Origin of the sequence: Collinsella tanakaei (assembly GCF_016902615.1) — a bacterium.
Classification (GTDB): Bacteria; Actinomycetota; Coriobacteriia; order Coriobacteriales; family Coriobacteriaceae; genus Collinsella; species Collinsella tanakaei_A.
On record NZ_JACJMB010000015.1, the window covers coordinates 1 to 57,671 of the forward strand.

General features: G+C 64.2%; 49 protein-coding genes (1 of these 49 running past the window's edge). 17 read left to right on the forward strand and 32 right to left on the reverse strand.

The window, feature by feature from the left end; translation table 11 throughout:
• Positions 1-170: 170 nt before the first annotated feature.
• The 3 genes from H6A21_RS06330 to H6A21_RS06340 form a co-directional block, all read right to left on the reverse strand.
• On the reverse strand, positions 171-1,067 hold the full coding sequence (locus H6A21_RS06330; protein ID WP_204561468.1) for a biotin--[acetyl-CoA-carboxylase] ligase: 897 nt from the start codon (positions 1,065-1,067) through the stop codon (positions 171-173).
• 1 nt (position 1,068) lies between these two features.
• A complete protein-coding gene (folK, locus tag H6A21_RS06335; RefSeq protein WP_204561470.1) occupies positions 1,069-2,802 on the reverse strand; it encodes a 2-amino-4-hydroxy-6-hydroxymethyldihydropteridine diphosphokinase in 1,734 nt (577 codons plus the stop codon).
• A 224-nt stretch (positions 2,803-3,026) separates the two neighbouring features.
• Complete coding sequence (locus H6A21_RS06340; protein WP_204561472.1) at positions 3,027-3,848, reverse strand: N-acetylmuramoyl-L-alanine amidase family protein; 822 nt, start codon at positions 3,846-3,848, stop codon at positions 3,027-3,029.
• 268 nt (positions 3,849-4,116) lie between these two features.
• Between H6A21_RS06340 and H6A21_RS06345 the strand changes: the two genes are divergently transcribed.
• On the forward strand, positions 4,117-6,174 hold the full coding sequence (locus H6A21_RS06345) for a S8 family peptidase (protein ID WP_204561474.1): 2,058 nt from the start codon (positions 4,117-4,119) through the stop codon (positions 6,172-6,174).
• A gap of 142 nt (positions 6,175-6,316) precedes the next feature.
• Here the strand turns inward: H6A21_RS06345 and H6A21_RS06350 are convergent, their stop codons facing one another.
• Positions 6,317-8,038 (reverse strand): glycosyltransferase family 39 protein, encoded by a 1,722-nt coding sequence (locus H6A21_RS06350; RefSeq protein ID WP_204561476.1) that lies wholly within the window; start codon positions 8,036-8,038, stop codon positions 6,317-6,319.
• 439 nt (positions 8,039-8,477) lie between these two features.
• On the opposite strand from H6A21_RS06350, the gene H6A21_RS06355 reads away from it, so the two are divergent.
• Positions 8,478-8,969, forward strand: a complete 492-nt coding sequence (locus H6A21_RS06355; RefSeq protein WP_204561477.1) for a hypothetical protein — start codon at positions 8,478-8,480, stop codon at positions 8,967-8,969.
• A gap of 204 nt (positions 8,970-9,173) precedes the next feature.
• Here the strand turns inward: H6A21_RS06355 and H6A21_RS06360 are convergent, their stop codons facing one another.
• The 5 genes from H6A21_RS06360 to H6A21_RS06380 form a co-directional block, all read right to left on the reverse strand.
• Positions 9,174-11,681, reverse strand: coding sequence for an S-layer homology domain-containing protein (locus tag H6A21_RS06360; protein WP_204561479.1), 2,508 nt, complete (start codon positions 11,679-11,681; stop codon positions 9,174-9,176).
• A gap of 368 nt (positions 11,682-12,049) precedes the next feature.
• The gene (locus H6A21_RS06365; protein WP_342636075.1) at positions 12,050-12,577 is read right to left on the reverse strand and encodes a tyrosine-type recombinase/integrase; all 528 of its coding nucleotides are present in this window, start codon (positions 12,575-12,577) and stop codon (positions 12,050-12,052) included.
• Between the two features lie 9 nt (positions 12,578-12,586).
• The gene (locus H6A21_RS06370; protein WP_204561482.1) at positions 12,587-13,093 is read right to left on the reverse strand and encodes a site-specific integrase; all 507 of its coding nucleotides are present in this window, start codon (positions 13,091-13,093) and stop codon (positions 12,587-12,589) included.
• A 259-nt stretch (positions 13,094-13,352) separates the two neighbouring features.
• Positions 13,353-14,108 carry an NAD-dependent protein deacylase gene (locus tag H6A21_RS06375; RefSeq protein ID WP_204561484.1) on the reverse strand — a complete coding sequence of 252 codons (756 nt, stop codon included), beginning with the start codon at positions 14,106-14,108 and terminating at the stop codon, positions 13,353-13,355.
• A 50-nt stretch (positions 14,109-14,158) separates the two neighbouring features.
• Positions 14,159-15,256, reverse strand: a complete 1,098-nt coding sequence (locus H6A21_RS06380; RefSeq protein WP_204561486.1) for a hypothetical protein — start codon at positions 15,254-15,256, stop codon at positions 14,159-14,161.
• Positions 15,257-15,552: 296 nt separating this feature from the next.
• Between H6A21_RS06380 and H6A21_RS06385 the strand changes: the two genes are divergently transcribed.
• Entirely contained in the window at positions 15,553-16,374 is an 822-nt protein-coding gene (locus tag H6A21_RS06385) for an exodeoxyribonuclease III (RefSeq protein WP_204561488.1), read from the forward strand.
• 209 nt (positions 16,375-16,583) lie between these two features.
• Here H6A21_RS06385 and H6A21_RS06390 read toward each other — a convergent pair whose 3' ends face one another.
• Positions 16,584-18,593, reverse strand: coding sequence for a cation:proton antiporter (locus H6A21_RS06390; RefSeq protein ID WP_204561490.1), 2,010 nt, complete (start codon positions 18,591-18,593; stop codon positions 16,584-16,586).
• A gap of 292 nt (positions 18,594-18,885) precedes the next feature.
• On the opposite strand from H6A21_RS06390, the gene glmU reads away from it, so the two are divergent.
• The 5 genes from glmU (at position 18,886) to gltA (ending at position 24,562) form a co-directional block, all read left to right on the forward strand.
• Entirely contained in the window at positions 18,886-20,283 is a 1,398-nt protein-coding gene (gene glmU / locus H6A21_RS06395; RefSeq protein ID WP_204561492.1) for a bifunctional UDP-N-acetylglucosamine diphosphorylase/glucosamine-1-phosphate N-acetyltransferase GlmU, read from the forward strand.
• Positions 20,284-20,327: 44 nt separating this feature from the next.
• Positions 20,328-21,314, forward strand: a complete 987-nt coding sequence (locus tag H6A21_RS06400; protein ID WP_204561494.1) for a ribose-phosphate diphosphokinase — start codon at positions 20,328-20,330, stop codon at positions 21,312-21,314.
• A gap of 192 nt (positions 21,315-21,506) precedes the next feature.
• Complete coding sequence (gene pth / locus H6A21_RS06405; protein WP_204561496.1) at positions 21,507-22,118, forward strand: aminoacyl-tRNA hydrolase; 612 nt, start codon at positions 21,507-21,509, stop codon at positions 22,116-22,118.
• Between the two features lie 216 nt (positions 22,119-22,334).
• Positions 22,335-23,171 carry a sulfide/dihydroorotate dehydrogenase-like FAD/NAD-binding protein gene (locus H6A21_RS06410; RefSeq protein ID WP_204561498.1) on the forward strand — a complete coding sequence of 279 codons (837 nt, stop codon included), beginning with the start codon at positions 22,335-22,337 and terminating at the stop codon, positions 23,169-23,171.
• Positions 23,159-24,562: an NADPH-dependent glutamate synthase gene (gene gltA / locus H6A21_RS06415; RefSeq protein WP_204561500.1), complete on the forward strand. Its 1,404-nt coding sequence runs from the start codon at positions 23,159-23,161 to the stop codon at positions 24,560-24,562. The genes H6A21_RS06410 and gltA overlap by 13 nt, the downstream gene beginning before the upstream one ends.
• 239 nt (positions 24,563-24,801) lie before the next feature.
• Here the strand turns inward: gltA and H6A21_RS06420 are convergent, their stop codons facing one another.
• The 6 genes from H6A21_RS06420 to H6A21_RS06440 form a co-directional block, all read right to left on the reverse strand.
• A complete protein-coding gene (locus H6A21_RS06420; RefSeq protein ID WP_204561502.1) occupies positions 24,802-26,193 on the reverse strand; it encodes an oxaloacetate decarboxylase subunit alpha in 1,392 nt (463 codons plus the stop codon).
• A gap of 3 nt (positions 26,194-26,196) precedes the next feature.
• Positions 26,197-26,781 (reverse strand): citrate lyase holo-[acyl-carrier protein] synthase, encoded by a 585-nt coding sequence (gene citX / locus H6A21_RS06425; RefSeq protein WP_204561503.1) that lies wholly within the window; start codon positions 26,779-26,781, stop codon positions 26,197-26,199.
• A gap of 95 nt (positions 26,782-26,876) precedes the next feature.
• Positions 26,877-27,011: an OadG-related small transporter subunit gene (locus H6A21_RS11130; RefSeq protein ID WP_275051973.1), complete on the reverse strand. Its 135-nt coding sequence runs from the start codon at positions 27,009-27,011 to the stop codon at positions 26,877-26,879.
• A 15-nt stretch (positions 27,012-27,026) separates the two neighbouring features.
• Positions 27,027-28,172: a sodium ion-translocating decarboxylase subunit beta gene (locus H6A21_RS06430; RefSeq protein ID WP_239462707.1), complete on the reverse strand. Its 1,146-nt coding sequence runs from the start codon at positions 28,170-28,172 to the stop codon at positions 27,027-27,029.
• A 54-nt stretch (positions 28,173-28,226) separates the two neighbouring features.
• Positions 28,227-28,652 (reverse strand): biotin/lipoyl-containing protein, encoded by a 426-nt coding sequence (locus H6A21_RS06435; RefSeq protein ID WP_204561505.1) that lies wholly within the window; start codon positions 28,650-28,652, stop codon positions 28,227-28,229.
• Positions 28,642-29,007 carry a hypothetical protein gene (locus tag H6A21_RS06440; protein WP_204561506.1) on the reverse strand — a complete coding sequence of 122 codons (366 nt, stop codon included), beginning with the start codon at positions 29,005-29,007 and terminating at the stop codon, positions 28,642-28,644. The genes H6A21_RS06435 and H6A21_RS06440 overlap by 11 nt, the downstream gene beginning before the upstream one ends.
• Before the next feature lie 544 nt (positions 29,008-29,551).
• Here H6A21_RS06440 and H6A21_RS06445 point away from each other — a divergent pair.
• The 3 genes from H6A21_RS06445 (at position 29,552) to H6A21_RS06455 (ending at position 33,028) form a co-directional block, all read left to right on the forward strand.
• Positions 29,552-30,922 carry a CitMHS family transporter gene (locus H6A21_RS06445; protein WP_204561508.1) on the forward strand — a complete coding sequence of 457 codons (1,371 nt, stop codon included), beginning with the start codon at positions 29,552-29,554 and terminating at the stop codon, positions 30,920-30,922.
• Between the two features lie 467 nt (positions 30,923-31,389).
• Positions 31,390-32,091: a GntR family transcriptional regulator gene (locus tag H6A21_RS06450; protein ID WP_204561510.1), complete on the forward strand. Its 702-nt coding sequence runs from the start codon at positions 31,390-31,392 to the stop codon at positions 32,089-32,091.
• Positions 32,078-33,028 (forward strand): triphosphoribosyl-dephospho-CoA synthase, encoded by a 951-nt coding sequence (locus H6A21_RS06455; protein ID WP_204561512.1) that lies wholly within the window; start codon positions 32,078-32,080, stop codon positions 33,026-33,028. The genes H6A21_RS06450 and H6A21_RS06455 overlap by 14 nt, the downstream gene beginning before the upstream one ends.
• Positions 33,029-33,096: 68 nt before the next feature.
• On the opposite strand, the gene citF is transcribed toward H6A21_RS06455, so the two are convergent.
• From citF to citD, 3 genes are read right to left on the reverse strand one after another with little or no spacing between them, the layout of a single operon-like run.
• Complete coding sequence (citF, locus tag H6A21_RS06460) at positions 33,097-34,656, reverse strand: citrate lyase subunit alpha (protein ID WP_204561514.1); 1,560 nt, start codon at positions 34,654-34,656, stop codon at positions 33,097-33,099.
• 15 nt (positions 34,657-34,671) lie between these two features.
• Positions 34,672-35,592 carry an aldolase/citrate lyase family protein gene (locus H6A21_RS06465; protein ID WP_204561516.1) on the reverse strand — a complete coding sequence of 307 codons (921 nt, stop codon included), beginning with the start codon at positions 35,590-35,592 and terminating at the stop codon, positions 34,672-34,674.
• Positions 35,592-35,891, reverse strand: coding sequence for a citrate lyase acyl carrier protein (gene citD, locus H6A21_RS06470; protein WP_204561518.1), 300 nt, complete (start codon positions 35,889-35,891; stop codon positions 35,592-35,594). The genes H6A21_RS06465 and citD overlap by 1 nt, the downstream gene beginning before the upstream one ends.
• 606 nt (positions 35,892-36,497) lie before the next feature.
• On the opposite strand from citD, the gene H6A21_RS06475 reads away from it, so the two are divergent.
• The 3 genes from H6A21_RS06475 (at position 36,498) to H6A21_RS06485 (ending at position 39,774) form a co-directional block, all read left to right on the forward strand.
• Complete coding sequence (locus H6A21_RS06475) at positions 36,498-37,421, forward strand: LysR family transcriptional regulator (protein ID WP_204561520.1); 924 nt, start codon at positions 36,498-36,500, stop codon at positions 37,419-37,421.
• A 71-nt stretch (positions 37,422-37,492) separates the two neighbouring features.
• Complete coding sequence (gene citC / locus H6A21_RS06480) at positions 37,493-38,536, forward strand: [citrate (pro-3S)-lyase] ligase (RefSeq protein WP_204561521.1); 1,044 nt, start codon at positions 37,493-37,495, stop codon at positions 38,534-38,536.
• A gap of 161 nt (positions 38,537-38,697) precedes the next feature.
• Positions 38,698-39,774 (forward strand): AbrB family transcriptional regulator, encoded by a 1,077-nt coding sequence (locus H6A21_RS06485; protein WP_204561524.1) that lies wholly within the window; start codon positions 38,698-38,700, stop codon positions 39,772-39,774.
• Positions 39,775-40,163: 389 nt separating this feature from the next.
• Here H6A21_RS06485 and H6A21_RS06490 read toward each other — a convergent pair whose 3' ends face one another.
• The 12 genes from H6A21_RS06490 to H6A21_RS06545 form a co-directional block, all read right to left on the reverse strand.
• On the reverse strand, positions 40,164-40,880 hold the full coding sequence (locus H6A21_RS06490; protein ID WP_204561526.1) for an AAA family ATPase: 717 nt from the start codon (positions 40,878-40,880) through the stop codon (positions 40,164-40,166).
• 49 nt (positions 40,881-40,929) lie between these two features.
• The gene (locus H6A21_RS06495; RefSeq protein WP_204561529.1) at positions 40,930-41,577 is read right to left on the reverse strand and encodes an amino acid ABC transporter permease; all 648 of its coding nucleotides are present in this window, start codon (positions 41,575-41,577) and stop codon (positions 40,930-40,932) included.
• Between the two features lie 3 nt (positions 41,578-41,580).
• Complete coding sequence (locus H6A21_RS06500; RefSeq protein WP_204561532.1) at positions 41,581-42,333, reverse strand: amino acid ABC transporter permease; 753 nt, start codon at positions 42,331-42,333, stop codon at positions 41,581-41,583.
• Positions 42,334-42,482: 149 nt separating this feature from the next.
• Entirely contained in the window at positions 42,483-43,352 is an 870-nt protein-coding gene (locus H6A21_RS06505; protein WP_204561534.1) for a transporter substrate-binding domain-containing protein, read from the reverse strand.
• A 113-nt stretch (positions 43,353-43,465) separates the two neighbouring features.
• Positions 43,466-44,197, reverse strand: coding sequence for an amino acid ABC transporter ATP-binding protein (locus H6A21_RS06510; protein WP_275051974.1), 732 nt, complete (start codon positions 44,195-44,197; stop codon positions 43,466-43,468).
• Between the two features lie 528 nt (positions 44,198-44,725).
• A complete protein-coding gene (locus tag H6A21_RS06515) occupies positions 44,726-45,169 on the reverse strand; it encodes a GatB/YqeY domain-containing protein (RefSeq protein ID WP_204561537.1) in 444 nt (147 codons plus the stop codon).
• A 172-nt stretch (positions 45,170-45,341) separates the two neighbouring features.
• Positions 45,342-46,562 (reverse strand): peptidylprolyl isomerase, encoded by a 1,221-nt coding sequence (locus H6A21_RS06520; protein WP_239462708.1) that lies wholly within the window; start codon positions 46,560-46,562, stop codon positions 45,342-45,344.
• A 473-nt stretch (positions 46,563-47,035) separates the two neighbouring features.
• Complete coding sequence (gene prfA, locus H6A21_RS06525; RefSeq protein WP_204561540.1) at positions 47,036-48,106, reverse strand: peptide chain release factor 1; 1,071 nt, start codon at positions 48,104-48,106, stop codon at positions 47,036-47,038.
• Positions 48,107-48,594: 488 nt separating this feature from the next.
• Positions 48,595-49,353: an amino acid ABC transporter ATP-binding protein gene (locus tag H6A21_RS06530; protein ID WP_275052476.1), complete on the reverse strand. Its 759-nt coding sequence runs from the start codon at positions 49,351-49,353 to the stop codon at positions 48,595-48,597.
• A 3-nt stretch (positions 49,354-49,356) separates the two neighbouring features.
• Complete coding sequence (locus H6A21_RS06535) at positions 49,357-50,562, reverse strand: amino acid ABC transporter permease (protein ID WP_204561543.1); 1,206 nt, start codon at positions 50,560-50,562, stop codon at positions 49,357-49,359.
• Between the two features lie 108 nt (positions 50,563-50,670).
• Complete coding sequence (locus tag H6A21_RS06540; RefSeq protein WP_204561546.1) at positions 50,671-51,600, reverse strand: transporter substrate-binding domain-containing protein; 930 nt, start codon at positions 51,598-51,600, stop codon at positions 50,671-50,673.
• Between the two features lie 489 nt (positions 51,601-52,089).
• The gene (locus tag H6A21_RS06545) at positions 52,090-52,986 is read right to left on the reverse strand and encodes an aldose 1-epimerase family protein (protein ID WP_204561549.1); all 897 of its coding nucleotides are present in this window, start codon (positions 52,984-52,986) and stop codon (positions 52,090-52,092) included.
• A gap of 264 nt (positions 52,987-53,250) precedes the next feature.
• Between H6A21_RS06545 and H6A21_RS06550 the strand changes: the two genes are divergently transcribed.
• The gene (locus tag H6A21_RS06550) at positions 53,251-54,297 is read left to right on the forward strand and encodes a DUF1385 domain-containing protein (RefSeq protein ID WP_204561552.1); all 1,047 of its coding nucleotides are present in this window, start codon (positions 53,251-53,253) and stop codon (positions 54,295-54,297) included.
• A 43-nt stretch (positions 54,298-54,340) separates the two neighbouring features.
• On the opposite strand, the gene H6A21_RS06555 is transcribed toward H6A21_RS06550, so the two are convergent.
• Complete coding sequence (locus H6A21_RS06555) at positions 54,341-55,828, reverse strand: zinc ribbon domain-containing protein (RefSeq protein WP_204561555.1); 1,488 nt, start codon at positions 55,826-55,828, stop codon at positions 54,341-54,343.
• 203 nt (positions 55,829-56,031) lie between these two features.
• Here H6A21_RS06555 and menA point away from each other — a divergent pair, with 203 nt between their 5' ends.
• Together menA and H6A21_RS06565 are read left to right on the forward strand one after the other, a co-directional pair.
• Entirely contained in the window at positions 56,032-57,210 is a 1,179-nt protein-coding gene (gene menA / locus H6A21_RS06560; protein WP_204561557.1) for a 1,4-dihydroxy-2-naphthoate octaprenyltransferase, read from the forward strand.
• A gap of 81 nt (positions 57,211-57,291) precedes the next feature.
• Positions 57,292-57,671, forward strand: partial view of a low molecular weight protein-tyrosine-phosphatase gene (locus H6A21_RS06565; protein ID WP_204561559.1) — the 5' portion only. 70 nt of this gene lie beyond the right edge of the window; only the first 380 of its 450 coding nucleotides appear in the window; it begins with the start codon at positions 57,292-57,294; its stop codon lies beyond the right edge, outside the window.

Here is a 57,671-nt window from a genome sequence, read left to right on the forward strand (position 1 = left end):
GCAGGTCAAGCTGAAGGGCCTGACCCCGGCGGAGTTCCGGGAGCAGGCCCTTCGGAAGGCCGCGTAGCGGTTATGATTTATCGCGTCCAAGATTTGGGGCGCAGTTCAAACACGAGACAACCGGGGCCCTCTGCCATCGATTTTGGCGCGGCGGCACTGCCGCGGACGCGCTACAGCGCGCGCAGGCTCACCGCCTCGGCGGGAAGCGCTTTCTCGCCCGACGGCGTCATCACGCAGGCACGGCCCCATACGTCGAGACCGGCGAACACGCCGGTATCCATCAGGTGGCCCGTCGGCGAGAGCACAGCGACCTGATGGCCGAGCATAGGCACCATGTCGAAATACTCGGAAAGAATCGGCGCCAAAGGGCCGGCCGACGCGCCGCCCGCGCGCACGGCCGCCGCCCATGCGTCCACGCGCGCCACCACGGCGTCGCGCAGCATGCGGGCAAGATCGGTGAGCTCGGGCACCTCCGCCCCCTCCCCCAGAAGCTCTGCAAGCGAGATGGGAGCGAGCGGCTTCGGGCCGGCGGCAACCTCCTCGGACTCAGACGCCAGCGCCCCATCAATCTTTACCGGCTGCACGTTTATGCCCATGCCTGCCACGGCGAAGGGGCCATCCGAGCCGGCGCGGGCCTCCACGAGCACACCCACGAGCTTGCGGTCGAACGCCGCGGCGGACGCCTGGCCCGTCTCGCCGGCAGCGGGCGCGTCGACGCGCGCGACGATGTCGTTTGGCCACTTGATACCCACGCGCCCGGCAAGTCCCAGCTCGTGCAGCATATCGATCACGCCCATGGAGCACACGGCCGACAAGGCGATGAAGTTCTGCATGGGGACCTGCGGGCGCAACACCACCGACAGATACAGGCTGCCTGCGGGCGAGGCCCACACGTGCCCGCGGCGCCCGCGGCCCGCCGTCTGGCGCCCGGCGCTCACGGCCCAACCGTGCGGTGCCTCGTCGAGAGCTGCCTGGATGGCCACGTCATTCGTGGACGTGACCGCGTCGCGATACTCAAGCGGCGCCGACGCACCCGCGGCGCTCCCATTCACCTGCTCGTCAGCCATGCTACAGAACCCCCAGCTCTCCGGTCACGTGTCCCACGCGGTCCTCCGGTTCCTTCACATCCACGCCCTCGTAGCGGAAGAAGCGCGCCGGGTCGTGCATGAGGTCCTCGAGCGGGATGAGCACGAAGTCGCGCTCGCCCAGCTTCGGATGGGGCAGGCGCAGCTTGTCGCCGCCGTGGACCTCGCCGTCCATCCAAAGCAGGTCGCAGTCGAGCGTGCGCGGGCCGTTGGGGCGGGCGCTCTTGGTGCGGTTGCGCCCGAGCGCGTCCTCGATCTTCATGAGCTCGTCGAGCAGCACGAGCGGCGCGAGCTCGGTGCGGATCTCGATCACCGCGTTGGCGAAGGGCTCCTGGCGCTCCTCGTAGGCCGGCTCGCTCTCGTAGATGCGCGAGCAGTTGGACACGCAGGTGAGCGGGATCTCGGCGATGAGGTCCTTGGCCGCGCGGATGTTGTCCATGCGACGGCCCAGGTTGCTGCCGAGCGCCACGAAGGCGCGGCGGGGCTGCGGGCGCGCCACAGCCCAGTAGCCGTTCAAGAACTGCGCGAAACCGGCCACGTCGTGCACGCGCACGACGTTGGCACCATTCTGGATAGCGCCCAGGCACACGCCGAACGTGGCGGCATCGCGGTCGGCCGCCTCGGTCACACCGGAAACGGCGCCCACGAAGCGCTTGCGCGACACGGCGCACATGAGCGGATAGCCAAGCGACGCCATCTTGGCGGTCTCGCGCTGGATGATGATGTCCTCGTTCGTGCCCTTGCCGAAGCCCGCGCCCGGATCGATGCAGATGCGTTCGCGCGCCACGCCGGCATGCACGAGGGCGCGCGCCTGGTCGGACAGAAAGCCCATGACGCGGCGCATGATGGGGGCGGAGTCGGGCAGGGTGAAGCGGCGCAGCTGCGAGGTGCTCACGTAGGCCTCCTCGTGGCGCGCTGCACGGGCCATAAGGGCGGCGAGCTGGTCGTTTTGGGCGGCCTCGGGCGCGGGGGCAGGCGCGGCCTCGGGCGCGGCGGACGCCTCGGTGGAGGCGGCGTCCTGCTCCTTTGCGGCCTCCTTCTCCGCCGCGGCGGCAGAGCCGTTCGGGATGTCGGCGAACGGCAGCTGGGGCTGCACCAAGCCGCCCACCAGGCGCATGGCACCCGCAGCGCGGCTGCGCTTCTTGGGCGCTGCCGCCGCTGCGGCCTCGGCTGCCGCGGCGGCAGCGGCCGCGCGGGCCTTCTCGGCCACGAAAGCCGCCGCCGAGGTGTCGAGCTGGACCTCCTTGTGCGCACGGGCGGCGGGCTCGGCAAGCTCGCCGGCATGCGCGATCACCACGCCGCACTTGCCGCTCTTCACGAACTCGACCATCTTGGGGTCGGTGAAGCCCGTGACGTCATTGATGATAGAGGCGCCCACGCGCACCGCCGCCTTGGCGACCTCCACATGGCGCGTGTCCACCGACACGATGGCGCCGCGCTGCGCGAGCGCACGGATAACCGGCAGCACGCGCTTGGCCTCCTCGTCCGGCGTGACCGGCGTGAAGCCGGGGCGCGTGGACTCGCCGCCGACGTCGATGATGTCCGCACCGGCATCGAGCATCGCCACGCCGCGCGCCACGGCGGCATCGACGTCGAGATTGCCCTCGTCCCCATCGCTGAAGGAGTCGGGGGTGACGTTCAGCACGCCCATGATGCGCGGACGGTCGAACTTGAGCTCGTACTTGCCGCAGCGCCATGTTTTGGTCTCGTGAGCCATGAAGATCCTTTCGCCTCCGACGCCTGCGCAGCGTCGGCAATTGAAGCGATTGATTGCATAGGTACGCTTTATTGTATCCAGACGAGTGCGGGCGGCGACACGGCTGCACCGGGTAGCAAGAAAACCGCGCAGGCGGAAGGGGCGCGGAGCGCCCCCCCCCCACAGCAAAGGACCCCTCGCGCTGGAACGGCGCGAGGGGTCCTCGATCCTTTTGGAACTGAACCTTACGGCTTGCAGACCTTGCAGGCGGTATAGCCCTGCGCGATCGCATCGGCAAGCGACATCGCGATGGGATTGCTGCGGCTCAGCGTCGGGCAGCTGCTGCGGTGATACTTCGAGCCGCCGCTCGTCACATACACCGTCGAGATATGGCTCTCATCGGAAGAGGAACCGCCCGTTGACAGGGCCCCGGTGTACTCGTCGAAATAGTAGGACTGGCCATCGATGTTCTGCCAACCGTATACCATGCGGCCGGTCATGCGGTCGTAGAACACCCGCTTGCCCGGCAGGTCCCTCCAACCGTACACGACGGCGCCTGTGATGTCGTCGAAATACATCCAGCCCGCCTGGTCGCCATGGGAGCCGTCGATGTAGCGCTCGCCATGGACCATCTGGCCGTTAACGTAGTCGTAGAACACCCACTTGGAGCCATCGCCGGCGGGAATGCACCTGAAGCCCTTGGCCATGGCACCCGTGATGGGATCGAACCAGTACCAGCCGCCATAGCGGAAATCCTCGCCCTTGATCATGTGGCCCTGCGAGTCGTAGCGGACCCACTTGTCGCCCGCCGGCAAGTACGCATCCTTGTCGTGCGCCATGGAACCGTCCTCATCGAACCAGTACCAGGCGTCGCTCGCGGGGTCGTACACCTCTTTGGAGCGGGCCATGACGCCGTTGTCGTACCAGCAGGCTTCGCCATCGGGCAGCGTTCCCCACCCGTTGGTGGGCACGGCGAAGGCCGTGGCGGGTACGAGCGAGACGAGCGCCAGGGCAAGTACAAGACAGCGTGCCGCATGCTTCTTCAGGTGAGGAACCATCGGACTCATCGTTCCTTCCTCCCAACGTTTCCACGACGCGCCGTTTCCCCATTCCACCTGCGCCTCAAGACCATTATAAGGCGGGGCCGGAACCGCTCGACGACCGATTCGCCCGACGGCGACGTCGCCCCTCCTCCTGTGGCGCAGCCGCGTGCGCAGGCGTCGCAGTACAATACCGTCAAAAGCAACATGCTGCTCCGCGGACGGCCGGGCCGTACGGCAGATCGTCTGCGGAGCACATGCCGGCACGTTCGTCCACCTGCAGAGAGGTGCCTGTATGAACCTCATGAAACACATGCTCGCCCGAGCTGCCGCGCCCCTGGCCATCGCGGCGGGCCTGGCGCTCGCGCCCTCGCTCGCCACAGCCAGCGCCCAGACCCCGGCCGCCCCTGAACAGGAGACGGCGGGCATCATTGTCACACTCGACTCCCAGGCGTCCCGCCAGCTGAACGGCCACAGCGGCGAAGACGCCCTCAGCCTGTTGGCCGACACGGACGTGATGCGCAGCCTCGAAGATGCGGGCCTCTCGGTCGAGGGAGCCCGGACCGATGCGGAGGGCGCCGCCCTCATCACCGCGAAGCCAAGCGAGGACATGAGCGATGCCGAAGCGCTCGCCCGCGCACGCAGCATCTCCGGCGTCGCCGCCGTCCAGTACAACTACGTCTACCACCTCATCGACTCCGAAGAGGTCACGGCGCCTGCAGCACAGACGGACAACGCCGCGAGCACACTTGCCGCCGCCCCGGTGAACGACCCCTTCACGCAGCGCGAGGACTACGACGAGAACTACAACCAGTACTGGGCGTACGACACCGGTCTGGTAAACGTATGGCAGGGCGCGCCCGACAGCAGCTCGGTGACCGTGGCGGTCGTCGACTCCGGCGTGCTGCTCGACCATGAGGACCTGAAGGACAACGTACTGACCGACCTCGCCTACGACGCCGTGACCGGCACGTCCCTCGCCGAGGCAAACGAACAGGACCGCGACGGCCATGGTACAAACGTGGCGGGCGTCGTCGCCGCGCGCGCCAACAACGCCACCGGCCTTGCCGGCGCATCGCTCAACGCCAAGATCCTGCCGGTGAAGATCATGCGCGACGAGGACAAGTATATTGACTCCAACTACCTGATCGCCGCCTATACGTACTTGAACAAACTCGTCGAGTCGAACCAGGTTGATGACCTGCGCGTCATCAACATGAGCGTGGGCGGCTACGGCGACAGCGCGAACGACGAGGCGTTCCATAAGCTCATCCAGCACATGCTCGACGAGCACAACGTCATCACCGTGTGCGCCGGCGGTAACAAGGGTGTCGACAAGGACAAGACCACGCCGGGCACGGACCCCATCTTCCCGAGCGACTTCGAGGAATGCGTGTCAGTGACCGCACTTGAGCCCACAGGCGAGAACATCGCCGGCTTTGATTACAACGCCGCGAAGGACATCAGCGCTCCGGGCAACTACATCTGGAGCACCTACCACACGCCAGGTAACGCCGCTACCGACGAGTATACGATGCAGTGCGGAAGCTCCGAGGCGTCTCCCATCGTGGCGGGCACCATCGCGCTCATGTGCGCCCTCGAGCCCGACGCCACGCCCGAGCAGATCCTCGGCGCCCTGTACAGCACGGCCACACCGGTGGACAACACGGATCTCGAGGCTAACGGCAGCCATGGCGCGCTTGACGCGGACGCAGCCCTCGCCTATCTGCAGGATTGCATCGACGAGGAGCCCGAACCGGACCCCGAGCCCGTGCCCCTTCCCTTCGCCGACGTGGCAGAGGGCGATTGGTACTTTGACGCGGTCTCCTTCGTCTACGAGCACCAGATCATGGGCGGCTACGGCGACGGCGTCTTCGGCCCGAACAACCCGCTGCTGCGCGAGCAGCTAGCCAAGCTCCTCTATGAGTATCTTGGCAACGGCACCCAGGCGAGCCCCGCGCAGCTTGCCGACGTGGACCAAAGCCAGTACTACGCCGCCGCCGTCAACTGGGCCGTGGAAAACCAGGTCCTCAGCGGCTACGGCGAGCCGGGAGATGCCACCGCACGCTTCGGTGTGGGCGACGTGCTCACCCGTGAGCAGCTTGCCATCGTGATCGCGCGCCTCGCGGGAGCGGACACCTTGCAGGCTGACCCCGCGAAGTTCAACGCCTTGCCCGATAGCGCACGCACCAACAGCTGGGCGCGCTCCAGCATGATCTGGGCAGTCGACCAGGGCATCATCAGCGGTCGCGAGACGGAAGGCGGAAGCCGCCTGCTGGACCCGCAGGGCGTCTGCACAAGGGCCGAGATGGCGCAGATCATCACCTCCTGCATCCAGACGGGCATCCTGTAGCGCACGCGCGCGAACCAACCCGGGCAGCAAAAGGCCGCCGGACGACGTCCATCGTCCGGCGGCCTTCTTGTGGTCAGGTCGAGCTACGTGCAAGATAACGCAGTGAAGGAACGCTCGGAAGCCTCACCTTCCCAGCGCCCCTTCATCGTGCGGACAGCTCGCAGCTAATATGAACATCATAGATGAAATAACTGCTATCTATATTATGGCCCACATACGTGACCGATGCATCGGGATACGTCATGAGATGAGCAATAAACACATCTGCGTCGACTACGTTCTGTACATAGAGCGTGAAGTCGGGACCGAGCGTCGTGAAATCGAACGCGTCGAAGCCCTCAATCGAGTTGAAGTACACCGATTTGTCGTAGGAGAGCGCGTCGTAGAAAATCGCCTCCTGCAGCACCTGGTCCTGCCACACCGCGACCATGGCGTCGTTTTCGTCCGCCAGCGCCGCCACGGCATCGTCCTGCTGGTCGAAATACTTGATGCCCTGGGCGTACCCGCTCGCCGTCGCCACGGCGCCCACGACGCACACGCTCGCCAGGGCAACCGCCGCCCCGCGCTGGCGCACCGCGCGGCGGATGACGGCGAACAGCGCCGCATATGGCCATAGCATGAGCACGGCGTCCACGGGCATGAGGTAGCGGATGGAGGCAAACGGCGCCACGCGGGCGATGGCCACGTAGTAGAACGCCGAGGAGATGGCAAGGATGCCGATGCCGAACCACCAGACGTCCTTCTGCGCCGGAGCACCCTCACCTGCACGGACATGTTGGCCGGCCGGGGCGACGCCCGCGCGGCGCAAGCGGATGTGGGCGACGAGCGCGATGATAAGGATAGCCGCCACGATGACCGGCAGCAGATAGCCGAAGACACCTGAGTTCAGCAGGCGGAAGTCCTCGACGAGGAAGCTCGCGAACGAATCGCCCGTGGCTGCGCGCTCGAGGGCCTCCTGCCCGCGGAAGCTCGAGAACAGGTGGTCGACGCTCGGCGGGAACAGCAGGATGCCCGCGACCACGCCGCCGATCGTCGCGGCCGCAAACAGCGCCGCATGCGCCACGCGACGGCGCGCAAGCAGCGCAATGCCGCAGCACAGGTACAAGACGAAACCGAAGAACAAGAAGAAGTACTGGGTGAGAAGGCCGCCGACCGTGGCCAAGAACACGGCCGCCACAGAGCCGGGGCCGATCCGGTCCGCCCGCAGGTACCTGAACGCCGCGATGGCCGCCGCCAGGAAGAAGACCATCAGCAGCTGATACATGCGCAGGTAGAGCATGCTGTTGATCATGCCGGGATTGACGGCCCATAGCGCGCAGAGCATAAGCGAGGCACGACGCGGTATATCCAGCAGCCGGCAGAGGAAATACAGCTCGACTGTAGTGATGAGCGCGAAGACGATATTGACAGCGACGCCGATGATGGGGTTCACCGAACCCGGGAACAGCGAGTAGGCCAGCGAGAAGAAGATGTAGTACAGGGGCGGGTGGTTGTCCGACTCCTGGTTCTTGTAGAGCATCTCCGGGTCGATCCCCAAAAACGAATCGACCGACGCCCATTCCCGCCAGGGCTCGCCGTCGCTGTAGACGACACCCTCCTCCGGCACAGAGTTCAGCCAGTTGCCATTCGCGAGAAAGTACGTGTACGACTCGTCTTGGAACAGGCCATCCTTGTTGACGGCAAACCACGAGCACAACGCGAGCTGCACGAGCAGGATGACGATGAGCGGCAACACGACAGCCCGGCGCGAGCGCGCGGGCTGGATGGGAGCGTCAGTCGCCAAGGGCATAGCATCCACCACATTCCTCATGCAGCCGAAGATGGAGCCCATGTGCGGGACGCCCGGGCGATGTTCGGCCGGCATGAACAGAGAAGTTCCGACAGATCATTCGTCAGGCACCCTATCGCTCAGCTAATCACAGGGACATACGGAATGGGAGCCTGCGCCCAATCAGTGTAGTAAAGGGAGTGCATCGGGGCGCCCCGACGAGCGCGCGGGACACAAGATTTGCAGCCGAATCCACAATCAGGGCGACGGAGCATAGTGATCGAAAACGAGGCCACAGAATGCCCTCTGCGGCCCGATACGACATGGACAGAGCATAGATGCCCTGAGGGAATTAACGAGGCTTCTAGAAACAGAGAGGGATTCGCCCTGGAATTCGTCCGCTCTGTCTGGTTTACGAGGTAACGAAAGCGTGAACTCGGCTTATTCCAGCTTGAAAAACAGCAATTTACCTGCGGTTTTATTGACGATACGGATAACTGGAGATTATCTGTTCCTCACGGAAGGAGAAAGACGTATGACAGCTTGCGTCAACAGGAAGCACACTAAGAATGTGGCAGCCGTCGTCACCGCGTCCCTCGTGGGCGCCCTGAGCCTCGGCGTGGCACCCCGTGGCCGCCATGGGCACCGACGAGGGCATCAGCACCCAGAGCGTGTCCGAGCAGGAGGCCTGGGCCAACGGCACCATCACCTACGCTCACGAAACCAGGGCTACATCATCGACGACCCGAGCAACATCGAGTTCGAGGTTGGCTCCGGCAGCAAGTACCCCATGGTCCTCGAGGTCACGCCTGAGTACGCCACCAAGGAGGTTCGTGTTAGCCAGAAAGACGTCGAGTACTATCGCGGTGCCACCAAGATCAACCCCGAGACCATCCACGAGGCCGGCACCTACACGATGGTCATCAAGGCCCCCAGCACGTCAGGAGGCCTCATGCTTCGGATTGCTTCGATGGGCTTGCCTCGTCATGCGAGCAGTCTTGCATGGCGGCGCCGGGATCTCGATTAGAAACAACCGAAGGCGCCCTCCCCGCAACCGGGGAGGGCGCCTTCGTTCCGGAGCCTTATGCGCGACAGCTTGCTTGTGGTCAAAGGCCAGGGGCCCCACGCGTCCGGGCACCCGTGGCCAGCTGACGGGAAAACCCCTGGGCAGGATAACCTGCCCAGGGGAATAAGCTATCCCGATTCAGAGAAACGGAATTCAAGCGTCAGCCTACGGACGAGGAATGAGGTCCTCGGAACCCTCGAGGGGCTTGGGCTGCAGGCGGACGGCCATCGTGGCGACCTCAGCGCGGTTGATCGGGTCGGAGGCGCGCAGCGGGCTGTCCTGGCCCATGATGCCGGCCTCAGCGGCCCAAGCGACGTACTCCTCGGCCCAGGGGGCGACGGTGTCGGCGTCATCGTACTTCGCGAGCACCTCGTCGGCGTCGACCTCGACGTCCTTGCCGGTCTTCTCGGCGTAAACGCAGAGCATCTTGGCGAGCTCCTGGCGGGAGATGTTGTCCTCCGGGCGGAAGTTGTTCGTGCCGGCGTCACCGCTGGTGATGCCGACGGCCTTGGCCCAGGCGATGGCCTTGGCGTAGTACATCGAGGAGTCGACGTCGTCGAAGCCGGTGACGTAGCCGTCGGTCTCGCTCTTGTAGTCCTCGAGCCAGGACGGGGAGGGCTGGCCGGCCATCTTGTACAGCGTCACGACGACGTCGCCGCGCTTGATGTTGTCGAGCGGGCCGAAGAACGTGGTGCCGTTGTAGCCGTTCATGTAGCCGAGCGCGTCAGCCTTGTAGATGTTCTCGGCGGCCCAATAGGTGGTCGGGACGTCGGAGAAGACCTTGGCGTCGTCGACCTTGAGGGTGTTCTCGGCCTCCTCGCCCAGGAAGACGTAGTTCTTCACGCCAGCGGCGATCTTGATGGAGGCCTTGTAGACGCCCTGCTCGACGATCTCGTCGGTGTCGACGGCCTTGCTCTCGCCCTCAGCGGTGAAGTAGAAGTGATCGAGCTCGATGGTGCCCTCAGGCAGACGAACCTCGTTGCCGTCCTTGTCGAGGACGTAGAAGTAGTAGCTCGCGGCCTCGCCGGTGTAGGGGATGAACGCCTCGTTGCCGAAGGCCTTCTCGGCGTCGGAGCCGATGTAGACCTTGGTGAGCGCGATCGGCTTCACGACGACGGTGAGCTCGCAGTCGCCGGTCAGGTTGTACAGATCGCTGGAGATGATGACGTGGTAGACGCCGGCATCGACGATGCTGTCAACAGTCTGGCCAAGGGAGTTCTTAACCGTGACGGTGTAGTCCTCACCAGCGGTCAGATTCTCGCCCTCGTGCTCGACGACAGTGCCGATGCGATCGAGCACGTTCTCGCCGTCGTAGGTGACGGGTTCGACGTGGTCGACAACGGTGCCGTCAAGGGTAAAGTAGGCGTTGGCGTCAGCATTGATGTCGCCGTTGCGGGTCTTCACAGTCATGGAGACGGTGTCGCTGCCGTACTTGAACTGATTGGCCTTGGCGTCGACGCGCACGGTGACGGTGTAGTCGCCGGGGACGTCGTTGACCGTGTTGGCGTCGACAACCTCGCCGGCGGCATTGGTGATCACGATGCTGAGATCGCCAAAGAGAGCGGTGATCTTGTCAACATCAAAGTAGGTGCCGACCTTCTTGAGGTTCACATTCACGGTCTGGCCATCAAGGGCGACGCCGTCATACTTAATGTCGGCATCCTTGATCAGGATGTCAACGATGCTGAAGGTGGCCTCCTTGGAGCCCGTGAGGTTCGGGTTCTTGAGGGAGTTGGCGGCAACCTTAACCGTGTAGACGGTCTTGTTCTTGATGACGTGGTCACCGTTCTCGGCGCTCACGAACGTGATGTCGACATCGTCGGTCGTGTTCACGTCCATGCCGTCGATGGTGGCGTCGGTCGGCAGCCAATCGTTAACGGGGACAGTCGTGACGTCAGTCACGGAGACCTCGGCGTTGGTGATGTCGAGCTTGTTCACCGTGAAGGGCAGCTGCACCTCAGAGCCGGCATAGTCACCGGTGCCGGTCAGAACGGCAACATAGTCGCCTGCATCGATAGGAATGTTGCTCCCATCCGCGCTGACGAGGGGGCTATCGGAGCCGGCCTTGTAGAACACGACGTTTACATCGGTCGGCTGCAGAATCTTACCGTCGATGTAGAAGTTAACAAGCTGGGGCTCGCCGTTGTAGGTGAAGGTGGAGTTGCTCACGTCACCAGTCGCCGAGTTAAAGAGCTGAACGCCCTCGAGCGACTTGGCAACAATCTTGAACTCAACCTCGAGCACACCGCCGCGATACTCGCTGGTAGCGGGAGCGCTAATCTCCATCTTGTAGGTGCCGATGCCCCAATTGTAGCGGTTGGGGTTAGTGATCTGACGGCCAGCGGAGGTGAAGTACTTCACGTTGCGCTGGCTGACGCGAACCGCCTTGCCGTTCTTCGGGGTGACCTCGAGAACCATAGGATACTCGCTACCGGAGCCAGCCTCGAACTCGATGTTGCTCGGATCGCTGATGATATAGCCCTGGTTGTCGTGAGCGTAGGTGATGGTGCCGTTGGCCCAGGCCTCCTGCTCGGACACGCTCTGGGTGCTGATGCCCTCGTCGGTGGCCATGGCGGCCACGGGCGCCACGCCGAGGCTCAGGGCGCCCACGAGGGACGCGGTGACGACGGCTGCCACCTTCTTAGTGTGCTTCCTGTTGACGCAAGCTGTCATACGTCTTTCTCCTTCCGTGAGGAACAGATAATCTCCAGATATAGAGTCTAGTCTACTTGCGCGCCTTTTCCAAGTCTATGACTTCGAATCGACACGAAAGTAGCCTAAGCTCTACCGGTGGAACTCAGTCTAGCACCGATTTATTCTTTGTCCACCTTTTTTCAGGCGAGTTTTCCTGTTTTCCGCCTCACATTGACACTGATTTCCTGCCGTTTTATTCAAATACGTCCTCTGACCCCGCATTTAGTGCCCTTTTCTCTTTCCTATACCCAATATATGCAGGTTATTCGATTGGCAATACTACGCATCAGAACGTCTTTGCATTTCCCTTTTGTTTCGGGGTTCTCCGCAATTTGAACACCTCTACCTCACGATTTGCTGATAACGTCGCGCGGATTATGTTCCTCCATGACCTGTTTCAGGCTCGCGAACGAAACGTACGTATACCGCTCCGTCGTCTTCACTGAGCTGTGTCCGACCAGCTGTTGGATATACCTAATACTAACCCCCTGCTCTAACAGGGTCGTAGCAAAGGTATGACGAAACATATGCGGAGTAATGTGGTTCTCCACCCCCACCTCGCTTGTACGCTTACGGATAATCTTTCGAACCGCCTGATCGGTCAGGCGGTGTTTGCTCCTACTTAAGAAGAGCGCATCGGTGCTCGGCTGAGACCAGAGGGTTTCGGGCCCTTTGCGCGCAATCATGTACTCCTCCATCACCGCGATGGTCTGCTTGGACCCCAGGATGACGACGCGCTCCTTCGATCCCTTGCCGAACACGCGCACCGTCTTCGACTCCAAATCGATGCTCTCTATATTGAGTGAGCACAACTCGCTTACGCGAATGCCGGTAGCCGTGAGCATCTCCAGCACTGCCTGGTCGCGCAGGGCGATGGCGTCATGCTACCAGGCCCTCTTGCGCTTCTTCTTTTCCGTAAACGGAGAGCCCGCCGGCTCGAGAATCCGTCTCAGCTCCGGCAGTGCGATGACCCTCGGCAGCAGCGGCGGCATGCGCACGTTGATCTCCAGGTTCTCAAACGGACTGGCCGAGATAAGCCGCTCGCGTTTGAGCCAATTCGCCCATGCCCTCATCGAGGCGAGCTTGCGCCGCACGATGCTTGCCGCCCATTTGTGGTTGAGGTGCGCCACGTAGCTGCGCATGGACTCGCGGTCGAACTGGAGTCTGCCCTCGTTGAGCCACGCCATAAACTGGATGATGTCGCAGCTATACGCCTTGATGGTCTTTTCGTCGAGTCTCCTCTGGTCGTGACAGCGGTCCATATAGAGCCTCAGGTAGCCTTCAAGCATAAGATTCTGGGAGGCAGCGTCCTGAACGCTCAGAACATGCACGGCCTCAAGGTCCCCGATCGCCCTCATCTCATGAGCGTTCTGTACGGTCGATTCTGCCATCATGCCTCCATTCTCTCACGAGGAACACGTGACGCCCGACAGGACGCTTCGCTCCATCATGCTCCGTGGGGCACTTATATATATAGGGGGGGGGATCGCCGACCTGCCGCCGAAACACACCAGTTAAATAGGTGAACGGCATGGCAAGGCAATCGCCCTGATGACAGTACGGTCACCGGGACGCGCCGCTTGCTTGTTATGGGTTAGTTATCCGGAATCTCCGCATGGCCCGCCGGGACATCCGGGGGGCACTTCCAAACTAGAAGTCGAAGGCCTGGGCGATGTCGCAGGAAATGAGGACATCGGCATTTCGGTCCTGCGGAGTGGGATCGCGGTTGATGATGACAAGCTTGTCGCCTTGGAAGTACTGCGTGAGACCCGCCGCCGGATACACCACGAGCGAGGTACCGCCGATCACGAGCATGTCCGCCTGCGCAATGGCGTTCACCGCACCCATGAGCACGCCCTCGTCGAGCGATTCCTCGTAGAGCACCACGTCCGGCTTGATGCGACCCCCGCAGACCGGGCAGATGGGGATGCCGCGCTCATTCTCGTGTCTGCGCGCGCAGATCCACTCGGCGTCGTAGACAGACCCACACTTCTGGCAGATGTTCCGGTGTACTGAGCCGTGAAGCTCCCAGACGCGCTCGGATCCGGCCATCTGGTGCAGACCGTCGATATTCTGCGTCACGACGGCATCAAGCTTGCCCGCCTCCTCGAGCTTAGCAAGCTTGACGTGTGCACGGTTTGGTTTGGCGTCCAGCGCGATCATCTTCTTGCGGTAGAAGTCGAAGAACTCCGCGGGGTGGGTCACGTAGAAGGAATGCGAGAGCATGGTCTCGGGCGGATAGGCGAACTGCTGATGGTAGAGACCATCCACGCTGCGAAAGTCGGGAATGCCACTTGCCGTGGACACGCCGGCGCCGCCGAAGAAGACCGCATGGCTGTGCTCGGCGAACAACTGCTTGAGCTCAGACGCCGCCTGCGCGGAATCGGTTATGACCAAAGATGCCATGGTACCCTCTTTCATATATCGCACGCGATTACGCGCCCTCGGGCGCGTCCCTACCGCGCAGGCCTGAAGTGCCTGCCCGTGAAGGGCGCGTCGTCCTCGTCATCATCCTCGTCGTCCGCAAGATCGGGCTCGTCAAGATCCTGCAAGGGATCGAGCACCACATCCTCCTCGGCGAATGCACGGCCGGCGCGGGCCTCGCCCACGAGACGGGAATCGATGCGGAGCATTGCGGTGGCGTCGACATCTGGAACAGGCACGGCAGCCGGCTCGGGCTCCGGACTGTCTTCGAGGGGCTGGACGGAATCGGACTCGAGAGGCTCCGGTGTATGGGTGGCGTAATTACCCCCGAACAGGGCGTCGCCTTCGTCCCCCTCGTCTTCCAGAGTGCCTTCGTCCACGGGAGCATCATCCTGGACGAAGACGGCGGGGTCGTCCTCAGCCAAAATCTCGTCCGTCAGCGGAGCAGCTTCGGCGGCGACCTCGTCTGCCTCGAACGCATCAAAGGTCTCTTCCTCTGCCGGCTCGCTCTCGACGGCCTCCTCCGCAACGGAGAGCTCCGCCTCGGGCGCGGGCTGCATGGCATCTGCCGCCGGAGCCTCCGGCTGCAGAACGTCCGCCGGTACGGGCACACTGTCCAAGGCGGCAACCAGCTCGTCGGCCGAAGGCCAGTTCAGCTCCACATCACTCAGTGCGAGACGGCGGTTCGAGACGATGGAGGAGATAGCAAGGCCGCAGCACACGGCCGCGAGCACACCGGTAAACAGGCTGAAGCCGTTGATATAGGCAATGCCGAAGGCCGCGTCCCGCGCGCCGAAGCAGCCGGTCACCACCTCAACGACCATGAGGACCGCCGTGGCAGCGGCAAGGCCGGTGTAGATCATGGCATGCAGCTCGGCGCGGGTGGAGGTGGCCCACATGCCCACGAGCGAGAGCGCGAGCACAAGTGCGAACGCGACGCCGCCAAACGCCGCAGCGCGTGCGGTGCCCGCCCACTCGGCATCGATGAAGACGGCGCCAAGCACCGCGAAGTTCGCCCCAGCGACCGCCAGGTAGATGAGGCTCAGTATCAGAAACACCACGGACATCGCCTTGATGACCGACATGCAGCTATTCGACCAGTGGGTCGTGGGGTGAAGCTCCTCCGCCATGGGTTCCTCCATAGAGTCGTGACGGCGGCGCGCCGCCACGGAAAATGCATTCTCACGAATCTTCATTATACGGCGCTGCGCAGACAAGACTGTGAACGAATGGGCACGTCAACCCATCTTTGGGCCGGCGTGTGCCCCCGCATGCGCGAAGTGGCGCACCGGGGCGCGAAATGTGAGCGAACGGGCGCGGCGCTGAATCCCTGCGCATCGGGTACGATGGAGCCGAACAGCACCCCCTGCGGGCACGCCCACCCGGCTTACGCCCGCATACGGATTCGACCGCACAAGGAGCACCCATGGCCGATATCATCACCCGCCCGTACCGTTTCGCCTCGTGGAACGTAAACGGCCTGCGCGCCGTCCTCAGGAAGGAACCGAGCTTCACCGAGATCGCCGAGGAGCTGGACGCCGACATCCTCGCGCTGCAGGAGACCAAGCTGCAGGAGGGCCAGGTGGAGATCGACCTGCCCGGCTACACGCAGACCTGGAGCTACGCCGAGCGCAAGGGCTACTCCGGCACCGCCGTGTTCAGCCGCGAGGAGCCGCTGTCCGTGCGCCATGCGGATAGCCTGCTGCCCTTTGCCGAGAGCAACGAGCTCGTAGCCGAGGCTGCGCGCGAGGGGCGCGTCTGCGCACTCGAGTTCGACCGCTTCTGGTTCGTGGACGTCTACACCCCGAACGCGCAAAACGAGCTCGCCCGCCTGGACGTGCGCATGGCGTGGGACGACGCCTACCGCGCGTTCCTGAAGGGACTGGAGGACGAGGGCGGCAAGCCGGTTGTCACCTGCGGCGACTTCAACGTGGCGCATGAGGAGATCGACCTTAAGAACCCCAAGAGCAACCGCGGCAACGCGGGCTTCTCCGACGAGGAGCGCGGCAAGTTCACCGAGCTGCTCGACGCCGGCTTCACCGACACGTTCCGCCGCCTGCATCCGGACGAGACGGGCGCCTACAGCTGGTGGAGCTACCGCTTCAACGCCCGCAAGAACAACGCGGGCTGGCGCATCGACTACTTCCTGGTGAGCGACACCGTGGCCGACCGCGTGCGCGACGCGGGGATCCGCAGCGACATCTTCGGCTCGGACCACTGCCCGGTCACGCTCGAGATCGAGCTGTAGGACCGCGCGAGGAGGACGCCCCTGGGCGCCTTCCGATCATCTCTCAGATACGTTCGCCTGAATAAAACGTGCCGGCACATCGGAGAAATCCCAGATGTGCCGGCACGCTTTCTATCTGCACAAGCTATCACTCAGCTATCTCTCAGACATCTCTCAGATCTGACTCAGATTTGAGAGATGTCTGAGAGATAGCTGAGAGACGGAAGGCGTTACTGCGAGAGCAGCCGCTCGGCCTCCTCGATCTGGTCGGCCATGCCCATGAGGCCCACGGAGTCGCCGGGCAGCAGCACCGTCGTGGCGTCGAGGAAGAGCACGAGCTCGCCGGCGCGCTTGAGCGCCACGGCGTTCGCGCCGGTGCGGGCGCGCAGGTCGAGTTTCGCCAAGGTGCAGCCCGCCATGGGGCAGCGCTCCCCCACCTCGACCCAATGGAGCTCCAGCTCGGAAAGAGACGCCATGAGGTGGCCGAAGGCGCGACGGCGCTCGGACCGGGCGTCGTCAGCCAGAGCCGCGTAACCGCTGTCGCGCAAATCGTCCGCGTAGGCCTGGATCTGGCGCGGGCGATAGCCCAGGTCGACCAGCGTGTGGCGCATGAGCTCGATGCCGCCCTCCAGCTCGGGGCGCACGAGGTCGTCCACACCGGCGGCCACGAGCGCCTCCACCCCATCCTGCGAGTCGGCGCGCGCCACGATGCGCAGGGCGGGCGCAATCTCGCGCGCCTCGTGCGCGATCATCTCCGACACGCCCTCGGCGCTAAGCGCCACTACGAGCACGCGGGCGCGCTCCAGATGCGCATGGGCCAAGATCTCGGAGTTCGCCGCATCGCCCACGAGCACGGGCAGCCCCGCCGCCTCCGCCTCCTCGGCGGCCGGCAGATCGCGCTCCACCACCAGGCAGGACACCTCGAGGTCGTGCAGGACCTCAGCCACGTAGGCACCCGCGTGCCCGTAGCCGACGATGACGACGTGGTCGACGAGCCCCTCTTCGCGCGGGGGCTCGATGGTGCGCGCACGCCGCTCGTAGATGCGCCGCAGGATACCCACGCGCTCCATGCGGGCGCACAGCGGGTCCACGAGCTTCAGCACGAACGAGTTCAGGGCGATGGACACGACCGCACCGCCGAGGATCAGGCTGTACTGGTCGGCGGACAGCACGCCGAGTGCCATGCCAGTCTGGCCGATGATGAACGAGAACTCACCGATCTGCGACAGGCCGGCCGCGATGGTGAGCGAGGTGCGTGCACCCGCCGCGAACAGCGCGCCGAGCGCCATGTTGATGACCCACTTGCCGACCATGATGAGGGCGACGAGCGCCACGAGCTCGCCCAGGTGCGCCACGAGCGTGGCGGGGTTCACCATCATACCCACGCTCGCGAAGAAGATGATGGAAAACAGGTCCTGGAAGGGGATGGCCTCGGCCGCCACGCGATGGGACAGCTTGGAGGTGCCCACGACCACGCCGGCCAGAAACGCACCGAGCGCGAACGACAGGTCGAACAGCATCGCCGCCGCGAGCGCCGTGCCGAGCGCGATGACCACGACCGCGAGCTGGAAGAGCTCGCGCGGGCAGAAGCGGGCGATGCGGGCGAGCAGCCACGGCAGGACGCGCGAGCCCACCACGAGCATGAGGACGACGAAGGCGACGGTCTTGGCGAGCGCGAGCGCCAACTCGCCCGCCAGCCCGGTCGGACTCACCTCGCCCGGTCCGAACACGACGGGCAGCACCACGAGGATCACGACGGTGGCGAGGTCCTCGACGATAAGCCAGCCGGTGGCGATGCGGCCGCCGCGGCTCTGGTAGAGGCCGGCATCGGTCAGGTTCTTGATGAGGACGACGGTGGAGGCGATGCTCACCGACAGGCCGAGCATGATGCCCGCCTCAGGCGACCAGCCGAAGGCGCCGCCGAGCGCATAGCCCGCCAGCGTGCCGAGCATGATCTGCAGCACGGCGCCGGGCACCGCGATGTTCTTCACCTCGAGCAGGTCCTTGAACGAGAAATGCAGGCCGGTGCCGAACATCATGAACATGACGCCGATCTCGGCCAGCTGGTTCATGGCATGGCTGTCGCCGGCGAACCCCGGCGTAAACGGGCCGACGACGAGACCGCCGAGCAGGTAGCCCACGATGGGCGGCAGCCGGCAGGCGCGCGCGACCATGCCGCCGGCGAAGGCGGCGACGAGCGCCAAGACGAACGTCATGAGCAAAATGGTATCTCCGTGCATGGGGGACCTCCGAATGCAGCAGGCAGGACACGTGCGGATATGTTCGCTGGTATCTACCTTACCCGGCGATGCGGCGAGACTTTGCAACCTCCACGAGAAAGCCGGAGGTAACTTGCGCGCCGCGCCCCCGTGCCGCTCGCGCTGCCGCGTGTGCGCGCTCTGTTGCCCCGCGTGCTTGCCGCCCGCAGCGCGCCCGGCACCTATGCGCTGCGGTATCATCGATGCAGGTGCGCGCCGCCCGAACGCGGACGCTGCACCGCACATATCTGCACCTCAACCCAAAGGGGGTCTTGTGGACGTCACCGCCATCATCATGGCCGCAGGCGAGGGCACGCGCATGAAGTCGAAGCATGCCAAAGTCTCGCACGCACTGTTAGGAAAGCCGATGATCTGCTGGGTGGTGGACGCCGCACTCGATGCGGGCTGCGACCGCGTCATCACCGTCATCGGAAGCCACGCGGACGAAGTCAGGAGCATCCTCGACGCCGCCTACGGCGAGCGCGCTGACGCGCACGTGGAGTGCGTCGAGCAGACCGAGCGCCTGGGCACCGCGCACGCCGTGCGCGTCGCGCTCGAGGCGACCGGCGTTGCCGCCGGCCCCGTCGTGGTCCTGAACGGCGACCTGCCGCTCATCGAGCCCGCGACCATCCGCACCTTCGCCCAGACCGTGGACGGGGGTGCGCACGCCGCCGCGATCCTCACCATGACGCCGCCCGACCCGTTCGGCTACGGCCGCATCGAGCTCGACGAGGCGGGCTCGGTCGCGCGCATCGTCGAGCAGAAGGACTGCACGCCCGAGCAGGCCGCCGGGCTCCTCGAGTGCAACGCCGGGTGCTACGCTTTCGACGGCGCGCAGCTCGCCGCGCACATCGGCGAGGTCGGCTGCGACAACGCCCAGGGCGAGTACTATCTGCCCGACATGGTCGAGATCCTGAAAGCCGCCGGCCAGAGCGTTACCATCTTCCACTGCGACGACTACCGCGAGGGCCTCGGCGTGAACAGCCGCGCCCAGCTCGCCCAGCTCACCGCCATCGCGCGCGACCGCATCAACGAGCGCCTCATGGCAGAGGGCATCACCTTCATCGATCCCGCCCAGGCCTGGATCGGCCCGGACGCCACCGTCGGCCGCGATACCGTCGTGTGGCCGCAGACCCACCTGATCGGCCACTGCACCGTGGGCGAGGACTGCCAGCTCGGCCCGAACACGCGTCTCACCGACACCCGCGTGGGCGACCGTTGCATCGTCGACGAGACCGTGGCCGTTGAGGCCGTGCTCGAAAACGACGTCGACTGCGGTCCGCGCGCCTACCTGCGCCCCGGCACGCACATGCTCGACGGCTCCAAGGCCGGCACGCACGTGGAGATCAAGAAGTCAACCATCGGCCGCGGATCCAAGGTGCCGCACCTCTCCTATATCGGCGACACGACCATGGGCGAGGGCGTCAACATCGGCGCCGGCTCCATTACGTGCAATTACGATGGTAAAAACAAGAATGCGACCGTTATCGGGGACCGCACCTTCATCGGCTCCGATACTATGATGGTCGCACCCGTGCATATCGGCTCCGATGCCATCACCGGAGCCGGCGGCACGATCACGAAGGATGTCCCTGACGGGGCGCTTGCCATCGAGCGCACCGAGCAGCGCATCGTGGAGGGCTACACCGAGCGCCGGCGCGCTCGTCTGTAACGCATAAGGGCATGGCAGTCCAAAGAGCTAAGGAGAAACGGCAGATGCCAGCACAGGACCACAAACTGACCCAGCAGATGTACAAGACGCTGCGCCTGTATTCGGGCTCATGCAATCGACCCCTCGCACAGAAGGTCGCCGACATCTTGGGTGTCGAGCTCTCGGGCCTTGCCCTGGAGAAATTCGCGAACGGCGAGATCTACGCCCGCTTCGACGAGTCCGTTCGCGGCGCCGACGTCTTCTTGGTTCAGTCCATCGCCGGACCCAACGTCAACGACATGCTGATGGAGCTACTCGTTGCCACCGACGCCGCCAAGCGCGCCTCCGCCCGCACCATCACCGCCGTCATCACGCACTACGCCTACGCCCGTCAGGACCGCAAGGCCGCGCCGCGCGAGCCGATCACCGCGCGCCTCGTGGCGAACCTCATCGAGCGCTCCGGCGTCGATCGCATCATCACGCTCGATCTGCATCAGGGTCAGATTCAGGGCTTCTTCGATATCCCGGTGAACCACCTGTCCGCCCTGCCCCTGTTCGGCGACTACTACAACGCCAAGGGCTTCGACACCGACAACCTCGTCGTCGTGTCCCCCGACGTGGGTCGCGCCAAGGCGGCCAAGAAGCTGTCCGACATGCTCGGCTGCGATTTGGCCATCGCCCACAAGGGCCGTCCGCGCCACAACGCCGCTGAGGTCATGGGCATCATCGGCAATATCGAGGGCAAGACCTGCATCATCAACGACGACATGATCGACACGGCGGGCACGCTGTGCGCGAGCGTCCGCGAGCTCAAGAAGATGGGTGCCGGCGACATCTACGTGTGCGCCACCCACGGTATCTTCTCCGGCCCGGCTGTCGAGCGCCTGAACGACGCGCCCATCGTCGAGTGCGTGGTCACCGACTCCATCCCCGTCGAGGTCGGCGGCAAGATCAAGACCATCACCGTGGCCAACGAGTTCGCCGACGCCATCAACGCCGTGTACGCCGAGCAGTCCGTCTCCCTGCTCGTCGGCGGCGACTTCGCGCTGTAAGGACGCAGCCGGTCGCGCACGCGCATCGCAATCGCATCCTGTGGAGGGGCATGGCAGCTGCCGTGCCCCTCTTTTGCACCGCACCGGCAATACCGCGGGCACCGTGCGCACCGGTGCGCGGGGTCCCCCACATTGACATCGATGACGGCCCTCGTCACCATGGGTGGCGAAACGTGGCAGGAGGAGGACTACATGGCAGCAGCCCAACCGAAGAAGATCCGCATGGTGGCGGGCCTCGGCAACCCGGGCGACGAGTATGCGCGCACCCGGCACAACGCCGGCTTCTGCGCGATCGACGAGCTCGCCCGCCAGGCCAACGTCACGTACTGGAAAAACCAATCAGGCGCAGAGGTCGCCACGATCGCCGTGAACGACCCGGATGCCGACGGCGGCAAGCGCGAGGTCCTGCTCGTGAAGCCCCAGTCGTATATGAACACGAGCGGCGGCCCCATCTCGAAGCTGTGCGCCGCGCACAGAATCGCACCCGAGGAGCTTCTCGTCATCCACGACGAGCTCGACATCCCCGCCGGCGACGTGCGCGTGAAGATAGGCGGCGGCCACGCCGGCCATAACGGCCTGCGCTCCATAATCGACAAGCTCGGCAGCCGCGACTTCAGCCGCATTCGCGTCGGCATCGGCGAGCCCCCGGGACGCATGCCCGTGGCGGACTTCGTCTTGAAGCAGCTGCGCGCCCGCGAGGCCGAGGAGTTCGACGACGCGACGTTTCGCGCCGCCGAGGCTGCCGCCCTCGCGCTCACCCGCGGCGTCGTCTTCGCTCGCGACAACGTGAACGGCAAGCGCTAGCACACGCCCAGCTTTCATACCCGAATGCAGCCCCGCAGCCCCAAGCGCTCATGCGCCCTTGGGTCTGCGGGGTTTTCCAGTGTTGTCCCGAAGTACAAATTGCCCCAGCTCTTAGCCGGTTGGTCCACCCTTGGCCCAAGGCGCGAGGGTATACTTAGCCTGTATGCTCGCAGCGTATCGCCACTGCGGCGTCTCCACCGATAAGAGAGGGAATTTATGTACAAGATCCTGAAGAAGACGCAGTTCTCGGAGAAGGTCTTCGAGTTCCGCGTCCATGCCCCGAGGATGGCCAAGAAGGCGCATGCCGGCCAGTTCCTCATGGTGCGCATCAACGAGACGGGCGAGCGCGTGCCGTTCACCTTCGCGAACTGGAACCCCGAGGAAGGTTGGATCGAGTTCATCTTCATGGTGGTCGGCAAGACCACCGAGTGCCTCTCCAAGCTCGAGGAGGGCGACGAGATCCAGGACATCACCGGTCCTTTGGGCAAGCCCACCGAGATCGAGGGCGACCGCGTGGCCGTCATCGGTGGCGGCGTGGGTCTGGCCATCGCCTACCCGGTGGCTCGCATGCTCTGCGAGCAGGGCAAGAAGGTCTACGCCATCATGGGCGCCCGCAACAAGGACCTGCTCATCCTGTTCGAGCAGTTCGCCGCGCTGCCGCTCGAGGAGCTCTTCGTCACCACCGATGACGGCTCCATGGGCGAGAAGGGCGTCGTGACCCTGCCGCTCGCGCGCCTGTGCGAAACCGACGCGATCGATTCCGCCTTCGCCGTGGGCCCCGTGCCGATGATGAAGTTCTCCGCGCGCACCTGCCGCGAGCACAAGATCCCCATCGTCGCGAGCCTGAACCCCATCATGGTCGACGGCACCGGCATGTGCGGCTGCTGCCGCGTCGAGGTCGGCGGCGAGACCATGTTCGCCTGCGTCGACGGCCCCGACTTCAACGCCGACCTGGTCGACTGGGACGACCTTGCCCACCGCCAGGCCAGCTACCGCGCCGAGGAGGCCGCTTCCACGAAGCATTATGAGGAGGATTGCGCATGCCAGAAGTAAAGTACCGCCCCAACATCGGCGCGCCCCGCACCCCCGCTAACGAGGAGCCGGCCGCCGAGCGCGCGCACGATTTCCGTCCGGTCGACACCGGCTACACCATCGAGAACGCCGTGGCCGAGGCTAACCGCTGCCTCGACTGCAAGAAGCCCCTGTGCATGGAGGGCTGCCCGGTCGGCGTCCACATCCCGCAGTTCATCGAGAAGATCCGCGAGCAGGACTGGTCCGGCGCCCTGTCCACCATCAAGGGCGACAACCTGCTGCCGTCCGTCTGCGGCCGCGTCTGCCCGCAAGAGAACCAGTGCGAGGGCAAGTGCATCCTCGGCAAGAAGGGCGACCCGGTGGCCATCGGCCAGCTCGAGCGCTTCGTGGGCGACATGGCCGACGAGGTCGGTGCCGCGCCCGAGTGCAAGCCCGCGAACGGCCACAAGGTCGCCATCGTGGGTTCCGGCCCTTCCGGCATCGCCTGCGCCGGCGAGCTCGCGCGCGAGGGCTTCGACGTCACCGTGTTCGAGGCGTTCTTCACCGGCGGTGGCGTGCTGACCTACGGCATCCCCGAGTTCCGTCTGCCCAAGGCCATCGTCAAGCGTGAGATCAAGGGCCTGGAGGAGCTGGGCGTCCACTTCGAGTACAACTCCGTGGCCGGCCGCCTGTTCGACGCCGACGAGCTCTTCAACGAGGAGGGCTTCGACGCCCTGTACCTGGCCGTGGGCGCTGGCCTGCCGCGCTTCTTGCATGTCCCGGGCGAGAACCTGCCGGGTGTGTACTGCGCCAACGAGTACCTCACCCGCACGAACCTCATGAAGGCCTACGAGTTCCCCGAGTACGACACGCCGATCCGTCACGGCAAGAACGTCGTCGTGTTCGGCGGCGGTAACGTGGCCATGGACGCCGCGCGCACCGCGCTGCGTCTGGGCGCCGAGAAGGTCACGCTGGCCTACCGCCGCACCGAGGCCGAGATGCCCGCCCGCCGCGCCGAGATCCACCACGCCAAGGAGGAGGGTGTGGAGATCCTCGAGCTCTGCGCCCCTCTGCGCTTCCTGCCGGGTCCCGACGGCTTCGTGTCCACCATCGAGCTCGAGCGCATGGAGCTCGGCGAGCCGGACGCCTCCGGCCGTCGTCGCCCGGTGCCCGTGGTCAACTCCGAGTTCGCCATCCCCTGCGACGTCGCCATCACCGCTATCGGCACGCGTGCGAACCCGTTCGCAAAGCTCTGCGCCGACGTCGAGCTCAACCGCTGGGGCCTCATCGAGACCGATGAGGAGGGCCGCACGAGCAACCCCAAGGTGTGGGCTGGCGGCGACATCGTGACCGGTGCCGCGACTGTCATCCTCGCCATGGGCGCCGGCAAGACCGCTGCTGCGTCCATCAGAAAGACGATCCTGGGCGAGTAGCGTTTCTGCCCCATCGCAGATAAGCGCCCGTCGGCTCCGCGCCGGCGGGCGCTTTTTCCTATACGCTTGACCGCGCCGCCGGCAGGTCTGTCCCAAGAAAGGACAAGTGTCCTCAAATAACCCCGTCCCCAATGGAGGCAGTGGGGCGTGAAGCCCGTCATCGGAGGGGACAAACGAAAAGCGGGCGGCAGCCGGAAGTGGCTGCCGCCCGCGATATGTCGAAAACGCCCGAGATGCGATTAGGCCTCGATGGAAACCTCGACCTCCTGGACCGGGACGTCGTAGAACGGGTCCTCGCGACGGCCGAGGAAGTCACGCGCCTGATCGGGGAACAGGGCGTAGTCGAGCACGTCCTCCTCGCTCTTGGCGTACTGCTTGATCTCCTCGCGAATCTTCGGCAGCGCCGGCTCGATGAGGTCGGCCGGACGGCAGGTGATGGGCTCGTCGTCGCCGATGATCATCTTCTGGACCTCGGGGTCGATGGGCGCCGGGGACTTGCCGTACAGGCCGTGGACGTAGTCCTTGATCTCCTGCGGGACGACCTTGTAGCGCTCGCCGGTCACGACGTTCATGAGGGCCTGGGAGCCGACCATCTGGGACAGCGGGGTCACCAGCGGCGGATAGCCCAGGTCGGCGCGGACGCGCGGCACCTCGGCGAGCACCTCGTTGTACTTGTCGGACACGCCGAGGTCCTTCAGGTTGGAGATGAGGTTCGACAGCATGCCGCCGGGGACCTTGTACAGTAGCGCTTTGGGCTCGACCTCCATGACTTTGGGGTTCAGGGTGCCGTTCTCCTTGAACTTCGTGCGCACGGGCGCGAAGTGCTGGGCGATCTCCTCGAGCTTGTCCATCTTGAGACCGGTGGAGTAGCCCATGCCCTCGAGCGCGATGGCCATGGACTCGGTGCAGGGCTGCGAGGTGCCGCCGGCGAAGGCGGAGATGGCGGTGTCGATGATGTCGGCACCGGCGCGCACGGAGTTCAGCAGCGTCATCTCGGCGATGCCCGCGGTGCAGTGTGTGTGGACCTCGAGCGGCAGGTCGACGGCGGCCTTGATCTCGCCGACGAGCTCGGTGGCCACGCCCGGCTCGAGCACGCCCGCCATGTCCTTGATGCAGATGGAGTCGGCGCCGGCCTTGGCCATCTCCTTCGCGAGGTTCACGAAGTAGGGTACGGTGTGCACGTCGCTCGTGGTGTAGCAGATGGCTGCCTGGACCTCGCCGCCGGCCTCCTTGGCCGCGCGGATGGAGGTCTTGAGGTTGCGGACGTCGTTCAGGGCGTCGAAGATGCGGATGACGTCGATGCCGTTCTCCACGGACTTCTTGACCATGGACTCCACGACGTCGTCGGCGTAGTTGCGGTAGCCAAGCAGGTTCTGGCCGCGCAGCAGCATCTGCAGCTTCGTGTGCTTCACATGGGCGCGGAAGGTGCGCAGGCGCTCCCACGGATCCTCGTTCAGGTAGCGCAGGCACGAGTCGAACGTGGCGCCGCCCCAGACCTCCATGGCGTAGTAGCCCGCCTCATCCATCGTCTCCAGAATCGGCAGCATGTCCTCGATGGGCATGCGGGTCGCGATCTGGCTCTGCTGACCGTCGCGCAGGGCGGTCTCGGTGAACTTGATCTGCTTGCTCATGATTTAGATATAACCCCCTTGGCTTATGATTTCGGCTATTTTCTCCTGCATATCATGTACGGTGTGCGCGCGCGAACGGGCACACGCCTTGGCCTCGCCGTCGCAGATGAGGCATCTGCGCGGCGGCAGGCCGATCTCGGTCCGCTGAACCGAGAAGAGCGTATCGCCCGTTCGTCCGAGCACATCGAGGTCGGCGAGGCGCCCCAATAGGTGGGTCTCCTCCACGACCGCGACGCGCCGCTTGAGCTCGCGTGGCTCCAGCTCCACAAGCATCATGAGCTCGGGGCCGGACACGCCGCCCGCACGCGTCTGCTCGCGCACCGCGGCGCCATCGAGCGCCGAGACGGCCTGGGAGCTGAGCTCGTCGAACACGCGCTCGAGCACCTCTGAGGTCTTGTGCGGACCCGGGATGGACAGCGTGATGGAGAGTAGCGACTCGCCCTCGTGCGCACGGCCCAAAAGCTCGCGCTGCATCGCGGCGCGGCGCTCGCGCGCGTCGAGCATGTCGGGGAGCTCGGCCACCGGGCCACAGAAGACGCGGGCTGCACGCTCAGAGAGCTTCGGCTCGTCGTTCGCGGTATCGGCCATGTGCGCCACGCTCCTTTCTTCCACCCACGCGCGAGAATCGACGGGCGCGCCTGCCACGTTGAGGACACGGCGCGCCCGGATACGTTTGCCTGCGGTTAGTTGTCCTTATCGGCAGGGAACAGCTTCATGAGCGCCATGGACACCAGGTAGATGATGATCATGACGACGAAGATGCCGCCCCAACCCAAAACGAGGATCAGCAGGGAATCGCTCAGGATAGCGGTATTCATCTAACGCTCCCCTTTCTACATCAAACCGGGGACGATGCCGAGGATAAGACCACCGGCAACGACCGATGCGATCTGACCGGCGACGTTGGAGCCGGCAGCCTGCATGAGGATGAAGTTGCCCGGATCCTCCTCGGTCGCGATCCTCTGGATAACGCGGGAGCTCATGGGGAACGCCGAGATGCCCGACGCGCCGATCATGGGGTTGATCTTCTCCTTGCGGAAGATGTTGAGCACCTTGGCGAACATGATGCCGCCGATGGTGTCCATCACGAAGCCGACCAGGCCGAGACCCATGATGATGAGGGTGTCGAGCTGCAGGAACTCGCCCGCCTGCATGCGGACGGACACGCACAGGCCGAGCAGGATGGAGATGAGGTTCACGAGCTCGTTTTGAGCGGACATGGACAGGTTGTCCAGCACGCCGCACTCACGCAGCAGGTTGCCGAACATCAGGAAGCCGACGAGCGGCAGCGAGGCCGGGGCGATCAGGCCGGCGACGACGCAGATGACGACCGGGAAGATGATCTTGGCCGTCTGGGACACCGAACCCGGCTTGTAGTTCATGCGGATCTGGCGTTCCTTCTTGGTGGTCACGAGCTTGATGGCGAACGGCTGGATGATGGGCACGAGTGCCATGTAGGAGTACGCGGCGACCATGATGGCGCCGAGGTACTGCGACTGCAGCGAGTTCGCGACGAAGATCGAGGTCGGTCCGTCGGCCGCGGCGATGATGCCGGCGGAGGCGGAGTCGGCCAGGTTGAAGCCGAGCAGGCCGGCCACGATGATCACGAAGAAGATGCCGAACTGCGCGGCGGCGCCGAACAGCAGCAGAAACGGGCTCGCCAGCAGCGGGCCGAAGTCGATCATGGCGCCGATGCCGATGAACAGCAGCAGCGGGAAGAGCTCCGTATCGATACCCATGTCGAACAGGATCTGGAACGGACCGGGCTCGCCGCCGGTCATAAGGACGCCGGAGTCGGGGATGTTCACCAGGATGGTGCCCAGACCCATGGGCACGAGCAGCGTGGGCTCGTACTCCTTCTTGATGCCCAGATACATCAGGAGGATGCCGACGAGAATCATGACGATGCGGCCCGGCTCGGCGGCGAGGCCGAGCACACCGCCCGTCAGCACGTCAGCAGCAGTAGCTAGAATTTCCAATGGTCAAGTCCTCTCCTTGGTTGCGCGCGGGATGCGCGTCAGGTGTGCCCGAACCTAGGCGATGCCGATCAGCTCGTCGCCCGGGTTCACCATATCGCCCTTGGAGACGGCGATGGAAGCCACGGTGCCATCGAACTCGGCGATGAGCTGGTTCTCCATCTTCATGGCCTCGAGCACCATGACGGGGTCGCCCTTGGAGACCTTGTCGCCCACGCTGACCTGGATGTCGACGATCTTGCCGGGCATGGGCGCGGTCTGCACGTTCGCGCCGGCAGGAGCGGAAGCGGTCGCAGCGGCGGGAGCCGGGGCGGCAGCGGGCTCGGGAGCGGGCGCCGCAGCCGGAGCGGCAGCGGGCGCAGGAGCCGGGGCGGCAACAGGGGCCGCGACGGCGTCAGCGGGCGTAGGGACCGGCGCGCCGATCTCCTCCATCTCCACCATGTACTGGGTCCCGTCGATCGAGATCTTGAATTTACGAAGCATGGTCCTCCTCCATCACTTTCTTGTAGACACCTTTGACTACGAACTGGCTGGATTCCAGGGCGCCGGCGGCAATCGACGTGGCGATGCACGAGACGAGTCGGTGCTCGGGGTTCACGACGCTGACGCGGCGAACCACCATCTGGCTATCGGGACGGTCTCCCGCGGCGATGGCCGTGGCGGCAACGACAACCGGGCGATGCTCGGAGGCGTCGACCGGCAGGTACGCGGGAACGGGTTCCCACTCCTCCTTGGGCGCCGCGGGCGCGGCAGGAGCCGCTGCAGGGGCGGGCGCCGGAGCGGGCGCTGCCTGCGCAGGTTCGTCGTTTTTGCGCCTCAACCAATCAAAGAAGCCCATCTATTCACTTCCCCTCGGTTTTTCCTCGGCAATCAACGGTTGATTACCCATTCAGACGTGCCGTGCCAATGAACACTACTTACTTTATATTCGCTCCCGTACCGCCGATTGCACTTTCGTTGTTCGCCGGATCGATACGGGCGCACGTGTATCTATCACCCCAAACTACCTCCCGTTTTCAACTTCTCCATTCTACGAGTGGGTACAGACGCTCCTGCGTTTCCCGTGGATTTCTGCAGGCTTGCGACCGGTGAACGGTAGGCATTCGCGGCGTGAACGGTACCCACCCCAGGGTGTACGTTCGGGCCGTTTTTGATTTATAGGCGTTTACCTGCGCTTTTGTTATTTCTGCAGGTACCTGCTGTTTTTCTACTGTTCCTTCTGCTCGGCCTTCGCGAAAAATTCGCGGATAAACCGTTAATTTTTCAAGCGAGCAAACGGTTGGCGTCCGCTGGTTTTATTGCACGTCGCAGCGACGCGGACCGTATACGTATCTGTCGGCAACCTAATCGGAAAAGGGAAAGGGAAAGGGAAGGGTGAAGTTATGGCTATAACCATCCTCGGTTGGGTCATGATCGCAGTCTTCATGTTCTGCGTTATGGCCAAGAAACTCTCGCCGCTGGTGGCACTGTGCACGATCCCCATGGTGTTCGCGTTCCTCATGCTCGTCGTCACCGGCAACATCGATAAGTGGACGCTGATCGGCGACTGGGTCATGAACGGCCTGGGCACCACTGCGAACACGGGCATCCTGCTGCTGTTCGCCATCCTCTACTTCTCGATCATGCTCGACGCGGGCCTGTTCGACCCCATCACCAAGAAGATGATCGAGTTCGCCAAGGGCGACCCCATGAAGGTCCTCATCGCGACCGCGGTCGTGGCCGCTGCCATCTCGCTGAACGGCGACGGCACCACCACCACGCTCGTGTGCTGCGCGGCCTTCCTGCCCATCTACGAGAAGCTCGGCATGAAGAAGATGAACCTGGCTGTCCTGGTCATTCTTCAGAACACCGTCATGAACCTGCTGCCCTGGGGCGGCCCCACGGCGCGCGCCATGGCCGTCTGCGAGGTCGGCGGCGACATCCTGTCCTACCTCATGCCCGGCATGATCATCTCCGTCATCTTCAACATCGTGGTCGTCGCCCGCTACATGGGTAAGAAGGAGCGCGCTCGCCTCGGCGTGACCGAGTTCACCCGCGAGGAGATCGACGAGCTCTGCGCCATCGACGATCCCGAGACCCTCGAGCTTCGCCGTCCCCAGAACTGGCTGTTCAACGCCATCATGACCGTCGTGCTCATCGCCTGGCTGGTCGCTGGCTCCTTCATCGAGGCCATCTCCCTGCCGAACCAGATGCTGTTCATGCTCGGCACCATCATCGCGCTGCTCGTGAACTACCCCAAGATCAAGGATCAGAACGCCCGTATCGGCGCCAACGGCGGCGACGCGGTGCAGGTCGTCATCCTGATTTTCGGCGCCGGCATCTTCATGGGCCTGTTCCAGGGCGACTCTGAGCTCGGCCTGTCCATGTCCGACGGCGTTGCGCAGTCCCTGATCTACATCATCCCGCAGCAGCTCGCCGGCTTCTGGGGCCTCATCGTCTGCCTCATCTCCGCGCCCGGCACGTTCTTCATCTCGAACGACGGCTTCTACTTCGGCGTCATGCCCGCCATCGCCGAGGCCGGCTACGCCTACGGCTTCACCAACCTGCAGATGGCTCTCGCCTCCCTTATGGGCCAGGCCTTCCACCTGCTCTCCCCGCTCACTGCCTTCATCTACCTGCTCCTGCGCCTGACCGGTCAGGACCTGGGTGAGTGGCAGCGCGCCGCGGGCAAGTGGGCCGCGTGCATCTTCGTGATCTTCGTCATCACGATCATGGCCACGGGTGCCATCCCGCTGTACATCCCGCAGGCATAACATCGCCTGAAGGGATAGAGACAACACTGCTCCCTCTTTCCAGCCGCGGCTGCCATACGGTGGCCGCGGCTTTTTGGTGTCGCGCGGGTGTCGTGACGCCGGGAGGCCACCGCCCGCGCGGCACCCGCGCTCGGTAGCCTCCCGGCGCTCCCCCGCCGGCGCCATGGCCGACACTATGGCCGATACCTTGCGCCGAGCTTGCGCGAACGGGCGCGCGGATTTCTTGCCGCGCGCTGTGATATACGACCGCACGCGCATAAGCCGCCAGCCAACTGCATTGGATTGCTGCGATCGTCGTCGCATGTCACGGCATATTCCCGTATGCGATATTCCCTTCTCATATTCATGCAAATAAGTCGCTACAGTACGCTAAAGCCCGCATCTACCAGTCGCTTCATTCACATTATCGAGTGTTGCGCCGTGTATACTTATCCAGATAAAGTTTTCTTAGCGTTCGGGAGGCGGGTATGGATACAGAACATCTGATGCTCACCCTTTGTGAGTTTCTCGACCTCTCGAAAAACGTGCCGATCAAAGATGTGCTGTACGACGCGTTCCGTCAGGCCATCACGCTGGGCCGCGTGCCCGCCGGCACTGCGATCAACGAGAAGCAGCTCGCCCAGGCCCTCCACATCAGCCGCACGCCCATCCGCGCCGCGCTCGACCAGCTTGCCTCCGACCGTCTGGTCGACCGCAAGCCCGGCAGCGGCGTGACCGTGCGCGGCATCAGCAAGCACGATGCCGAGGAGGTCTACGAGATCCGCGTCGTGCTCGAGGTGCTTGCCACCACAAAGGCCGCTCGCAACATGAACGATGACGATTTCGAGGCCCTGCGTCAGCTGCTCGAAGAGGGCCAGCGCATGAACGCGGCCAACGACGTCGACGGCGTGGTGCGCAACTGGGACGAGTTCAACCAGTTCATCTTCAAGATGGCTGACAGCCCGCGCCTGCAGAGCATCATCGAGCCGCTGCAGGCCTACACCCGCTACTTCCGCAACGTCTCGGCCCGCCCTGAGATTCGCCGCAACGAGGCGATGGAAGAGCACTGGGGAATCTACCTGGCGATGCGTTTCGGGCCGGAGAAGAAGATCGAGCAGGTCGTGCGCACGCACCTGAGGAACTCCTACGGCCTGATCAGCGCGGAAATGGCAGACTGTGGCATCAAGTAATACCGCCGCGCGCCGGACTTGCGACCTGGCGCATCTGGCTGCCGCCTCGCTCGTTGCCGAGGCGCGTCTCACACCGAAACCCGGGCTGGTGGACTGCGCCACGACCGGTGCCCACACCGATATGGACCTCTCCACGTTCATGGCGAGCGCGGCGGCTCTCGAGCCGCTGTTCGCCGAATACGCCGCCGCCGGTGCGGACCTGGGGACCGATGGCCCCGCCGCCCTCGCCCGCGCCATGCGCGACATCGGCATCCGCGCGGAGGCGGCGATGTTCGCCGCGACCGACGGCGTGAACACCCACAAGGGGGCGAACTTCACCTTCGCGCTCGTGCTTGGCGCCACCGGTGCGCTGATGGAAAGCGGCGGCACCGAGATCGCTGCGGGGGCGCTCGACGCGCACGGCACCGAAGCGGTCCTCACCTTGGTGTCGCGCATGGGCGCGGGCCTGCTCGACCACGATGTCCGCGCGCTGCACGAGCGCGTGTCCGCCACAGGTGACACCGCGCAGCTCTCCCACGGCGAGCGGCTGCTGCTCCTGCGCGGCATGCAGGGCGTGCGCGGCGAGGCGGCGCAGGGCTACCCGCAGCTCTCACGCACGCTTCTCCCCTACCTGCGCTCCCATCCGCTCGGCACCCACGCGCCCGGCGCCGCCCGCATCATGCTGCTGCGCGCCCTCGTGAAGCTCATGGCCGACCTGGAGGACACGAACGTCGTCCACCGCGGCGGACCGGAGGCGCTCAGCGCGCACCGTGCCTTCTGCCGTGCGCTCGATGCGCGCGACGTGCCCGACGAGGAGCTCATCGCGACGCTTTCCGCCTACGACGCTGAGCTCATCCGCACGAATGTGAGTCCGGGCGGCGCGGCCGACCTGCTGTCGCTCGGCATTTTCTTCGCCCTGCTCGAGGGCCTCATCACTCAAACCGACATCGCCTACTGATAAAAACGGGGTCCCCGGGCATGCCGGGGACCCCGTCGTTTTAGCTGTCGTGTGCCAGCTTTCCTGCGCTACTCGAAGGTGTAGGGCTTGATCTGGCGGATGACGTCGAGGATTGTGCCGTCGCGCGCCTCGACGATGGCGACGACCTTGTCCTCCCACTGCAGCGGATCGGGCTCGCCCACGATGGAATAGGCCTTCTCCTGCAGCTCCTCGATGGTGACGTGCGGAATGCCGGCGGCGTCCATGCAGTCGATGATGTCCTGGCGGGCCGGGTTCACGGCGGTGCCGTAGTCGGTCACGACGACGTCGACGCACTCGCCCGGGGTCGTCACCGTGGTGACATCCTTGCAGATGGTCGGCATGCGGCCGCGCACGAGCGGCGTGACGATGATGCAGCACTTGGAGCCGGCGGCGGTGTCGGGGTGGCCACCGGGCGCGCCGCGGACCACGCCGTCGGAGCCGGTGATGACGTTCACGTTGAACTTCGTGTCGACCTCGAGGGCCGCGAGGATCATGTAGTCGAGGTAGTTGACGTAGGCACCCTTGTTCGCGGGGTTCGCGTAGTCGCTCACGGTCATCTCGACGTGATCGGGGCGGTCATGCAGGTGCGCGATGGCCTTCGTGTCGAAGTCCTGCGTGTCCACGATCTTGCGGACATAGCCGCGATCCTGCAGGTCGCACATGTTGCCGGTGATGCCACCGAAGGCGACGCCCATCTTGATCTCCTTGGCGTCCATGCGCTCCTCGAGGAAGCGGGTGACGGCCAGAGACGGGCCGCCGGCGCCGGTCTGATAGGAGAAACCGTCGACGAACCACGGGGTGGCCGCGATGATGTCGGCGGCGCGCTCGGCCATCATGAGGTCGCGCGGGTCCTGGGTGACGCGGGCCTCCTTGGTGCCGATGCGCTTGGGGTCACCGATCTCGTCGACCACGACGACGCAGTCGACGTCCTCGCACTTGATCGACGCGGGCACGTTCGGGAACGGCGCCAGCGTATCGGTCAGCACGACGACGCGGTCGGCGTACTTGGAATCGGGGATGGCGTAGCCCATGGAACCGCAGTTGTTCTTGCCGCCGTTGCCGCTGGCGTTGCCCACCTTGTCGCAGGAGGCCGCCGCGAGGAAGGCGATGTCGACGTGCAGCTCACCGGACATCAGGGCACGGGGACGACCGCCGTGGGAGCGGATGATCGCCGGCTCCTTCAGCTTGCCGGCGGAGATGACGTCGCCGATGCGGCCGCGGACGCCGGAGGCCTGGACCTGGACGATGATGCCCTGCTCGATGTAGTCGGCGAGCAGGTTGTGGGCGTCTCCCAGCGAGGTGGCGGCCACGCGCAGGTCCTTGATGCCCATCTCCTCGACGAGCACCTTGCAGACCATGGAGGCGGTGTAATCGCCGTTGCGGAAGGCGTGGTGGAACGAGATGGTCATGCCGTCGTGGGCACCGCACTTCTCGCAGGCCTCGCGGATGGTCGCGCACAGCTTGTCGGGCACGGGCTTCTCATGCATGACGGTGGTCGGCGCATCGCGCTTCAGGACCTGGCCATCCTTGGCGAAGCGGCCCTGGTAGACCTCTTTGCCGTCAACGAGCAGGTAGTCGGGGATATCCCTTCCGACTGCGTTAATCATATCTTGGCTCCTCTCTTACAGATCGCCGTGGTAGACGCCGCACTTCTTGGCGAGCTCGATGATGCGCTCGGCCTCCTTGAAGAACGGCGGATCGACCATCTTGCCGTCGACGACGTACACGCCGACGCCGGCATCGGCCTGCTCGCGGCAGCTGCGCACGATCTTCTCGGAATGGGCGATCTGCTTGGGCGTGGGCGCCAGGCGCTCGTGGACATATGCGATCTGCTTGGGGTTGATGAGGGACTTGCCGTCGAAGCCCATGCGGACGATGAGGTCGACCTCGCGGCGGAAGCCCTCCTCGTCATCCAGGTTGGGATACATGGTGTCGAGGCACTGCACGCCGGCGGCGCGCGCGGCCAGAAGCATCATGGAGCGGGCGGTGTTGATCTCGATGCCGTCGGGCTCGATCTGCACGTGCATGGAGGTGCGGAAGTCGCCGCCGGAGATGGCGCAGCCGAGCATGCGGTCGGATGCGGTGCAGATCTCGTAGGCATTCATGATGCCGAGCGGGCTCTCGAGCGCAGCCATGAGCAGGGTGCGGCCGACCTCGACGCCGAACTCGCGCTCGGCGGCCTCGACGGCGGCCTCGACCTCTTTGACCTGTTCGGCGCTCTCGCACTTCGGGATACGGATGCCGTCGGCACCGCCGGCGACGCACACGCGCACGTCCTCGCGCCAGTACTCGGTATCCGTGCCGTTGATGCGCACGATGACCTCGGTGTCGCCGTAGTCGATCGTGGTCAGCGCATGATACAGGCTGAAGCGGGCGGCGTCCTTCTGGTTGACGGCGACGGCGTCCTCAAGGTCGAGCATGATGGAATCGCAGCCGTAGATGTAGGCGTCCTTGATGAGGCCCGGGCGCTGCGCGTTCATGAACATCATCGTGCGGCGCAGGCGGTCCTTGTTCGGACGCGGACGGGTGATCTTACCTGCCATTACTGGATGACACCTCCCCAGGGGATGTTGACCATAGACGCGTCGCAGCTGCGGAACACCGCGCACTCGACGCGGGCCTTGAGCGTGCAGTCCAGCGCGCCCTTGTCAACGACGGAGATGAGACCGTTCTTCACGCCGAGACGCTCCAGGGTCTCCTCGACCGTGGCCTTGATCTGGCGACCGTACTGATTGATGACGCTGCTCTCGATGACGATCTCGAGCGTGTCTGCAGGCGATACGGTCACTTGGGCGTCGCTCGACTCGAGCGTGCCGGCCATTGCGGTCTTCTCGATAACCATTCGCACTCCCTTCCGTTGCGCCCGGGCGCGCGCCGGGATTGAGCTGCTCCCGGCGCGCGCCCGGGCTCGTGAGCTTTGCACGTCGCGGATATCATAGAAGATTCAAGGATTACTTATTGGGTTGTTTAGTCTTCTTTTTCAGTCGTATGGGGAATACCTTCAGAATTGAGTGTTTCTCAGGTGTATTTCTACCGCTCAGCGTAACGTAGCATCCGCTCGCTTGTTTTTCTTCTGTCTCTCCTTATAGCATTCCAATTTGTAATGTTTAATCATTACAGGCTTGACTGTATGGAACGGCATATTTCACCTGTTAAGAGGGCCGAACGATGGAGAAGGCACCTGTTCGGCTCCAGAATATCGTCCGTTTTGGCCGTCATTGCTCACTTCTCGCCACCCATGCGTCGGGAGGGGAGCGCACAGGCGGGCAGTCCCATCGCGCTGCGCCCAATTGTTCTTGCGCTGTTCTAGCTGGTGGGATACCGCCTGTGGCGGCTTATTCGCACGGCGCATTGCATAAAATATGCCGTGCCGGCCTTGGTCGCCGCGGTAAGCGTGCATATCGACCGCCCTATCGGCGCCTCCGGCTCTTGCGAAAGGAGAATCCCCATGGATGAAAAGGACTTTGCGCTCCTGCACGTACTGAAAGAGTGCGGCAACATCACCCATGCGGCCGACCGGCTCTACCTCACGCAGTCGGCGCTCTCCAAGCGCATCAAGGCCATCGAGCGCGAACTCGGGTGCGATATCGTCCTGCGCACGCGCAAGGGCGTGCGCTTCACGCCCGCCGGTGAGCTCGCCCTCGCGCACACCGCCCAAGCGGCCCATGAGCTCGAGCTGTTGCGCCGCGAGCTCGACGCCGCGCAGGACACCATCTGCGGCACCCTGAACGCCGGCTTTGCGCTCAACTACTCCTTCATGCATCTGCCGCAGCTGCTGACCGAATACCACCGCCGCTATCCCCAGGTGCAGCTCAACATCGTGACCGCCAAAAGCCGTGACCTGCATGCGATCCTGCAGCGCAACGAGCTTGACGTGGCGGTCCTGCGCGGCGAGTTTCCCTGGGACGGCATGCAGTACCTGCTGTCGCAGGAGCGGATATGCGCCGTGTGCACACATGAGAACGAGCACACGCCGCTCTCGGAGCTCACCTACATCAACCACACCACCGACATCGCGCACACCGCGCTCATGACGCGCTGGCTGCACGAGAACAACCTCGCCCAGACCGCGAGCCGCATCAACGTCAGCGATCTCATGACCTGCCAGGAGCTGGTCAAGCGGGGTATCGGCTGGGCACTTCTGCCCGAGGTCGTGCTCGCGGGATTCGACGGCTGCGTGCGCCCCTGCACGTTCTCCAACGGCGAGCCGTTCATCCGCCGCATGTACATTGACTGCCAGAAGGAGGCCGAGCAGCTCCCGCAGGTACAGGCGCTCGTCGACCTCATCAAGGAGCAATATGCGCATCGCTCGAACGCCGGCGTGATCGGCACCGCGGTGTCGCCGGCGACCGCGCTCTCCGATCTGCCGTAGCGGGCGCGATTCCCCGCCGGCGCGCGAGCGCCCCCGGTGGCCGCCCCGCACGTTCTCACGAAAGGATTCCCATGGACGAGTACACCATCTCCAAGGTTTGGCCATCAGATTCCGCAACCCTCGCCAAGGTGGACGCCCTGCTGGAGCGGGAGGGGATCCAGCGCGATGCCAACCTCGACTACACCTGCGTCATCCAGGATGACGACATGAACGTGATCGCCACGGGCAGCTGCTTCGGCAACACGCTGCGCTGCCTGGCAGTCGATGATCGTTACCAGGGCGAAGGGCTCATGAACAAGCTCATCACGCACCTGATGGACGTGCAGTACGAGCGCGGGAACACCCATCTGTTCGTCTACACGAAAGTCGGCTCCGCCAAGTTCTTCTGCGACCTCGGCTTCAAGGAGATCGCCCGCGTCGACGGCATGCTCGTGTTTCTTGAGAACCGCGCGAACGGCTTTTCATCCTACCTGCGCGGCCTCGAGGCCACAAAGCACCCCGGCACCGCGGGAGCCGTCATCCTGAACGCAAACCCCTTTACGCTGGGCCATCGCCACCTTGTCGAGGTGGCTGCGGCCGCGGTCGACACGCTGCACGTGTTCGTGGTCAGCGAGGATGCGAGCCTCGTACCGTTCGCTGTGCGCAAGAAGCTCGTGTGCGAGGGCGTCGCGGACCTGAACAACGTCGTGGTCCACGATTCGGGTCCCTACATCATCTCGTCGGCGACGTTTCCGAGCTACTTCCTGAAAGATGACGCCAAGGTGAACGAGGGGCATGCGCGACTCGACATAACGGTGTTCGAGCGCATCGCCGCCGCCCTCGGCATCACGCGGCGCTTCGTGGGCGAGGAGCCCACGAGCCAGGTTACGGGCATCTACAACCGGGTAATGCTCGAGGAGCTGCCGCGCGTGGGAATCGAGGTCACCGTCGTGCCGCGCCTGGCGATCGACGGCGCGCCCGTGAGCGCCTCGACCGTCCGGCGCGCCCTGCAGAGGGGCGACCTCGAGCGCGTGCGCGCGCTCGTGCCTGAGAGCACCTACCGCTATTTCGCCAGCGCCGACGCCGCTCCGGTGATCGAGCGTATCCGCACCGCGGGCAACGTCGCGCACTACTGATACATCCGTGGTTCCTTTCGCGGCGGGGCGGCGTGTCACGATGAACATCGCGACATGCCGCCCCATCCTATTTGTCATCATCTCCCCATTGCACCGGAGAACATATCGTCGTTAGAATTGTTGACATGTCAACTATTACCATACGACCGTGTCAGGACCCTATGGAACTCGTTCACATTCTCGTTACGCTTCTCGTCGCCATCGCCGGATTCCTCATCGGCCGGCGCATCGGCATCCCGGTTCCCGCCATGATCGGCAGCATGCTTGCCGTCGGCATCTTCAGCGCCTTTACCGGGTTCGCCCTCATGCCCACGCCCATCAAGATGTTCTCACAGGGCATCTCCGGCGCGTTCATCGGGATGTCGGTCACCCGGCGCGACGTGCGCAACATTCCCCACATGGTCAAACCCCTCATCATGCTGCTCGTCATGCTCACCGCCAACACCATCGTGCTGGGCTTCGTGTTCCATCTCGTGTTCGGCTGGGACCTTATGACCGGCTTGCTCTCCTGCGTGGCGGGCGGTATCGCTGACGTCTCGCTTATCGCCATGGACATGAATGCCGACGCGAGCACCGTCGCCATCATGCAAACGATCCGCCTTGCGAGCGTTCTCGCTATCTTCCCCACCTGGATCTCCTTCATGACGCGCGACCAGCCCGAATGCGAACACGAACCGCTCGACATGTCCCAGGAGGGCAGCGACACCATCCTCGACCGTATCGTCAACACACCGCGCAAGCGCACCGTGTTCACGTTGGTCGTGAGCGTTGTCTGCGGAGCAGCCGGCTATATGTCCGGTGTGCCCGCCGGCGCGCTCCTGTTCTCGCTGATCGGCGTTGCCGCCCTCAACCTCACGACCGATGCCACCCGCATGCCCATGTCCATCAAGCGCATGGCGCAGGTGCTGGCCGGCAGCCTTGTGGGTTCGACCGTGACGCCGGACACCATCTCGCACCTGGGATCGCTCATCGGGCCGATCGTCATCATGTTCGTCATGTACATGTTCGTGAACTTCCTGTTCTCGCTGATCGCGAGCAGGACCGGCATGCTCGATATGCGCAGCGCGCTGTTCGCCTCATCGCCTGGCGGCGCGAGCGACATGGCCCTCATCGCCGCGGACCTCGGAGCCGACCTCACGAAGATCGCGGTCCTGCAGATCTTCCGCGCCGCCTACGCCGCCGGCATCATGCCGCAGGTCGCGAACCTCGTTGTCCATCTCGCAGAAGGCGCCCTTTAACCTGCGTGCTCCCAGGCGACGACGCTCCGGCGAAACCATGCATGAGCCTACCGCTCCAGGGCGATCTTTATGCGGCCCCAAGCGGCACCTTCGACGCCGACCCCGACCCGCTGGACAAAAACGCTTTGAGTGGGACTCCACATAGAACCGGTGGGTATTTAGCGCACCCATTAAGGGCTATTTTCATTCACGTCATACTTTATTATCGCAGATGCTCTAGTGAAAATATACACAGGTGCCTAATCAAATGCGACGATGCCTCATGCATAGGTCCCACTCAAGGCCTTTTTGTCCAGAGGAGGTCCGCCCGCCCCTTCCGGACTCCCCCTGCACAGCAAAACGGGGGCCGTAGGCCCCCGTTTTCCAATCATGCTGTAGGCGTGCGCCCGCTACTCGGCCTTCATCAGGCCCAGCTCGCGCATCTTGACGCGATAGGCCTCGGCGATGATATCGCACGTGCCCTCGACACCGAACAGCGCGCGGTTGACCACCAGGTCCTTATGCGCGCGCAGCTTCGTCTTGCCCGCGGAGTAACGCTTGTAGAACAGCTCGCGGTTGCGCTGCATCTTCTTGATGCGCTTGAGCGCCTGCGACTCGGTGATGCCCCGGCGTTTGCACACGATCTCGACGCGCTCCTCGAGCGGCGCCGTCACGTACACGTTGATCAGGTTCGGGTTATCGCGCAGGATGTAGTCCGAAAGACGCCCGATGATGATGCACGACTCGCTCGAACCCACGTCGAGAATGACCTGCTTCAGGCTCTCGAACAGCTGGTCGGCCAGCGTGCGGGAATCGAAGCGGTCCGGCAGGAACGCCATCATCTCGGCGGCGACGCTCTCGTCGTACGGGGCCACCTTGTCCACAACCGTGTCGGCGCGGCGCGCGGCGCGGATCAGCAGCTCGTTATCGTAGAGCGGAATGCCCAGCCGCTCCTGCAGCGCGATGCCGATCTCGTGGGCATCGGTGCCGTATTCGCGCGCGATGGTGATGACCACCGGGTACTCCAGGCTACCCTCCTCGGTGGGAGCACCGAGGTTCTCGTTGTTGTACAGATCCTGGGCGAGAAGTTTGGAAACATCCCGCTTCTTCTTGCTCGAATCCGCCATAATCTGCCTTCCAATCTGCCAGGGCATGTGCCCGGACGCTCGTCGTCGATTACGCGGCCACCACGCGGCGCTGGTAGGCGCGCACGATCAGCGAGATACCGAAGTTCAACACGAAGTATAGCAAGAACACGAAACCGTACAGCAGCAGCACCTGGGAGAGGTCGCTCGTGTAGCCCATGACGACCTTGGCGGAGAACATGAACTCCATCACGTTGATGCCGGCAAGGTACGAGGAGTCCTTGATGACCGTCGTGCACTGGGAGAACAGCGCCGGGATGATCGTCTTGAACGTCTGGGGCAAGATGATCAGGCGCATGCTGGCGAAGAAGCCGAAGCCCTGCGACTTCGCCGCCTCGAACTGGCTTTTGGGAATCGAGTTCAGGCCTCCGCGGATGATCTCGGCCATGACCGCCGAGGTGAAGATCGTGAAGGCGAGGACCGAGATGAAGATATCGCTGCCTTTCACCGTGAAGTAGATGAAGAGGATCCACAGCAGGTTCGGCGTGCAGCGGAACAGCTCGATGTAGGCGCTCACGAGCCACTTGAAGGGGGTCAGCTTGCCCACGCAGTACTGCTTGACCAGCGCGAGCACCGTACCCAACAGGATCGAGAAGATGATGGCGAGGACCGAGATCTGAATGGTCTTGACGAATCCCGCCATGATGAACGAGACGTTTGCGGGGGTGAAGATCTCCATGCGCTACGCCTCCTTTGCGGGCTCGGGGGCGGGGGTGATGCCCGGGATGTTCTTGGCGCGCGGACGGCGCTTGGAGCGGCGCTCGAGCCACTGGACCAGGATGGCCAGCGGGAAGCAGATGATGAAATACAGCACGCAGGCCATGATGTAGCCCTGCAGGTAGCCGTAGGTCGACACGAAGTTGTCCGCGTTGTACATGAGGTCGCCGCCAGCGATGAGCGCGAGCACCGAGGTGTTCTTCACGAGGTTGAGCGCCTGGTTGCACAGCGGCGGCAGGATGACCTTGAACGTCTGCGGCAGGATGATGTAGCTATACGCCTGCACGCGCGTGAAGCCCTGCGAAAGCGCCGCCTCCATCTGGCCGCGGGGCACGGACTCGATGCCCGTGCGGATGACCTCGGAAATGTAGGCCGCGTGATACAGGCCGACGCCGAGCGCGCCGATGGCAAAGGCCGACAGGCGCACGGGGCTTTCGGCGCCCGTGATCATCTGCAGCACGCGCGGACCGGCCATGTAGTAGAAGAAGACCTGTACCGGCAGCGGTGTGTTCTGGAAGAACTCAACGTAGATGCGGCTGATGAGTCGCAGCACGCGCGAACGCGTTGTCGAGAAGACGCCCAAGATGGTGCCCAGCACGAGCGAGATCAGCAAGCCGGCAACGACCACCTGCAGGGTGAAGGCAAAGCCCTCCCACAGCGCAGGCATCTCCGCCATCGTGATCTCCCAACGCTTGGCGTCTAGCAGCCCGTCGAGCATATCTCTCCTTTCCAATCTGTCTCAAGATGAGACCGGTGCGCAGTGAAGCAAGCGCACGGGCATGATTCCCACGAACCAGCCTTGTCTGAAGACAACACAGGGGCGGACGTCTTTTTCGGCGTCCGCCCCGCAGTAGCTATCGGCTACGATTAGGCGCTCGCGCCCAGCCAGGTGGTGATCTCCTCGTCCATCCAGCCGTCATCGAGCAGCGAGGTAACGGTCTCCTCGACGACGTCGGACAGGTCGGAGCCCTTCTTGGTGGCGATGCCGTAGTCCTGCGTGCCGAACTCGATGTCGGGCTGGACGAGCTCCTTCTGGTCGTTCATATAGGTGTTCAGCGTGGAGCGGTCCATGGCGAAGGCGTCGATGTTGCCGGACTCGAGCGCGGAGTTGATGGACGGGTAGTCCGGGTACTCCTTGAACTCGGGCGTGGCGTCGATGCCCTTCTCCTCGAACATGGTGAGGATGGCGTCCTTGGTGGTGGAACCCTGGGACACGCCGATGATCTTGCCGTCGAAGTCGGCCATCTCGGCGATGCCGGAGGACTTCATGACCATGATGCCCACGGAGTCGGTGCGGTAGGACGTGGAGAAGTCCCAGTCCTCCTCACGCTCGGGCGTGATGGTGTAGGTGGCGCACACGATGTCGAGGGAGTCGTTGTCGATGAGCGGGCCGCGGGTCTTGGGGGTCACGGTCGTGAACTCGCAGAGCTTCTTCTCCTTGGCCTCGTCGTAGGAAACGCCCAGGACCGCCGCGGCGATCTGATAGCATAGGTCGATCTCCAGGCCCTCATACTCGTTCGTCTCGGTGTTGAGGTAACCATAGCCCAAGACGTCGGCCTTGACGCCGCAGTTGAGCTTACCGCGGCTCTTGATGGCCTCGAGCTTGGAATCGGAGCTCGACGTGGAACCTGAGCCCGTGTCGCCGCCGCCGCAGCCGGACAGCGCGCTTGCGCCTGCCGCCGCCACGATGCCGAGGCCGCAGACCTGCAGGAAATTGCGACGAGAGATGTTCTTCATAATCGGTACCCCTTCCAGTTTTCGGTACGGATATCGCCTACTGCGGCCCGCGCCGCAGGGGCTTCAAGAAGATGGCGCCAGTTCGGGGCGTGCGCCCGTGCTGTGCCGATGAGTTAGTGCAGGATCTTGTTGAGGAAGTCCTGGCAGCGGGGATTCTGAGGGTTCGTGAAGAAGTGCTCAGGCGTGCCCTCCTCCAGAATCTGGCCGTCGTCCATGAAGATGACGCGATCGGCGACCTGCTTGGCGAAATTCATCTCGTGCGTGACGCAGACCATGGTGATGTTCTCCTGGGCGAGCTCGATCATAACGTCGAGCACCTCCTGGATCATCTCCGGGTCGAGCGCCGAGGTGGGCTCGTCGAACAGGATGATGGGCTGCTTCGTGCACATGGCACGCGCGATGGCGACACGCTGCTGCTGGCCGCCGGAGAGGTTCTGCGGATACTCGCCCGCCTTCGCAGCCAGACCGACGCGCTCGAGCGCGGCCATGGCGGCGCGGGTCGCCTCCTCCTTGCTCTTCTTCTGGAGCTTGATGGGGGCAAGCGTCAGGTTCCCGAGCACGGTCATGTTCGGATACAGATTGAACTGCTGGAACACCATGGAGCTGTACTTGCGGGCCATCTCCAGGTGGTTCTTCTTCGTCAGGGGGATGCCATCGATAACGACCTCGCCGCTCGTGGGCTCCTCGAGGTAATCGATGCAGCGGATAAGCGTCGACTTGCCGGAACCGGAGGGCCCGATGACCACGAGCTTCTCGCCCGCCTTGACGGTCAGGTTGATGTCCTTCAGGACGTGCAGGTCGCCGAAGTACTTATTCAGCCCGCGAATTTCGATCATATCGGCCATGAACTCGGTTTCCTTCCTTCTTCGCCGGATGCGCGCGCATTCCCGACCGCCCGCCAAGCAGGTGGTTCTGAGGTTCGCGGCTCATCTATTGTACGGTCGCGTGCGAGTGGGTCCCATTGTTTACGGACACCCGCAACGAGTCGGTAATCGAACAGTTACATATGGCCTCAAGTGTAGCGCATACGGAATATTCGATAAAAGTTTGCCCACACACGACACGTGCGCATTCTTTTACCCTCGTGAAGAACCATTATACGCACCGCTTGGCTACAGTGTTTGCAGGGAGATTTTTGAAACAGTTTGGTTACCTGCGACAATGTCGACACCCCTGCGGGCGCTCTCCCCCACCGATTTAACATGAGCGGGGCTCTTGCGGCACGAAATATACACTAATCAACATGTATGCACGTGGATGACGTTGCACCACAATATATAGGGGCGGGCCCGCTGACGAACGGATTGTCCGCCAGCGGGTCCGCCATCGTTTCCACGCGCTTCCGCGGGTGAGAAATCTCCCCAGACCGCACGCTATGCGAGGCGCGCACCGACCTCCTTAGCGGCGAGAGGCTTGTCAAAATTGCCACCCGTCGCCTTGCCCAGCGCGCCCATGACGCGACCCATGTCCTTCTTGCTCGTCGCACCGATCTCGGCGATGGTCTTATCGATCAGTTCGATAAGACCATCGCCGGTCACCTGCGCGGGCAGTAGGCTCTCGAGGATCTTGACCTGCTCGGTCAGGGTGTCGGTGCGCTCCTGGTTGTTGGCGGCCTTGATGGACATCTCCAGCGTCTCGCTCGTCTGCTTGATGAGACGCTTGATCATGTTGTTAACATCCTCTTCGGTCGCGTCGCGGCGCTCGTTGACCTCGAGGTTCTTCACCTCGCCGATCACCTGGCGGATGATGGACAGGCGCGTCTTGTCCTTAGCCTTCATGGCCGCGACCATCTCGTTGTGCAGCTCTTCGCTTGTCATGGGTGTCTCCCCTTCTCTGCGGCATCGAATCTCTTCGCCCATTCTACCCGTCTTCTTGCAGACGCTTGCCCGGTACGGCGGGCTGCGCATCGCCGCACAGTCTCACGCGGTACGACGAAGGGCCGAGGCGACGCCCCGACCCTTCGACACAGACATGCGGTTTTCGGCTGCGCTACTCGGCGCTACCCGTCGATTTCGTCACGCCCTCGAGGCTGACGTCGTAGGGGACGTCCTCGGGCATGGGGTTGATCTGGAGGTCAGCCTTCTCCTTGTAGTCGTTCCACCAAGTGGTGTACGCCTCGCTTTGCGCCTGGGTCTTCACGATGTTGGAGATATAGTCGCGAATCTCCTCGGGTACCTGGTCGATGGAGGTAATGTCACCGTCGACGTGGAAGTAGTCGGTGCACTTGATGATGTGATAGCCGTAGGTGGTCTCGACGATCTCGCTCACCTGGTCGACAGAGAGCTGCGACAGGGCGTCCTGGTACTCGGTCACAAAGCTCGTGAGCTTGTCCCAGCCCACGTCGCCGCCGTCATCCTTGGAACCGGTGTCATCGGAGTACTGCTCGACGGCGTCCTCGAAGGACAGCTCGCCGGAGTTGATCTTGTCGAGAGCCTCCTGGGCCTTCGCCTTGGCTTCGGCCTTCTCCTCGTCGGTGGCGTCGGAGTCCACGGAGATGAGCAAGTTGGAGGAGCGGCGGGCGTCGTTGTAGGTGTCGAGGTTCTCGTTCAGGTAGTCGATGATCTGCTGGTCGGTCGGGTCCTCGGCAGGAGCCACGGCCTCCTTCAGCTTGTCCTGCGCGAGGCTGTTCTTCAGGCTCGACTTGTAGGAGTCCTCGGTGTAGCCGTAGCTCTTGAGCTGCTCGAGGAACTCGTCCTCGCCGCCGTAGCTCGAGCATGCGTACTGCCAGGCCTCCTCGACCTCCTCGTCGGTGACGGTGATGTCGTGCTCGTTGATGGCGGCCTGCTGCAGGTACTGGTCGGCATAGTTGTTGATGACCTGCTCGCGGTAGCTCTCAGGGGTGAGGTCGTTGTCCACGAGGTACTGCGCCCAGCTGCCGTTGCTGCCGTAGCCGTAGGCGTTGCGAACAGCCATGATCTGTTTGGTGATGGTGTCCTCGGTGATGTTCACGCCCTTGACCGTAGCCGCCACGCCGCCGGTGAGCTTGTAATCCTCCTGCGAGGTGACCTGGTTGAGCACGCCGGAGCACGCCATGGCGGTCACGGAAAGCAGCATGGCAGCGCAGCCGATGATCACGACCACGATCATAACGATCTTGCGGACCTTCTCCTTATGGCCCTTCTTCTGCTCGCCCTTGGCCTTGGGGGACGTCGCGGCGTCCTCGGGCTTCGATGCGTCGTCGCGCTTGATGCGCGGACTCTTGTTCATCATGGGTAACCCTTTCCAGCTATGGCGATCGCGCGGGCGCGCGACGCGTGCGCCAGCAGATGGCGCATGGTGTTACGTGCAAACTTTCGCTATTGTCGCACAGGGGGCCGACTCCGACCACAGCTGCAGGCGATAACCACAGAGCGCATACGCCGCACCAGGCGGCTCGACCCCGCTTTGAGCGTCCTTTGAACCCGATTACCAACCTCGACCCCCTCCTTTCAGTACATTTTCGAGCGGAATTGCTGTAGCCAATTGTTTAAATAATATTTTTTATTTTGTAGTCGATATTCTTTGTTGTCTGCAATGCCATCTTCAGATTGGGGCCCGAAGAAGTACTGAAAGTAGGGGGTCGCCGTATTATAGACCCCCTCCAGGCGCCTTCCGATTATGAAAACGGGGCCGGAATGGCGTCCATCCCGGCCCCGAAGGCATGTGAAGTAGGTTCGCGAGCGCCCAAGGGGCGCGCCCGCACCTTAGTCGACGGCCTGGGCGAGCTTCTCAGCGCGGTCGGCCGCGGCGAGCGCGTCGATCACGGTGCTCAGCTGGTCGCCCAGCAGCACACCGTTGTACGTGGAGTTGAAACCGATGCGGTGGTCGGTCACGCGATCCTGCGGCTGGTTGTACGTGCGAATCTTCTCCGAACGGTTGCCGTGGCCGATCTGCGAGGAGCGCTCGGCACCGAGCTCGGCCTGCTGCTTCTCGAGCTCCATCTCGTACAGGCGGGCGCGCAGCATCTGCATGCAGACCTCACGGTTCTGAATCTGCGAGCGCTGCTCCTGCGACTGCACCACCGTATTGGTGGGCAGGTGCGTGATGCGGACCGCCGAATACGTGGTGTTCACGCACTGGCCGCCGGGGCCGGAAGCGCAGTAGGTGTCGATGCGCAGGTCGGACTGGTTGATCTGGATGTCGATCTCGTCGGCCTCGGGCAGGACGGCGACCGTGGCCGTGGAGGTCTGGATGCGGCCCTGGCTCTCGGTCTTCGGCACGCGCTGCACGCGGTGCACGCCGCTCTCGTACTTCATGACGGAGTAGACCTTGTCGCCGGACACCTTGAACTCGATGGACTTGAAGCCGCCGGCGTCGCTCGGGCTCGAGTCGAGCACCTCGAGCTTCCAGCCCTGGTGCTCGCAGAAGCGCTGATACATCTTGAACAGATCGCCCGCGAAGATGGCCGCCTCGTCACCGCCCGCGGCGGAACGGATCTCGACGATGGTGTTCTTCTCGTCGTTCGGGTCGCCCGGGATGAGCATGAACTTGATGTCTTCCTCGAGCTTGGGAAGCTTGGCCTCGTTGGCGGCGATGTCCTCCTGCAGCATGGCCTTCTCGTCCGGATCGGACGTATCGTGCTGCATCTCCTTGGCGGTCTCGATGTCATCGAGCGCCGTCAGGTACTCGCGCGCCGCCGTCACCAGCGGGGTCTGGTGCGCGTACTCCTTGTTGAGGCGGGTGTACTCCTTGATGTCAGCGGCCACGGAGGGGTCGGCGAGCTTACGCTCGAGCTCCTCGTAGGCGATGATGAGTTTCTCCAGCTTGTCGCGCATGGGGTCTCCTTCGTGTCCGACAAGATCGCGCCGGTACGCGGGCGGCAAACCGAGCGCGCACCGCGGCCTGCATGCAGGCGATCTCGCATGGCTCTACATACGTATTCAGTAAGCGAAAAAACTGGATGGCGGATATCCGTCCATCCGGGGTTCATGGGACCGATTCGGGCCCAACGGGGGCAGCCTACCCCGTCCCGTCGCACACGCGACGGCGGGAGCGTCCGAAGCGCACAGATAGCTAGAACTTGTCGAGCTTCACAAACACGTGCAGAACCCTTTCTCTCAGGCACCTATCATACCCGGCTTGCCGGCCGCGGCAAGCGCCGCGCGCCGCTTGACGGTACACCTTCCGTGACGTGCGCAAAACGTCCACATGAGATGACGCGTCGGCAGCAAAAAAACACCCCGGAGCCGCACCGAAGCGCAGGTCCGGGGCGCAACGCGCACATCGGGCGGGGCAGCAGGACGCCCGCAAGCTCGCCGCGCGGCTAGTCGTCCAGGTAGCGGAAGAGGAACTCGCGCGTACGGGCGTGCTTGGGCGCGCCGAAGATCTCGGCCGGCGTGCCCTCTTCGGCGATAACGCCCTGGTCCATGAAGACGACGCGGTCGGACACGGTCTTGGCGAACTGCATCTCGTGCGTGACCACGACCATGGTCATGCCGTCGCGCGCAAGGCCGCGCATGACCTCGAGGACCTCGCCCACGATCTCGGGGTCGAGTGCGCTCGTGGGCTCGTCGAACAACATCAGGTCGGGCTGCATGCACAGGGCGCGGGCGATGGCCACGCGCTGCTTCTGGCCACCGGACAGGTTGCTCACGTTCGCATGGGCGAAGCTGGCGAGCCCCACGGCCTCGAGATGGCCCATGGCGACCTGTTCGGCCTCGTCCTTCTTCATCTTCTTGAGCGTCACGGGCGCGAGCGTGCAGTTGTCCAGCACGTTCATGTTGTTGAACAGGTTGAAGCCCTGGAACACCATGCCGATCTTCTCGCGCAGGCGATTCACATCCACGTGCTCGGCGGCCAGGTCCGCATCGTGGAACCACACGTGGCCGGCGTCGGGCGTCTCAAGCAGGTTGATGCAGCGCAGAAGCGTCGACTTGCCGGAGCCAGACGGACCGATGATCGTGACCACCTGGCCGGGCATGACGTCGAGGTTGATATCGCGCAGCACCTCGAGGTTGCCGAAGGATTTGCGCAGCCCCTCGATACGCACCATGGGCTGCTGGGAGGTTTGCGTCATGGCCATCACCTACTCCTCTACCTTCACGGGGGTGTCGGACGTGCTGCCCAGCGCCTCGACCTTCACGTCGAAGTGGCGGGCGAAACGGCCGAGCAACCACGACGCGAACATGGTGAGACACAGGTACACCGCCGTGGAGATCAGCGCCGTCTGGAACTGCTGGTAATAGATGCCGGCGACCGTGGTCGTGGCGAACATGAGGTCGAACGTGCCGATGACCGACAGCACCGAGGAGTCCTTGATGTTGATGACCAGCTCGTTGGAGAGACCGGGGATGGAGTACTTGATGCCCTGGGGGAACACGACCTTGCGCATGGCCTGCCACTGCGAGAGGCCGAGCGAGCGCGCCGCCTCCATCTGGCCGGGGTCGACCGACTCGATGCCGCCGCGCAAGACCTCCATCATGTAGGCGGTCGAGTTGAGCGTGATGGTGACGAGGCCGGCGAGAAACGTCGTCCAGATGCCGTTGATCTGGGTGGTGCTGAGGCTCGTCATGCGGAACAGGCCGAACACACCGAAGTAGATGACCATGGCCTGGACCATCATCGGCGTGCCGCGCACGACGGTGGAGTACACCTTCGCGAAGCCCGCGCCGGCCTTCTTCCAGAAGCGGATGAAGTCGTTGTCCGGGCGGTCGACGGTCTGGATGCGGCAGAACACCAGAAGCAGCGCCAGGAAGAACGCCACGACGGTGCCGATAACCGCCAGCTCGACGGTGGTGACGAAGCCGGTGATGAACGTCTGGCGACCGTTCCAGAGGATGTAGCACATGCTCTCGAGCATGTCGTCGGTGGGACGCGAGGTGGCGGTGACCGCCACCGACCAGGCGGAGGCGACGGACATGACGACGCGGTCCACGACGAGCACGAGGGTCATCGCCCACACGACATAGGACGCATAGCGCAGGACGCGCGCCACGGCGGGCTTCGTGAACGGCGCGGTCTCGTCGTAGTTCTTCCAGTGTGTGAGCTTGAAGATGAGGGCGACGGCGGCGAGGACGAGCCAGGCGGCGAGCAGGTAGTACATGGCCAGCTCGACGGTAAAGGCGTTCGCCAGGAAGCTCATGGCAGGACGCGGCTGGCTGGACAGCAGCATACCGACAGCCGCCACGGCGCTCGTGCCGAGCAGCACATAGCGATGGTCGTCGAGCACGAACGAGGCCACGCGACCCCGGCGCCTCGGCGCGCGCTGCTCACTCGTTGGGGCAGAGCTCATGGTTTTCTCTCCTTATATATGAGATGGGTGAGGCGCGCACCGCTCAAACCTGCGGTGCGCGCCCTGAAAGACAGCTATCCGATGATGGGATCGGCAAGGTCGCCTAGCTTATGCCGGCTGGCGATCCATGCAGTCGTTCCACATCTGCTGACGGTCCTCCTCGGAGATGCCGGAGATGATCTCGTTGATCTGGTCGAGGATGGCATCCTGGCCCTTGGCGATGGCCGCGTTGTCGGGCATGACGGAGCCCTCGAACTTGTCGGTCATCTCGAGCTGGACGAAATCGGGGTAGGTCTCGATCAGCTTGGGCACCGAGAGCATGGAGTAGGTGATGATGTCGCAGGTACCGCTGGAGAGGTTCTCCACCACGAGCGGCACGGTCTCAGCCGGCGTCATGTGGTTCACATCGGGAATCTGGTCGATCACGGTGTCGTACATCGTGGCGGCCTGGCCCAGGATAGACGCGCCGGAGAGGTCGGCGAACGTGGTCGCGCCCGCGTAGGGGGAGTCCTTCTTGGTGATCATGACGATGTCGTCGTCGATGTAGGAGTCGGAGAAGTCGGCCGACGCAGCGCGGTCGGGGTCAACGGACATGCCAGCGCACACGATGTCAATCTGGCCGTTGTTAAGCGAGTCGATGAGCGCACCGAAGTCGAGCTTGACCGCCACGGCCTCCATGCCCAGGCCCTCGGCGATCATCTTGGCGACCTGGACGTCGTAGCCGTCCGCATAGGCGCCGTCGACGTTGTCGATGGGGATGGTGTAATCGGAGGCCTCGGAGACCTGCCAGTTATACGGGGCGTATGCAGCCTCCATGCCGACACGCAGGGTCACGCCGTCGCCCAGCGTGGTGGAGGAGGCGTCGTCGGCCGCATCGGCGGAACCGGTGTCAGCGGTGGGCTCCTGCGCGGCGGGGCCGCATCCGGTGAGGACCATCATCCCTCCCATGCTCGCCATAAGGCCCGAAAGCTTGAGGAAGTCGCGGCGCGAAACGCGGCTCGCGATATGCTGCGTGGAAGTCGAGAGGTTCTTGGTCATGATTGGTCCTTCCGTTATTAAGTCTGTAACCCCTTCCGTACGACGCAACCGGAGGGGACCCATTCCCCTCCCCCTTGCAACTTAATGCGAGAAAGTTACGCGTACAAGGAGGCAGGATACCGCGCGGGTATACGAAAAACCAGAGCTGATATGCAAGAAACACGCATGTAACCGAATACCCGCTGGAAACACGGTGCTAAAGCGGACTTCTCGCTGCTACGAAAGGGACCCGGAGCTCTGTTGCCAGCCAGCATGCCACGCCGAACGGGCCGCGTTCCGCACCGAGCGTGCACAAAGCGCACGTCCGGGCGCCTCAAGCGTTCGCAGAACGCACGGTCACTACGGACAGCTCAGGAGAACCCGCACGGATATCGCGTCCTGCGCTGCGCGCGACGATCAGGCGCCCGCAGCGAAGGGCGGCGGTTCGAGCACGCGCCGCACGCGCCCGGCCATGGCGATGGCTTGCGGGAACGGACCGACTTGGCGTCTCTACAGCAGCGTGATCGAGAACGACTTGGTCTCGGTCGCGCCGGGAGCGAGAATCGTGATGCCCTCCTTATGCTCGAGGACGTCGTCCTCGGTGGTATAGGTCGCGTGCCCCGTCCAGGGCTCGATGGCCACGAACGGCGCGCCCGGAGCGGACCAGACACCCAAGAAGTCGAAGCCCGGGAAGTCGAGCGTGATGCCGTGGCCCGATTTCGTGCCCACGAGCGTCACGGTGTTGCCCGGCACGTGATCGAACACCATGGTATCGAAGGCGAAGCAGTCGCGCGTGAGCCGCAACGTGTCGGCGTTCTCGACCGGCGTGAACGTGTCGGTGGGGTCGGCGAGGCCGCCGGCGACGATCTTCGGGCAGGTTGCAGTCCAGGGCGCGGCGAAGCGGAACTCGTAGTCCTCGAAGGTCTCGCCCGCCTCCGCGCCGCCCGGCGCCGGGATGTTAAACGCGGGATGGCCGCCGACCGAAAACGGCAGGTCGACGTCGCCGGTGTTGGTGACGGCAAAGGTCTGGGTCAGCGTTGCCGGGCCGGTGAGCGCGTAGGTCATGTTCAGCTTGAAGCGATACGGGTAGGCGGCGAGCGTCTCGTCGGTCTCGGTGAGCTCGTAGGTGACCGCGGTGCCGTCGTCGCTCACGCCGACGAGCCTGTGCTCGTTGATGCGCGCGACGCCGTGGCGCCCCATGTGACACGGGCCCGCTGCCGAGGTCGCCTCGTCGTCGCGCAGGTTGCCCACGATGGGGAACAGGACCGGGGCGTGCTTGCCCCAAAACGCGGGATCTGCCTGCCAGAGATACTCGTTGCCGTCGAGTGCCAGGCTGGTCAGCTGGGCGCCCATGCTGTCGATACGCGCGGTGAGTCCGTCGCGCGAGATGGTGGTGATGGTGGACATGGCGATCTCCTCAAGTGGCTTTCAATGTGTCGGCGATATGCCTGTACCCACTATAGCGCGCGCACGCGGCGATACCGGCCGGGCGCGCACGCGCCGTCGTGCAGCGGATGCAACGCTTCGGTACGCGGACAAAGAGCCGGCACCTCGCGTGCGACAGGGCGCTTCCATGTGGTTAATCGGGCGAAGACGATGGCCACTTTCGCGTGCGACACCGGTCGCGGTAAGCTACTGCACCAGAAACCGCACGATCAGGAGCACACAACCATGGCACATAAGCATCAGCACGATATCGCCGAAGAGGGCGAACTGTTCTGCACGCATATCGGAGGGTCGGCGACGCTCGAAGGCGTCATGATGCGCGGCAAGCTCAACTGGGCGGTTGCCGTGCGTCGCGAAGACGGCACCATGTACGTGGAGGAGCACGACCTGCCCGACCCCTCAACGCGCCCCGCCTGGATGCGCTGGCCGATCATCCGCGGCTGCGTGTCGTTCGTCGAGTCGATGATGCTCTCCTACCGCGCGCTCGACATCGCCTCCGAGCACGTCTTCATCGACGAGGAGGAGGGCGATGGCGAAACGACGGCGAGCGATGGCGACCACGCCGATGACGCCGCGGAAAGCGGCAGCTCGTCCGGCGGCGGCATGGGCATCGCCATGCTCATCTCCACATGCGTAGGCCTCGTGCTCGGCGTCGGCATGTTCATCGCGCTGCCGCTCGTCGCGACGAACGCCATCATGGGACCGCTCGCCGCGGACAACTCGCTGCCGTGGAATCTCGTGGAGGCGCTGTTCCGCATCATCGTGCTCGTTGCCTACGTGGGCGGCGTGGGGCTCATCCCCGATATGGCGCGCATGTACGGCTACCACGGTGCCGAGCACCAGTCCATCCACTGCTTCGAGCACGGCCTCGAGCTCACGCCGGAGAACGCCGCGAAGTTCTCGCGCCTGCACGTGCGCTGCGGCACGGCGTTTCTGGTCATGACCGTCGCCGTGGCACTCATCCTACACGCCGTGCTACCGGTCGGGGCGTGGGCCGATGCGCTCGGTCTCACCGGTATGGCCCGCACGCTGTTCGTGCTGGGCACGCGCCTCCTGATGCTGCCGATCGTTGCCGGCGTGTCCTACGAGGTCACCGTGAAATGGGCGGGATCGCATCCGGACAACCCGCTGGTGAAGATCGCGCTGTGGCCCGGTCTGCAGATGCAGCGGCTCACCACGCGCAAGGCCGACCCCGGCATGCTGGAGTGCGCCATCGAGGCCCTCAAGCGCGTCGATGCGCGCGAGCACGCGGCGAAAGCCGAGGCAGAGTAGTAGGTGGCACCGAACTACCCCGTCCCCGATGTGAACACCGCCGTTAAAGCGGCTGAATGGCGTCCACGATGTTCGCGGCTATGTAGTCGTCGACCAGATAGCTGTAGTCTCGCTCCCCGAAATCATTGAGAATCGTGTCGTAATCGATGGCACCGCCGGTCTCAAGGTCGACGACCTCTTCCGCCTCCTCGAAGCTGTAATACGTATCGGGATCCGACGAGTTCTGGCGATTGAAATCCGCGATGATGTAGCCCCATCGATTGGCGTACACCCAGGCGTACTCGCCCGGACCAAGAAGAGCCGAGCCGATCCACGACGTCGCGACATCACCAATGGCATCCGGTCGCGGTGTCGAGTGAACCTCGATCCAGCACATCTCAAGGCGGGAATCGATATTCGCGTAGATGGCTACCTTGTTGCCATCTTTCTGCACGTTCACGCGCCCATCCCAGTATTCGGGCAGATAGAGCTCGTAGTCGGCCGTCGCCACGCGGCGCGCCTCGCGCTTTTCCCGCTCGGCCGCCGCGGCATCGTCCGCGGCCTTCTGCGCGGCCGCGTCATCATGCCGGCTCTGGGCGGCGTCCCGCAGCTCGTCGGCGTTCGGGGCATCCGCGGCGGTATCGGCAGACGCCTGCGCATACGCCGCCGTGATCAGCTCGGTGGTCACATCGAGGGCGGCCACGGGCGTGAGGGCAAACGACCCCACGCCGGTCGCATCGATATTCTCGTTGACATCATCGGACGTGAAGCTGACCTGCAGGGTATTCATGGGGACCGCGTAGAGGGTGCCGTCTGCGGCGATCGGCGAGGCGACCACACTCAGCTCATAGGTGCCCTGACGCAGCGTGAGGCCCTCCCCGTCCGAGTCCACGAACTGGGTCTCGTCGACTGCATCCCCGGTCGAGGCGGTTCCCACCACATGCACCGGCAGGCGCGAGGCGCCGCCATGGGTATTCCAACCGTCAGCGGAAACGGAGATCTTGACGTCATGCTGCGCGTCGGCGAGGTCTTGCGCCTGCTGCTTTGCCTGCGCGGCCTGCTCGGCGGCGGCCCGCTGGTTCTGCTGGTCGACGGCATACCAGATGCCGCCCCCGGCGAGACCCGCCAACACGAGTGCGCCCACGGCGATCGCCGCGACCTTGCCCCGGCTCATCTTCTTTTTCGGCGCCGCATCGTAGGTGAAATCCTGCGGCGAGGTGGGGGCGTACGGATCGGGCGCCGTCGCGGAAGTCGAGGTGGAAGCCGGCGCGGGCGCCACGGCTATGCGAGCCATATCGACCACCGTCTCCCCCGCGGGCATCGGATCTGGCACGGGCGCATCGGCATCGGGCGCGGGCGTATCGGCATCGGGCGCGACGATCCTTGCGCCGCACGACGTGCAGAACCTCGCACCCGGCGAGACGGGCGCTCCGCAGTGCGTGCAGAACGCAGCAGGCGCGGGTTCAGGCGGCATGCTGGCCAGCTTTGCGCCGCACGACGTGCAAAACGACGAGCCATCGGCTACTTCGGCATGGCAGAACGGGCATATCATTGCAGCCTCCTTAGGGGCTCAGCCGTCATCAAGGGAGCGACAGACGGGCCGCCCAGCGTGTATGACCTCCATTGTACGCTGCGCGATAAACCCCCTGATTGCACAACTGTTACCAAATGGCCTTCAAACCCGGCCGCAGCACGGTCGCTATAATGGCGTGCGAATATACGACCGACCATCAGCCCGCAAAGGACGCCGCCCACATGCCAGCACTTCAGCCTGAACGCCCCGCAGCCCCGCTCGCCCACGATGCACACGAGGTTCGCGCCGCATGGATCGAGGCGACACGCCTGCGCACGCTGCCCCTCGCCGCCTCCGGTTCGCTCGTTGCCGCGGGCATCGCCATTGCGCGGGGCGCGTGGCGCCCGGAGGTGTTCGCGCTCATGCTCGTCGTCTCGCTGCTGCTGCAGGTCATCGCGAACTTTGCTGATGACTACGGCGACCTCTCCCATGGGCTGGACGACGAGACGCGCGTGGGACCGCGCCGCGGCATGCAGCGGGGCATCATCACACCCGCCCAGATGAAGCGCGCGCTGATCGCGCTGTGCGCACTCACGTTTGCGCTCGGGTGCGCGCTGATCGCCGTCGCCTTCAGCGGCGGGCCCGCCCTGGGCACCGACGCGATGCTTGCCGCCGGTATCTTCGTGGCGCTCGGCATCGCCGCCATCGCCGCCGCGGTACTCTACACCGTAGGGCCGCACCCTTATGGCTACTTGGGGCTCGGCGACATCATGAGCTTCGTGTTCTTCGGACTCGTCGCCGTGATCGCCGGCACGTTCCTCTACACGCACGCCTGGGATGTCGCGCCGCTTGTCGCCGGCGTGGCGCTCGGGCTTCCCGTCGCAGCCGTCATGAACATCAACAACATGCGCGATTCGCTCGCCGATGCCGCCAAGGGCAAGCACACGATCGCGAACCGCCTGTACGCCGCGGGGGCACACGCCGGCGAGCGCTGGGTGCGGGGCCGCACGCCCGGGGAGATCTCCGGCATGGTCGCGGTGCTCGAGCGCGGGCCGCATGTCGACCTCGCAGCGTTCGACGCCGAGGTGACGGCGGAAGGCCAGGCTGCCATCGACCGTGCCCGCTCGCCCCAGACGGTCGCCGCGCTCACCGGCGAGTCCTACATGCGTGCCTACCATCTGGCGCTCATCTACGCCTCGCTCGCACTGTTCGTCGTGGCCACGTTCCTCGTACGCGGTGTCGAGCTCGCCACCTTCGCACGTGCCGCCGCGGTGCTCGCGGCCTCCTACCCGCTCATGCGTGCCACCCAGGGCGCCTGCCACCAGCTTGACCACGAGAGGCTCGACCGCTTCATGGCGCCGACGAGCCTCGGCACTGTGCTGCCCGCCGCTGTGTTCGCCATCGTCGTCGCCCTCGGGTAGAAGGCTGCAGCGGAGCGGCGCGCCCTTACAATGGGTGGGACGCCTCCGACTGTATGGCCGCCAATCGAAAGGAACCGCCTCATGCACCGCATCCTTTTCATCTGCCACGGCAACATCTGCCGTTCGACCATGGCCCAGTCCGTCATGACTGAGCTCGTGCGCCGCGCCGGCCGCGAGGACGAGTTCGAGATCGACTCGGCCGCGACGAGCTACGAGGAGATCGGTAACCCGCCGCACTGGGGCACCGAGACCAAGCTGCGCGAGGTCGGCATTCCGGTCGTTGCGCACCGGGCGCGCATCATCACGCCTGCCGAATACGATTCGTGGGACCACATCATATATATGGATGGGGAGAACCGCCGCGGGCTGGCGCGCATCTTGCGTGGCGACCCGGACAACAAGGTGAGCCGGCTGCTCGATTGGACCGACCGCCCCGGCGACGTCGCCGATCCGTGGTACAC

What these genes read in the sequence shown, in the direction of transcription:
- H6A21_RS06350 (WP_204561476.1), bottom strand. Translation starts at nt 8,038, where the DNA reads ATGCCGGCCGAACATCGCCCGGGCGTCCCGCACATGGGCTCCATCTTC.
- folK (WP_204561470.1), bottom strand. Translation starts at nt 2,802, where the DNA reads ATGGCTCACGAGACCAAAACATGGCGCTGCGGCAAGTACGAGCTCAAG.
- H6A21_RS06390 (WP_204561490.1), bottom strand. Translation starts at nt 18,593, where the DNA reads ATGCACGGAGATACCATTTTGCTCATGACGTTCGTCTTGGCGCTCGTC.
- citD (WP_204561518.1), bottom strand. Translation starts at nt 35,891, where the DNA reads ATGGTTATCGAGAAGACCGCAATGGCCGGCACGCTCGAGTCGAGCGAC.
- H6A21_RS06490 (WP_204561526.1), bottom strand. Translation starts at nt 40,880, where the DNA reads ATGGCGGATTCGAGCAAGAAGAAGCGGGATGTTTCCAAACTTCTCGCC.
- H6A21_RS06420 (WP_204561502.1), bottom strand. Translation starts at nt 26,193, where the DNA reads ATGAGCAAGCAGATCAAGTTCACCGAGACCGCCCTGCGCGACGGTCAG.
- menA (WP_204561557.1), top strand. Translation starts at nt 56,032, where the DNA reads ATGCCAGCACTTCAGCCTGAACGCCCCGCAGCCCCGCTCGCCCACGAT.
- H6A21_RS06515 (WP_204561537.1), bottom strand. Translation starts at nt 45,169, where the DNA reads ATGACAAGCGAAGAGCTGCACAACGAGATGGTCGCGGCCATGAAGGCT.
- H6A21_RS11130 (WP_275051973.1), bottom strand. Translation starts at nt 27,011, where the DNA reads ATGAATACCGCTATCCTGAGCGATTCCCTGCTGATCCTCGTTTTGGGT.
- H6A21_RS06345 (WP_204561474.1), top strand. Translation starts at nt 4,117, where the DNA reads ATGAACCTCATGAAACACATGCTCGCCCGAGCTGCCGCGCCCCTGGCC.
- H6A21_RS06535 (WP_204561543.1), bottom strand. Translation starts at nt 50,562, where the DNA reads ATGAGCTCTGCCCCAACGAGTGAGCAGCGCGCGCCGAGGCGCCGGGGT.
- citC (WP_204561521.1), top strand. Translation starts at nt 37,493, where the DNA reads ATGGACGAGTACACCATCTCCAAGGTTTGGCCATCAGATTCCGCAACC.
- H6A21_RS06330 (WP_204561468.1), bottom strand. Translation starts at nt 1,067, where the DNA reads ATGGCTGACGAGCAGGTGAATGGGAGCGCCGCGGGTGCGTCGGCGCCG.
- H6A21_RS06540 (WP_204561546.1), bottom strand. Translation starts at nt 51,600, where the DNA reads ATGACCAAGAACCTCTCGACTTCCACGCAGCATATCGCGAGCCGCGTT.
- pth (WP_204561496.1), top strand. Translation starts at nt 21,507, where the DNA reads ATGGCAGCAGCCCAACCGAAGAAGATCCGCATGGTGGCGGGCCTCGGC.
- H6A21_RS06380 (WP_204561486.1), bottom strand. Translation starts at nt 15,256, where the DNA reads ATGGCGGAGGAGCTTCACCCCACGACCCACTGGTCGAATAGCTGCATG.
- H6A21_RS06500 (WP_204561532.1), bottom strand. Translation starts at nt 42,333, where the DNA reads ATGCTCGACGGGCTGCTAGACGCCAAGCGTTGGGAGATCACGATGGCG.
- H6A21_RS06400 (WP_204561494.1), top strand. Translation starts at nt 20,328, where the DNA reads ATGCCAGCACAGGACCACAAACTGACCCAGCAGATGTACAAGACGCTG.
- citX (WP_204561503.1), bottom strand. Translation starts at nt 26,781, where the DNA reads ATGGCCGATACCGCGAACGACGAGCCGAAGCTCTCTGAGCGTGCAGCC.
- H6A21_RS06355 (WP_204561477.1), top strand. Translation starts at nt 8,478, where the DNA reads ATGACAGCTTGCGTCAACAGGAAGCACACTAAGAATGTGGCAGCCGTC.
- H6A21_RS06545 (WP_204561549.1), bottom strand. Translation starts at nt 52,986, where the DNA reads ATGTCCACCATCACCACCATCTCGCGCGACGGACTCACCGCGCGTATC.
- H6A21_RS06530 (WP_275052476.1), bottom strand. Translation starts at nt 49,353, where the DNA reads ATGGCCATGACGCAAACCTCCCAGCAGCCCATGGTGCGTATCGAGGGG.
- H6A21_RS06360 (WP_204561479.1), bottom strand. Translation starts at nt 11,681, where the DNA reads ATGACAGCTTGCGTCAACAGGAAGCACACTAAGAAGGTGGCAGCCGTC.
- H6A21_RS06520 (WP_239462708.1), bottom strand. Translation starts at nt 46,562, where the DNA reads ATGATGAACAAGAGTCCGCGCATCAAGCGCGACGACGCATCGAAGCCC.
- prfA (WP_204561540.1), bottom strand. Translation starts at nt 48,106, where the DNA reads ATGCGCGACAAGCTGGAGAAACTCATCATCGCCTACGAGGAGCTCGAG.
- H6A21_RS06435 (WP_204561505.1), bottom strand. Translation starts at nt 28,652, where the DNA reads ATGCTTCGTAAATTCAAGATCTCGATCGACGGGACCCAGTACATGGTG.
- H6A21_RS06495 (WP_204561529.1), bottom strand. Translation starts at nt 41,577, where the DNA reads ATGGAGATCTTCACCCCCGCAAACGTCTCGTTCATCATGGCGGGATTC.
- H6A21_RS06445 (WP_204561508.1), top strand. Translation starts at nt 29,552, where the DNA reads ATGGCTATAACCATCCTCGGTTGGGTCATGATCGCAGTCTTCATGTTC.
- H6A21_RS06375 (WP_204561484.1), bottom strand. Translation starts at nt 14,108, where the DNA reads ATGGCATCTTTGGTCATAACCGATTCCGCGCAGGCGGCGTCTGAGCTC.
- H6A21_RS06410 (WP_204561498.1), top strand. Translation starts at nt 22,335, where the DNA reads ATGTACAAGATCCTGAAGAAGACGCAGTTCTCGGAGAAGGTCTTCGAG.
- gltA (WP_204561500.1), top strand. Translation starts at nt 23,159, where the DNA reads ATGCCAGAAGTAAAGTACCGCCCCAACATCGGCGCGCCCCGCACCCCC.
- citF (WP_204561514.1), bottom strand. Translation starts at nt 34,656, where the DNA reads ATGATTAACGCAGTCGGAAGGGATATCCCCGACTACCTGCTCGTTGAC.
- H6A21_RS06475 (WP_204561520.1), top strand. Translation starts at nt 36,498, where the DNA reads ATGGATGAAAAGGACTTTGCGCTCCTGCACGTACTGAAAGAGTGCGGC.
- H6A21_RS06550 (WP_204561552.1), top strand. Translation starts at nt 53,251, where the DNA reads ATGGCACATAAGCATCAGCACGATATCGCCGAAGAGGGCGAACTGTTC.
- H6A21_RS06340 (WP_204561472.1), bottom strand. Translation starts at nt 3,848, where the DNA reads ATGAGTCCGATGGTTCCTCACCTGAAGAAGCATGCGGCACGCTGTCTT.
- H6A21_RS06505 (WP_204561534.1), bottom strand. Translation starts at nt 43,352, where the DNA reads ATGAAGAACATCTCTCGTCGCAATTTCCTGCAGGTCTGCGGCCTCGGC.
- H6A21_RS06440 (WP_204561506.1), bottom strand. Translation starts at nt 29,007, where the DNA reads ATGGGCTTCTTTGATTGGTTGAGGCGCAAAAACGACGAACCTGCGCAG.
- H6A21_RS06555 (WP_204561555.1), bottom strand. Translation starts at nt 55,828, where the DNA reads ATGATATGCCCGTTCTGCCATGCCGAAGTAGCCGATGGCTCGTCGTTT.
- H6A21_RS06510 (WP_275051974.1), bottom strand. Translation starts at nt 44,197, where the DNA reads ATGGCCGATATGATCGAAATTCGCGGGCTGAATAAGTACTTCGGCGAC.
- H6A21_RS06485 (WP_204561524.1), top strand. Translation starts at nt 38,698, where the DNA reads ATGGAACTCGTTCACATTCTCGTTACGCTTCTCGTCGCCATCGCCGGA.
- H6A21_RS06450 (WP_204561510.1), top strand. Translation starts at nt 31,390, where the DNA reads ATGGATACAGAACATCTGATGCTCACCCTTTGTGAGTTTCTCGACCTC.
- H6A21_RS06385 (WP_204561488.1), top strand. Translation starts at nt 15,553, where the DNA reads ATGGCCGATATCATCACCCGCCCGTACCGTTTCGCCTCGTGGAACGTA.
- H6A21_RS06465 (WP_204561516.1), bottom strand. Translation starts at nt 35,592, where the DNA reads ATGGCAGGTAAGATCACCCGTCCGCGTCCGAACAAGGACCGCCTGCGC.
- H6A21_RS06370 (WP_204561482.1), bottom strand. Translation starts at nt 13,093, where the DNA reads ATGGCAGAATCGACCGTACAGAACGCTCATGAGATGAGGGCGATCGGG.